The sequence below is a fragment of the Acetobacter sp. DmW_125128 genome (assembly GCF_008704325.1).
In the GTDB taxonomy this organism is placed as follows: Bacteria; Pseudomonadota; Alphaproteobacteria; order Acetobacterales; family Acetobacteraceae; genus Acetobacter; species Acetobacter oryzifermentans.
The window spans coordinates 108383-166053 of record NZ_VHOP01000001.1 but is presented as its reverse complement, the minus strand read 5'-3'; the positions used below and the strand labels follow the sequence as shown (position 1 = coordinate 166053).

The 57671-nt window shown below is 54.1% G+C and carries 51 protein-coding genes (2 of these 51 running past the window's edge); 27 read left to right on the top strand and 24 right to left on the bottom strand.

What is annotated here, in order from left to right; all coding sequences use genetic code 11:
- The 3 genes from ggt to FKW19_RS00900 form a co-directional block, all read right to left on the bottom strand.
- Window positions 1-1264: the 5' portion of a gamma-glutamyltransferase gene (gene ggt / locus FKW19_RS00910; RefSeq protein ID WP_089178454.1), read on the bottom strand. 557 nt of this gene lie to the left of the window's left edge; 1264 of the gene's 1821 nt are visible here — the first part of the coding sequence; the start codon lies at window positions 1262-1264; its stop codon lies beyond the left edge, outside the window.
- Window positions 1265-1270: 6 nt separating this feature from the next.
- Window positions 1271-2071 carry a type I methionyl aminopeptidase gene (gene map / locus FKW19_RS00905; protein WP_063353396.1) on the bottom strand — a complete coding sequence of 267 codons (801 nt, stop codon included), beginning with the start codon at window positions 2069-2071 and terminating at the stop codon, window positions 1271-1273.
- A gap of 126 nt (window positions 2072-2197) precedes the next feature.
- A complete protein-coding gene (locus tag FKW19_RS00900) occupies window positions 2198-3346 on the bottom strand; it encodes a D-alanyl-D-alanine carboxypeptidase family protein (RefSeq protein WP_089178455.1) in 1149 nt (382 codons plus the stop codon).
- Between the two features lie 315 nt (window positions 3347-3661).
- On the opposite strand from FKW19_RS00900, the gene clpS reads away from it, so the two are divergent.
- On the top strand, window positions 3662-4039 hold the full coding sequence (gene clpS, locus FKW19_RS00895; protein ID WP_081461458.1) for an ATP-dependent Clp protease adapter ClpS: 378 nt from the start codon (window positions 3662-3664) through the stop codon (window positions 4037-4039).
- A gap of 166 nt (window positions 4040-4205) precedes the next feature.
- On the top strand, window positions 4206-6551 hold the full coding sequence (clpA, locus tag FKW19_RS00890) for an ATP-dependent Clp protease ATP-binding subunit ClpA (RefSeq protein ID WP_089178456.1): 2346 nt from the start codon (window positions 4206-4208) through the stop codon (window positions 6549-6551).
- A gap of 92 nt (window positions 6552-6643) precedes the next feature.
- Here the strand turns inward: clpA and FKW19_RS00885 are convergent, their stop codons facing one another.
- Window positions 6644-7147: a DUF3465 domain-containing protein gene (locus FKW19_RS00885; protein WP_006116835.1), complete on the bottom strand. Its 504-nt coding sequence runs from the start codon at window positions 7145-7147 to the stop codon at window positions 6644-6646.
- A 6-nt stretch (window positions 7148-7153) separates the two neighbouring features.
- On the bottom strand, window positions 7154-8071 hold the full coding sequence (locus FKW19_RS00880) for a polyphosphate kinase 2 family protein (protein WP_006116836.1): 918 nt from the start codon (window positions 8069-8071) through the stop codon (window positions 7154-7156).
- Window positions 8072-8184: 113 nt separating this feature from the next.
- Between FKW19_RS00880 and FKW19_RS00875 the strand changes: the two genes are divergently transcribed.
- Window positions 8185-8793 carry a YqgE/AlgH family protein gene (locus FKW19_RS00875; RefSeq protein ID WP_035351181.1) on the top strand — a complete coding sequence of 203 codons (609 nt, stop codon included), beginning with the start codon at window positions 8185-8187 and terminating at the stop codon, window positions 8791-8793.
- A 26-nt stretch (window positions 8794-8819) separates the two neighbouring features.
- On the opposite strand, the gene rapZ is transcribed toward FKW19_RS00875, so the two are convergent.
- Complete coding sequence (gene rapZ, locus FKW19_RS00870) at window positions 8820-9800, bottom strand: RNase adapter RapZ (protein WP_063353398.1); 981 nt, start codon at window positions 9798-9800, stop codon at window positions 8820-8822.
- A gap of 264 nt (window positions 9801-10064) precedes the next feature.
- Here rapZ and FKW19_RS00865 point away from each other — a divergent pair, with 264 nt between their 5' ends.
- A complete protein-coding gene (locus tag FKW19_RS00865) occupies window positions 10065-10463 on the top strand; it encodes a RidA family protein (protein ID WP_089178457.1) in 399 nt (132 codons plus the stop codon).
- A 20-nt stretch (window positions 10464-10483) separates the two neighbouring features.
- Here FKW19_RS00865 and FKW19_RS00860 read toward each other — a convergent pair whose 3' ends face one another.
- Together FKW19_RS00860 and FKW19_RS00855 are read right to left on the bottom strand one after the other, a co-directional pair.
- Entirely contained in the window at window positions 10484-12286 is a 1803-nt protein-coding gene (locus FKW19_RS00860) for an ATP-binding protein (RefSeq protein WP_006116840.1), read from the bottom strand.
- 9 nt (window positions 12287-12295) lie between these two features.
- Window positions 12296-13009 (bottom strand): response regulator transcription factor, encoded by a 714-nt coding sequence (locus FKW19_RS00855; RefSeq protein ID WP_003623821.1) that lies wholly within the window; start codon window positions 13007-13009, stop codon window positions 12296-12298.
- A gap of 193 nt (window positions 13010-13202) precedes the next feature.
- Here FKW19_RS00855 and FKW19_RS00850 point away from each other — a divergent pair, with 193 nt between their 5' ends.
- From FKW19_RS00850 to FKW19_RS00810, 9 genes are all read left to right on the top strand, one after another.
- Complete coding sequence (locus FKW19_RS00850) at window positions 13203-13799, top strand: nucleotide exchange factor GrpE (protein WP_089179867.1); 597 nt, start codon at window positions 13203-13205, stop codon at window positions 13797-13799.
- A 207-nt stretch (window positions 13800-14006) separates the two neighbouring features.
- Complete coding sequence (dnaK, locus tag FKW19_RS00845) at window positions 14007-15911, top strand: molecular chaperone DnaK (RefSeq protein WP_006116843.1); 1905 nt, start codon at window positions 14007-14009, stop codon at window positions 15909-15911.
- A gap of 155 nt (window positions 15912-16066) precedes the next feature.
- Window positions 16067-17209 carry a molecular chaperone DnaJ gene (dnaJ, locus tag FKW19_RS00840; protein ID WP_006116844.1) on the top strand — a complete coding sequence of 381 codons (1143 nt, stop codon included), beginning with the start codon at window positions 16067-16069 and terminating at the stop codon, window positions 17207-17209.
- 6 nt (window positions 17210-17215) lie between these two features.
- A complete protein-coding gene (gene dapB, locus FKW19_RS00835) occupies window positions 17216-17995 on the top strand; it encodes a 4-hydroxy-tetrahydrodipicolinate reductase (protein ID WP_006116845.1) in 780 nt (259 codons plus the stop codon).
- Window positions 17996-18183: 188 nt separating this feature from the next.
- The gene (metK, locus tag FKW19_RS00830; RefSeq protein ID WP_089178458.1) at window positions 18184-19371 is read left to right on the top strand and encodes a methionine adenosyltransferase; all 1188 of its coding nucleotides are present in this window, start codon (window positions 18184-18186) and stop codon (window positions 19369-19371) included.
- 18 nt (window positions 19372-19389) lie between these two features.
- On the top strand, window positions 19390-20127 hold the full coding sequence (locus FKW19_RS00825) for a tRNA (guanosine(46)-N(7))-methyltransferase TrmB (protein WP_006116847.1): 738 nt from the start codon (window positions 19390-19392) through the stop codon (window positions 20125-20127).
- Between the two features lie 97 nt (window positions 20128-20224).
- Window positions 20225-21802 carry a bifunctional phosphoribosylaminoimidazolecarboxamide formyltransferase/IMP cyclohydrolase gene (purH, locus tag FKW19_RS00820; RefSeq protein WP_089178459.1) on the top strand — a complete coding sequence of 526 codons (1578 nt, stop codon included), beginning with the start codon at window positions 20225-20227 and terminating at the stop codon, window positions 21800-21802.
- A 121-nt stretch (window positions 21803-21923) separates the two neighbouring features.
- Window positions 21924-22682 (top strand): OB-fold nucleic acid binding domain-containing protein, encoded by a 759-nt coding sequence (locus tag FKW19_RS00815; RefSeq protein WP_063353402.1) that lies wholly within the window; start codon window positions 21924-21926, stop codon window positions 22680-22682.
- Between the two features lie 132 nt (window positions 22683-22814).
- Entirely contained in the window at window positions 22815-22985 is a 171-nt protein-coding gene (locus tag FKW19_RS00810; protein WP_003623804.1) for a DUF1328 domain-containing protein, read from the top strand.
- Between the two features lie 2 nt (window positions 22986-22987).
- Here FKW19_RS00810 and FKW19_RS00805 read toward each other — a convergent pair whose 3' ends face one another.
- The 3 genes from FKW19_RS00805 to FKW19_RS00795 form a co-directional block, all read right to left on the bottom strand.
- Window positions 22988-23953: a DMT family transporter gene (locus tag FKW19_RS00805; RefSeq protein ID WP_089178460.1), complete on the bottom strand. Its 966-nt coding sequence runs from the start codon at window positions 23951-23953 to the stop codon at window positions 22988-22990.
- Window positions 23954-24200: 247 nt separating this feature from the next.
- Window positions 24201-26261 (bottom strand): glycine--tRNA ligase subunit beta, encoded by a 2061-nt coding sequence (gene glyS, locus FKW19_RS00800; RefSeq protein WP_089178461.1) that lies wholly within the window; start codon window positions 26259-26261, stop codon window positions 24201-24203.
- A 4-nt stretch (window positions 26262-26265) separates the two neighbouring features.
- A complete protein-coding gene (locus FKW19_RS00795; RefSeq protein WP_193561036.1) occupies window positions 26266-27312 on the bottom strand; it encodes a glycine--tRNA ligase subunit alpha in 1047 nt (348 codons plus the stop codon).
- 76 nt (window positions 27313-27388) lie between these two features.
- On the opposite strand from FKW19_RS00795, the gene FKW19_RS00790 reads away from it, so the two are divergent.
- On the top strand, window positions 27389-28204 hold the full coding sequence (locus tag FKW19_RS00790; RefSeq protein ID WP_089178462.1) for a DUF2076 domain-containing protein: 816 nt from the start codon (window positions 27389-27391) through the stop codon (window positions 28202-28204).
- Between the two features lie 39 nt (window positions 28205-28243).
- Here FKW19_RS00790 and FKW19_RS00785 read toward each other — a convergent pair whose 3' ends face one another.
- The 4 genes from FKW19_RS00785 to FKW19_RS00770 form a co-directional block, all read right to left on the bottom strand.
- Window positions 28244-28738 (bottom strand): helix-turn-helix domain-containing protein, encoded by a 495-nt coding sequence (locus FKW19_RS00785; protein ID WP_006116854.1) that lies wholly within the window; start codon window positions 28736-28738, stop codon window positions 28244-28246.
- A 164-nt stretch (window positions 28739-28902) separates the two neighbouring features.
- Window positions 28903-30549 (bottom strand): apolipoprotein N-acyltransferase, encoded by a 1647-nt coding sequence (lnt, locus tag FKW19_RS00780; RefSeq protein ID WP_089178463.1) that lies wholly within the window; start codon window positions 30547-30549, stop codon window positions 28903-28905.
- Between the two features lie 64 nt (window positions 30550-30613).
- On the bottom strand, window positions 30614-31462 hold the full coding sequence (locus FKW19_RS00775) for a GNAT family N-acetyltransferase (RefSeq protein ID WP_035351195.1): 849 nt from the start codon (window positions 31460-31462) through the stop codon (window positions 30614-30616).
- Window positions 31459-31947 (bottom strand): Fur family transcriptional regulator, encoded by a 489-nt coding sequence (locus tag FKW19_RS00770; protein ID WP_006116856.1) that lies wholly within the window; start codon window positions 31945-31947, stop codon window positions 31459-31461. The genes FKW19_RS00775 and FKW19_RS00770 overlap by 4 nt, the downstream gene beginning before the upstream one ends.
- Before the next feature lie 159 nt (window positions 31948-32106).
- Between FKW19_RS00770 and FKW19_RS00765 the strand changes: the two genes are divergently transcribed.
- Window positions 32107-32400, top strand: a complete 294-nt coding sequence (locus FKW19_RS00765; protein ID WP_003623789.1) for a sulfurtransferase TusA family protein — start codon at window positions 32107-32109, stop codon at window positions 32398-32400.
- Window positions 32401-32462: 62 nt separating this feature from the next.
- Here the strand turns inward: FKW19_RS00765 and rho are convergent, their stop codons facing one another.
- From rho to FKW19_RS00750, 3 genes are all read right to left on the bottom strand, one after another.
- The gene (gene rho / locus FKW19_RS00760; protein WP_035351198.1) at window positions 32463-33761 is read right to left on the bottom strand and encodes a transcription termination factor Rho; all 1299 of its coding nucleotides are present in this window, start codon (window positions 33759-33761) and stop codon (window positions 32463-32465) included.
- 235 nt (window positions 33762-33996) lie between these two features.
- Entirely contained in the window at window positions 33997-34530 is a 534-nt protein-coding gene (locus FKW19_RS00755; RefSeq protein ID WP_089178464.1) for a hypothetical protein, read from the bottom strand.
- Window position 34531: 1 nt separating this feature from the next.
- Window positions 34532-35722: a magnesium transporter CorA family protein gene (locus FKW19_RS00750; protein WP_193561037.1), complete on the bottom strand. Its 1191-nt coding sequence runs from the start codon at window positions 35720-35722 to the stop codon at window positions 34532-34534.
- Between the two features lie 188 nt (window positions 35723-35910).
- On the opposite strand from FKW19_RS00750, the gene trpB reads away from it, so the two are divergent.
- From trpB to FKW19_RS00700, 10 genes are all read left to right on the top strand, one after another.
- Window positions 35911-37230 (top strand): tryptophan synthase subunit beta, encoded by a 1320-nt coding sequence (trpB, locus tag FKW19_RS00745; RefSeq protein ID WP_006116859.1) that lies wholly within the window; start codon window positions 35911-35913, stop codon window positions 37228-37230.
- On the top strand, window positions 37227-38060 hold the full coding sequence (gene trpA / locus FKW19_RS00740; RefSeq protein WP_063353407.1) for a tryptophan synthase subunit alpha: 834 nt from the start codon (window positions 37227-37229) through the stop codon (window positions 38058-38060). Before trpB ends, trpA begins: the two co-directional genes overlap by 4 nt.
- A gap of 33 nt (window positions 38061-38093) precedes the next feature.
- Window positions 38094-39347 carry a TIGR03862 family flavoprotein gene (locus tag FKW19_RS00735; RefSeq protein ID WP_089178465.1) on the top strand — a complete coding sequence of 418 codons (1254 nt, stop codon included), beginning with the start codon at window positions 38094-38096 and terminating at the stop codon, window positions 39345-39347.
- On the top strand, window positions 39344-40822 hold the full coding sequence (locus FKW19_RS00730; RefSeq protein WP_089178466.1) for an ATP-binding protein: 1479 nt from the start codon (window positions 39344-39346) through the stop codon (window positions 40820-40822). Before FKW19_RS00735 ends, FKW19_RS00730 begins: the two co-directional genes overlap by 4 nt.
- 52 nt (window positions 40823-40874) lie before the next feature.
- Window positions 40875-42059 carry an ATP phosphoribosyltransferase regulatory subunit gene (locus FKW19_RS00725; RefSeq protein ID WP_006116862.1) on the top strand — a complete coding sequence of 395 codons (1185 nt, stop codon included), beginning with the start codon at window positions 40875-40877 and terminating at the stop codon, window positions 42057-42059.
- A gap of 67 nt (window positions 42060-42126) precedes the next feature.
- Window positions 42127-43416, top strand: a complete 1290-nt coding sequence (locus FKW19_RS00720) for an adenylosuccinate synthase (protein WP_006116863.1) — start codon at window positions 42127-42129, stop codon at window positions 43414-43416.
- A 222-nt stretch (window positions 43417-43638) separates the two neighbouring features.
- Window positions 43639-44328 carry a phosphate regulon transcriptional regulator PhoB gene (phoB, locus tag FKW19_RS00715; protein ID WP_063353408.1) on the top strand — a complete coding sequence of 230 codons (690 nt, stop codon included), beginning with the start codon at window positions 43639-43641 and terminating at the stop codon, window positions 44326-44328.
- A gap of 18 nt (window positions 44329-44346) precedes the next feature.
- Window positions 44347-45654, top strand: coding sequence for a cell wall metabolism sensor histidine kinase WalK (locus FKW19_RS00710; RefSeq protein WP_089178467.1), 1308 nt, complete (start codon window positions 44347-44349; stop codon window positions 45652-45654).
- 73 nt (window positions 45655-45727) lie between these two features.
- On the top strand, window positions 45728-46762 hold the full coding sequence (pstS, locus tag FKW19_RS00705) for a phosphate ABC transporter substrate-binding protein PstS (RefSeq protein WP_082823102.1): 1035 nt from the start codon (window positions 45728-45730) through the stop codon (window positions 46760-46762).
- A gap of 153 nt (window positions 46763-46915) precedes the next feature.
- Complete coding sequence (locus FKW19_RS00700) at window positions 46916-48583, top strand: OprO/OprP family phosphate-selective porin (protein ID WP_063353411.1); 1668 nt, start codon at window positions 46916-46918, stop codon at window positions 48581-48583.
- 104 nt (window positions 48584-48687) lie between these two features.
- Here the strand turns inward: FKW19_RS00700 and FKW19_RS00695 are convergent, their stop codons facing one another.
- Complete coding sequence (locus FKW19_RS00695) at window positions 48688-49131, bottom strand: glycine zipper family protein (protein ID WP_006116868.1); 444 nt, start codon at window positions 49129-49131, stop codon at window positions 48688-48690.
- Window positions 49132-49350: 219 nt separating this feature from the next.
- On the opposite strand from FKW19_RS00695, the gene FKW19_RS00690 reads away from it, so the two are divergent.
- Window positions 49351-50217: a glycosyl transferase gene (locus FKW19_RS00690; RefSeq protein WP_116100328.1), complete on the top strand. Its 867-nt coding sequence runs from the start codon at window positions 49351-49353 to the stop codon at window positions 50215-50217.
- A 48-nt stretch (window positions 50218-50265) separates the two neighbouring features.
- Here FKW19_RS00690 and FKW19_RS00685 read toward each other — a convergent pair whose 3' ends face one another.
- Together FKW19_RS00685 and FKW19_RS00680 are read right to left on the bottom strand one after the other, a co-directional pair.
- Window positions 50266-51561 (bottom strand): histidine-type phosphatase, encoded by a 1296-nt coding sequence (locus tag FKW19_RS00685; RefSeq protein ID WP_089178468.1) that lies wholly within the window; start codon window positions 51559-51561, stop codon window positions 50266-50268.
- Complete coding sequence (locus FKW19_RS00680; RefSeq protein ID WP_006116871.1) at window positions 51558-52880, bottom strand: hemolysin family protein; 1323 nt, start codon at window positions 52878-52880, stop codon at window positions 51558-51560. The genes FKW19_RS00685 and FKW19_RS00680 overlap by 4 nt, the downstream gene beginning before the upstream one ends.
- A 225-nt stretch (window positions 52881-53105) precedes the next feature.
- On the opposite strand from FKW19_RS00680, the gene FKW19_RS00675 reads away from it, so the two are divergent.
- Entirely contained in the window at window positions 53106-54086 is a 981-nt protein-coding gene (locus tag FKW19_RS00675) for an MDR family oxidoreductase (RefSeq protein ID WP_089179868.1), read from the top strand.
- A gap of 9 nt (window positions 54087-54095) precedes the next feature.
- Here FKW19_RS00675 and FKW19_RS00670 read toward each other — a convergent pair whose 3' ends face one another.
- The 3 genes from FKW19_RS00670 to FKW19_RS00660 form a co-directional block, all read right to left on the bottom strand.
- Window positions 54096-56252, bottom strand: a complete 2157-nt coding sequence (locus FKW19_RS00670) for a peptidase domain-containing ABC transporter (RefSeq protein WP_089178469.1) — start codon at window positions 56250-56252, stop codon at window positions 54096-54098.
- Entirely contained in the window at window positions 56252-57556 is a 1305-nt protein-coding gene (locus tag FKW19_RS00665) for an HlyD family secretion protein (RefSeq protein ID WP_089178470.1), read from the bottom strand. Before FKW19_RS00665 ends, FKW19_RS00670 begins: the two co-directional genes overlap by 1 nt.
- A 93-nt stretch (window positions 57557-57649) precedes the next feature.
- Window positions 57650-57671 carry the 3' portion of a hypothetical protein gene (locus tag FKW19_RS00660; protein WP_006116875.1) on the bottom strand. 239 nt of this gene lie beyond the right edge of the window, so 22 of the gene's 261 nt are visible here — the last part of the coding sequence; its start codon lies beyond the right edge, outside the window; its stop codon occupies window positions 57650-57652.

The window sequence follows — 57671 nt, the reverse complement described above, 5'->3', positions numbered from 1 at the left end:
TGGAAATGGCAAAGCCATTTTTGTCCATGACAGAAAACTGAGTAGTTTCGGGTTTTTCGGCAGAGGCATCCCCGGCTTTCAAGGATGTAGAAGGCACGGCGTGGTCTGTGGGGATATGTGTCCGTATTTCGGCTGCGTAGGCTGGGTCTAGCAAATGTTGGCTGGGGTTGGGCACAAAAGCTGGGTCACCCAAGTCACGCCTGTCAGAATAAGCGTGGCGCATGGCTTCAATCTCGCGCTGTAAAGCGGGAGCGGTATGCAAACCAAGGGTTTGCATGTTGTAGCCACCCAGAATGTTCAGCATTTCACACAACGCAACGCCCCCCGCGCTTGGGGGCGGTGCGGTTTCTACCTCCAACCCACGATAATGACACGTTAGCGGAGGGAGTTCGCGCGGTGCATAATGTGCAAAATCCGCAAGGGTGAGGATGCCACCGTTTTTGCGAGAAGCCTTTACAATGGCGTGGGCAATGGGGCCTTTGTAAAAAGCATCTGCACCGTGGCGGGCAATCTGCTCAAGCGAGTGGGCGAGGTCTTTTTGCACCAGCTTGTCTCCCACCTGTAGGGGAGAGCCATCTGGGCGCAGAAAAATAGCCCGTGCGTAGGGGTCTTTACGAAATGCCTCAGTAGAGGTGTTCAGAAGCGCTACGTCTCCGGCTTCCAGCGTAAACCCTTCACGCGCAAGCCGAATGGCCGGGGCCAGCACGGCCTGACGCGGCAATTGGCCCCAGCGTTTATGCACTTCCTCCAGCCCCGCAACGGTGCCGGGAATGGCAACTGCTTTCCATCCTATTACGGATTGATCGGGCAGCACATTGCCATGCTCATCTAAAAACATAGTGGGGGTGGCAGCGGCAGGGGCTTTTTCCCGAAAATCCAGAAAAACGCTTTGCTGTTTGCCCGGTGCACGCAGCAGCATAAAGCCACCGCCCCCTAAATTGCCCGCGGCAGGGTAAACAACAGCCAGTGCATAACCCATAGCTACGGCGGCATCTGCGGCGTTGCCACCTTGGGCCAGAATGCGCGCGCCTGCTTCGGATGCAAGGCGTTGGGCAGAAACGGCCATGCCATGCGCCCCACGTGTAGGGGCTAAAGGTGGCAACTGGTCAGGCTGCGTTGTGCTGAATGCCAGCGGGTCTGGTGCAGATGCTACGGGTGCAGCAGCCCATAGTGGCTGTATGGTAGTCGCCCCCACTCCCATACAAAGCATTGCCATCGCCACCAAACGGGACGGAAGGGAAGAACGCTGTATGGGAGCAGGCATAGGGGCTTATCCTTTTACGGGGTAGGGCGGGCAGGTATAACCGGCAGGAGAAAGGGTGAAGATTTCATACCCTTTTTCGGTTACGGCCAGCATATGTTCAAACTGGGCAGAAAGGGAGCGGTCGCGCGTAACGGCTGTCCATCCATCTTCCAGAATTTTCACATCTGCTTTGCCAATGTTCAGCATGGGTTCAATGGTAAACACCATGCCTGCCTTCAGCTTCATGCCCTCGCCGGGGCGGCCATAATGCAGGATGTTGGGCTCAGTATGAAAGGTCTGGCCAATGCCGTGGCCACAGAAGTCTTCCACAATGGAATAGCGGTGTTTTTCTGCATAGCTCTGGATGGCGTAGCCAATATCACCCAGCGTGGCGCCGGGGCGTACGGCTTCAATGCCGCGCATCATGCTTTCATAGGTTGCGGTAATCAGCTTAGCAGCTTTGATAGCAACCTTGCCCACCGTGTACATGCGGCTGCTATCACCAAACCAGCCGTTCAGTTTTGGGGTGACATCAATGTTAACGATATCCCCTTCCTGCAGAACACGATCACCGGGAATGCCGTGGCACACAACATGGTTGACGGAAATGCAGCAGGCCTTGGGGTAACCACGATAATTCAGCGGGCCGGGTACGGCATCATGCGCCAGCGTGTATTCATGAATAATACGATCAAGTTCCCCAGTGGTAACGCCGGGTTTGACGTAAGGGGTAATCATATCCAGCGTAGAAGCTGCCAGACGCCCGGCAGCACGCAACATTTTAAAATCTTCTTCAGTATGCAGAATAATTCCGCCTCTGCCGGCCATAATCGCGCTCCCTAAATTTTGCAGGCGTTAAACGAGTCAGCCGCAAGATGGAGCCAGCAAGCAGCAAAGGCAACCCGCTTATGCTGCTGCGGATTGCCTAAGCAGAAAGAATCGGCAGAAAAAAACTTAGGTGTGGTTATGCGCTGCGCGGTGTTTGGCGGCACTTTTGGAAGATGTAGCCGTTGCAGGCCGCACCTTGACGCCAATCAGCCGCACATGGTGGCCCCCAGAAACCGGCATGGCCAGCACGTGTCGGCCACGGCGTGTTGCAGGGGCTGAGGCCACTTCCACCACCCGGCGGTGGGCAGATGCTGCCATGATAAGGGCATGATGGTTGCGGGCTGTGCGTGTGCCAACCTGAGCGCGAGCTAGCATAAGAGGCCGTGCAACGGGGGCCACACCTTCTGCATCAAACCCACGGTCTAGCTGATTAGCCATAACTAATGAGCGTTGGGTATTGCTGGAAGCCCCCATCACTACGCCTACAAGCCGCACATTGTCGCGTATGGCGGAGGTCACTAGGTTGCGTCCGGCTTCCTGCGTGTAGCCGGTTTTCATACCATCCGCCCCTGCATACACTTTCAGCATAGGGTTGTGGTTGGGAATGATCCGGCGGTGAAAGCTGAAATACGGCGTTGAAAAATAGTGATAATATTCCGGAAAATCAGCAATCAGGCGGCGGCCCAAGGTGGATAAATCACGCGCGGTTGTCATCTGGTCTGGATCAGGTAGGCCAGAGGCATTGCGGAAGGTGGTGTTGCTCATGCCCAAGTAATGGGCCTGCTGCGTCATCATAGCGGCAAACTGAGGTTCGCTACCGCCACCAATCAGCTCGCCTAATGCGCAGGCAGCATCGTTGGCGGATTTGGTAACAAGGGCCAGAATCGCCTGCTCAACAGTCAGATGGGAACCGGGAACCAATCCGAGTTTGGAAGGTTCCATAGTAGAAGCATGGATGGAAACGGGTACAGCCTGATCCAGTGAAATGGCACCAGCGCGCAGGGCGTTGAATGTCATGTACAGGGTCATCAGCTTTGTCAGGCTGGCTGGATAGCGGCGGAGATCCGGATCATCTTGCGAAAGAACAGCGCCAGTGCGGGCATCTACCACAATAGAGCTTAACTGCCCCGCATACTGTGCATGTGCTTTACCGTAAGTGGCTGTGGTGCCAACGGCCAACCCTGCCAGCAGGCCAACCCATTTACGTAAAGAGGGCGCTTTTTTACGTTTCAGCTTGGGCAGCTTATTGTTTTCTGCCGTTGTTGCGTACCGCATGACTGTCCTGTTTGCCACTGCCACCCCCACCTGCTTCCTGCAGGGTTACTATTCCGTCTGCCGCTTAAGATCGCAAGCCCACGTCTACATAAATCTGGAAAAATCCGAATCAGGGTTTCAGTTTTAGCGGCGTGGTAGTGTGTATATTTTCGTGTGTTCTGCCTATGTGGCACAAATATGGCAGTACACTAGGGCAGAGCCACGTTATAAAGGTATAGCGTGGTATGCCCTCTTCCATATGGGGTTGCCGTAACCAATATGGTGGAAGATACAGCCCCATGATTTTGTCTGACCTGCTGCCGGAGTTTGCCCATAATGGTTCTGCATCGCGATCCTGTTTTGCATACGGGTAATGGGCCTTTGCGCCGTGGTGGAAGCACGGATTCTTCGGATGATGGTGCCGATATTGGCGTGGTGGTGCGGGCTAAGCCCAAAACCCGCAAGCCTGCCATGTACAAAGTGCTGATGCTGAATGATGATTACACCCCAATGGAATTTGTGGTGTACGTGCTCGAACGTTTTTTTCAGAAGAATCGGGAAGAGGCCACAGACATCATGCTAAACGTGCATCGGCGTGGTGTTGGGGTGTGTGGTGTGTTCACTTATGAAGTAGCAGAAACCAAGGTGGCGCAAGTTATGGATCTGGCGCGGCAAAACCAGCACCCACTACAGTGCACGATCGAAAAAGACTGATCACTTCTGCAACGTTATTGCTAAAAAACGGCATGGTACGCGTTTTTTACGCGGAATAAGACTCGCATTTCCTGAAGAAGCAGCCAAATATGATAACAAGGGCTGCGGGTATGGTGGGTAGCGTTGCTGCCGTGCCTGCAATGTCTGGGGAAAGGAGCGTCTCGTCATGTTGTCACGCAATCTCGAACAGACTCTACATCGGGCGCTCATTCTGGCCGGTGAACGGCATCATGAATACGCCACGCTTGAGCATCTGCTTCTTGCCCTGGTTGATGATGCGGACGCCGTTACGGTGTTCCGGGCGTGCGGGGTGGATCTGGATCGCCTGCGCACGGATCTGACAGGTTTTCTGGATAAGGATTTGGCTGGGCTGGCATCTGATCGGCCAACAGAACCAAAACCCACCGCCGCGTTCCAGCGCGTTATTCAGCGGGCTGCTATTCATGTGCAATCTACCGGGCGGGATGAGGTAACAGGTGCAAACGTGCTTGTGGCCCTGTTTGCAGAACGGGAAAGCCATGCGGTGTATTTCCTGCAATTGCAGGATATGACACGGCTGGATGCCGTTAACTTTCTGTCTCACGGTATTGCCAAAGCGCCGGATCGGTCTACGCGCCGCCCGGTAGCGGGTACGGAATCCAATGCAGAAAAGGGTGAAGAACCCGAACGGGCTGAAAGCAAAAGTCAGAAAGGCAATCAGGATGCACTTTCTACTTATTGCGTCAATCTGAACGATAAGGCGATTGCCGGTAAGGTGGACCCGCTTATCGGGCGCGATACGGAAATTGAGCGCACCATCCAGATTTTGTGCCGCCGCACCAAGAACAACCCGCTTTATGTGGGGGATCCGGGTGTGGGTAAAACTGCCATTGCGGAAGGGCTTGCCCGCCGCATTGTGGAAGGTAACGTGCCGGAAGTGCTGCTGAAATCCACCATCTATTCGTTGGATATGGGCGCATTGCTGGCGGGCACACGCTACCGTGGTGATTTTGAAGAACGCCTGAAAGCTGTGGTGACAGAGCTGGATCAGGATCCGCACGCCATCTTGTTTATTGATGAAATCCACACCGTTATTGGTGCGGGTGCCACATCAGGCGGCGCGATGGATGCATCAAACCTGCTGAAACCAGCGTTGGCAGCGGGCACGCTGCGTTGCATCGGTTCTACAACTTACAAGGAATTCCGGCAGCACTTCGAAAAAGACCGTGCACTTGTGCGGCGCTTCCAGAAGATTGATGTGCCTGAACCCACCATTGATGATGCGGTGAAGATTCTGCGCGGCCTGAAAGGCAGCTACGAAAAACACCATAAAGTGCGTTACACGGAAGAAGCCATTCGCGCGGCAGTGGAACTGTCTGCCAAGTACATTCATGATCGCAAGTTGCCGGATAAGGCGATTGACGTGATTGATGAGGTAGGCGCTTCGCGCATGCTTCAGCCTGAAGGCCGCCGCCGCAAGACGGTGAACCTGAAGGATGTGGAAGATATTATCGCACGTATTGCCCGCATTCCACCCAAAAGCATTTCTGCGGATGACAAGGAAGTGCTGCGCTCTTTGGAACGCGATCTGAAAGGAATGGTGTTTGGGCAGGATCAGGCTATTGATGCCCTGTCTGCCGCCATCAAGCTGGCACGTGCTGGCCTGCGTGATGTAGAAAAGCCAATTGGTAACTACCTGTTCTCTGGCCCCACTGGGGTTGGTAAAACAGAAGTGGCCCGCCAGTTGGCAACGGCGCTGGGGATTGAGCTGGTTCGCTTCGATATGTCCGAATACATGGAGCGGCATTCTATCTCTCGTCTGCTGGGTGCGCCTCCGGGGTATGTTGGTTTCGATCAGGGCGGTTTGCTGACGGATGCTATTGATCAGCATCCACACGCAGTGCTGCTTTTGGATGAAATAGAAAAAGCACATCCCGATCTGTACAACGTATTGTTGCAGGTTATGGATAACGGAAAGCTGACGGATCATAACGGCAAGACGGTGGATTTCCGCAACGTCATCCTGATTATGACCACCAATGCTGGTGCATCGGATATGAGCAAGGAGGCCGTGGGCTTTGGCCGCCAGGTGCGTGAAGGTGAGGATGAAGAGGCCATTAAACGCCTGTTCACACCAGAATTCCGCAACCGCTTGGATGCTATTATTCCGTTTGCACACCTTTCGCCTGAAATTGTGGGGCAGGTGGTTGAAAAATTTGTGCTTCAGTTGGAAGCACAGTTGGCAGACCGCAACGTAACCATCGAATTGTCTTCCGCTGCCAAGGAATGGCTGGCAGAGCGCGGGTATGACAGGTTGTATGGTGCACGGCCTTTGGGGCGCGTTATTCAGGAATCCATCAAGAAGCCGCTGGCCGAAGAACTGTTGTTCGGCAAGTTGGCAAAGGGTGGAGCTGTAAAAATTGGCCTGAAGAACGGTGAGTTGGCGTTTGATATTGTTGAAAGCAGCGGTGGCTCTTCCAGCAATGGGGAAGATACCCACGGCAGCGAACATGAGGAAGAAGCAACGGGCTAATTGAGCTTAAGCCACGTGCGTAAATAACAGCAGGGCCGCCAGAAAATATCTGGCGGCCCTGTTTGTATATGCTGTGTGAGTTTGAAAAAAGATCAGTCGTATTTTGTGCCGTTAACTGTAACGGAACCCGGAATTGGCCAAGATTTGCCAGTGCCACGGTGTGTCCAGTCAATGCCCTGCTTACGGTAGGAATCGTAATAGTAACGGCCTACTACTTCCACTTGGTCTCCCTTATTGACCCACGGCCATGATGGCGTGTGCATTTCATCCAGATTGGTTACAATCCGGATAGAAATGTTGGGGGCGACTGTTACGTAAAAATATCCATGCCACCCACTGCGGGTGTGGCGCGCCTTGGGGCTTACAGCGCGTACGGTGCCGCAGATATGGACGGGCGTATCCCCTTTGGCGCCACCGTTTTCATAGTCCTGCTGTTTGCTCAGAAAATCCTGATTGTTGCAGGTTGCGGGCATAGAGGATGCAGCAGGAGCTTCCTGCTTCCATCCCCATCGCGCTTGCGCAGGAGAGGAAAGGAAAGAGGCTGCCAAACCCGTAAGGCCTGCCAGCATAAGGGCGGGAAAACGTGAAGATGTCATGAAAATTCAGTTCTGTGGTGTGGGGATCTGGCCTTTTTCAGCCAGAAGATGGGCGCGGTAATCATCCAAAAAGTGCTCAACCTCTGGCACGGGTTTGGGTGTAACCTGATGCAGATTTCTAAGGGCGCGAATAATGGTGCCAATAACTACAAGGCGCGCATACCATTTGTGGTTGGAAGGCACGATAATCCACGGTGCATAAGGGCGTGCTGTTTCAGCAATAGCATCCTGATAAGCTGTGGCATATTCTTTCCAAAACTCGCGCTCCCTTAAATCTGAAGGGGAGAATTTCCAGCGCTTTTCCGGAATATCCAGCCGGGCCAGCAGGCGTTTACGCTGCTCTTCGGGTGAGATGTTCAGGAAAAACTTAAGAACCACAGTGCCCTGTCGGCTCAGATAATGTTCCAGATGGCGGATATCGCTAAAGCGGCCCTGCCAGAACTCGGGGGTATTTACATCTCCAGTGAGATGGGCATTCTGGAGCAATTCCGGGTGCACGCGGGTTACCAGCACATCTTCGTACTGGCTGCGGTTGAAAATAACAATCCGCCCTGCCTGCGGTGCCGCAGCATGGATACGCCATAAAAAACCGTGCTGAAGCTCAGTAGGGCCGGGTTGTTTGAAGGATGTTACGGAAACCCCCTGAGGGTTCACGCCAGACATCACATGTTTGATAGTACCATCTTTGCCCGCGGCATCCATGCCTTGCAAAATAATCAGCAGGGAATGGGTCTGGTTGGCGTAAAGAAGTTCCTGCAATATTTGCAAAAGACTTTTGACTTTGCGTAGCAGAAGTTTTCCATCTGCTTTTGTCAGGCCCAGATTGCCATCATCGTTCGGATTGTGCGCGCTCAGCTTGAACTTGCTGCCGTCCGTAACATGATAGCTGTCTAGCGCATCCAGAAAGCGCGAAAGGGTATTCATGCTATAATTGCCTTACAAAATATTTGCCCTTCACGAATTGCGGTGGGGCATATGTCAGTCATAAAGGCAGGTTCAATCTTGTCAAAAAAAGAGGCGCTTCTCATATTCTTACTATGAAATCCGTAAATTCTTCTATTCCTGTGCAATCCGAGCCAGAAGAGGCACAATCTCTTGCAGGTATGTTGCTGGTTGCTTCCCCCATGTTGGCGCAAACACCTTTTGCTCAGAGTGTGATTTATGTATGCGCACATGCGCCAGATACCGGTACCATGGGGCTTGTGGTGAACAAACGTTTGGCAGTGGCCAGTTTTGATGAGCTACTCACCCAGCTTGATATCCAGCCTATGCCTCCGGTTAGGCGAATTGGTTTGTGCGCAGGGGGGCCGGTAGATGCCGGACGTGGCCTTGTGTTGCATTCCGCTGAATGGGAAGGGGAGAATAGCCTGAGTGTCAGCCCAAATATTGCCCTGACAGGCAGCGTAGACGTTCTGAAGGAAATTGCCGCAGGCAAAGGCCCGCAAGAAGCCCTGTTGGCTATGGGCCATGCCAGTTGGACAGCCGGGCAGCTTGAAGAGGAAATTCTTCAGCAAGATGCGTGGCTGGTGGCACCCGCCACGCGGGATATTGTATTTGGAAGTGACCATGCAGCCAAGTGGCGGCGTGCCTTGGCTTCTATCAATATTGATCCATTGCGCCTGAGCGGGCAGGTGGGGCATGCCTGATGGCAGGCGCGACTGCTGCTTTAAGATCAAAGAGATCGTGATTGGTCAGACAAGGCAGGTTCCACAGGTTTTCTGGCCCAACGCCAAGATGTAATACCTTGCCGGGCCAGTTCACGGTGCATGACCATAATGGGCCATTTACCCGCACCTTCATAGCTGCCCATTCCATCCGGGGCGGAAAGTCTTTTGGCCAAGGCTTCTACAAGGGTTACGGAGCGATGCCGCCCACCCGAACATCCAATAGCAATGGTGGCGTATTTCTTGCCTTCCTGCACAAAGCGCGGCAGCACCAGTTGCAGCATGGCGTGAATTTGGTTCAGGAATGTCAGGTAATCGCGGTCTTCTGCCACATATTCCGCTACATCAGCATCCAGCCCGGTTTTTGGGGCCAGTTCGGGCACATAATGCGGGTTACGTAAAAAACGGGCATCAAACACAATATCGGCTTCCCGCGGCAGGCCCGCAGGATAAGCGAAGGACATTAAAGCTACGGTAAGGCCTTCCTGTGCGCCACCAGTCCAAGGGCTGAAGCGGCTTTCTACAAACTGGCGCAGCTCTGGCGGGGGCATATCTGTTGTATCAATCACCAGATCAGCCGCAGCCCGTAGGGGAGCCGTTAGGGCTATTTCTTCTTCAATGCCTTCTTTAATGCTGCCGTGCGGTGCCAGCGGATGGCGGCGGCGTGTTGCCGTATAGCGGCGTAACAGCACGCTTTCATCTGCTGTGGCATAAATCAGTTCAACACGCAGGTGTGGGTTCATGCGCAGGCGGGCCATGGCTTCCAACACGGCGGAAGCATCAAACCCACGGGTGCGAGAATCTACCCCAATGGCAACGGGGCGTTCTGCACGGGCTACAATATCATCCAACATTCCAAGTGGTGGATTGTCGATAACTTCGTGTTCCAGATCTTCCAGAATCCGCAGGATGGAGGATTTGCCCGCCCCAGATAGGCCGGACACCAGCAGAATGCGGCGTGGTGCAGGCGTATCATCTGCCGTAACCATGAACGGCTTTTCCTCTCCATCTTGAGGCTGGCAGGTGCTGGTTGATAATGCACAAAAATGCCAGAACCCGGAATCAGCCAGTAAACCTGTTAAGCGCTTTGCTGCGCCACTTTACTGCAGTTTGACCCGTTGTGAGAAGGCATTATCCTCAAGGCAGGCATCACTTCGTAACACATCGTTGCGTTTTGTGACGTAAAACAAGGCGTTTGTTACGAAAGAGAAAATTGCGGTTCGCTCCTTCTTGCCCTACGTCCTGACATTATCATGACGCAAAAACAACAGGCAGATAGGGCTTTGGTGAAACAGCATATACCACATCTTAAACATATAACGGGTGGATTTGTTCTTTCAGGCATAACGGCTCCGCATATCAAGGGGCTGGATATGGCAGAGCAGTGCCGTGCGGCGTTGGAGCAGGGGGTAGAGCTTCTGGCCAAGCAGGGGCATGCCTTGCATGATGTCACCCATATTCTCTGCACAGTTGCTGATGCTGAAAACTTTCCTTCCTGTTTTCCTGTTTTCAGGCAGTTTTTTCCTTCCATTTCCCCCATCATGACACTGATGTGGCTGAAGGATGCACCATCTTCCCAACCCAAAATTATTTTTGAACTGGTTGTGCAGGAAGAAATGACAGAGGTGCAGGAAGAAGATTACGCCTTCTGAATGCACCCAGTTTTGCCAAGCTAACGGGTTACAATAACCCGTGGAAGCTGAATGGTAAAACAGGCCCCAATAACCTGCCCACTCTGGTTGTGCAGATTATCAACAGAAATCGTGCCATGCAGGGCTTCTATAATCTGCCGACTGATAGAAAGCCCCAGACCTGAGTGTTGGCCAAAATTTTCATTCTTTGGGCGCTCGGAATAAAAGCGGTCAAAAATCGAATCCAGTTTGGCTTGCGGAATACCCGGGCCTTCATCCGCCACAGAAATGGTGACCATCTTGCCCGTTGGCAGAGCCGAAAGGGTAATGTGGCCATTGGGCGGAGAAAAGGAAATGGCATTGCCGATCAGGTTGCGCAAAACCTGCACAAGCCGGTCTTCCACAGCCAGAACTTCCAGGGGGCTTTCTGGGCTATCACCTTGCACATTGGTGTGCACAATGGGTTGTCCCTCCTGCCGGGTGGCCTGCTGAATTTCCGCCAGAACAGAAAGCAGCGGCGCAATGGCAACAGGTTCAGCCTTTGCGCGAGACATTTCTGCATCCAGACGGCTGGCGTCTGAAATATCGGTAATCAGCCGGTCCAGCCTGCGCACATCATCATTGATAATGGTGAGTAGGCGGCGTTGCTGGTTCAGGTCTTCAATACGCAGTAGTGTTTCAATAGCCGAGCGAATGGAGGACAGCGGATTTTTGATTTCGTGGCTAACATCGGCGGCAAAGCGCTCAATGGCGTCCATCCGCTTCCACAACGCTTGCGCACTGGCCTGCAGGGCACGTGCCACATCGCCAATTTCATCACGCCGGGCCAGCAGTCGTGCGGGCACGGTGCCAGTGCGGCCTGTTGCATCACGCATAACTTGTGCTGATGCGGCCAGCCGCAACAATGGTCGCGCAATGGTGAGAGAGAGGTACCACGAGAGCAGTACCGTCAGCACAAGCGCCATGAGAAAAACGGATAGAATGGAAGACCGAATGGCAAACAGGGAACGATCAACTTGTGAGGCCACGCGGGTAAGCTGAATAATGCCAATGGTGCTGCCATCGTGCATGACGGGCTCAGCCACCGTAATAATCAGGCGCCCGCGTGCGGTGCGCCGGATATAAGGCGGTGCTTCCAATGGAGGAGGAGGCGGAGCGCCTTTTGTTCCGATGGTCGTGCCAGAGGGCCGGGCGGGAATATCTTCCTCATCCGTATTCAGCGTGACGATGCCCGAATTATGGTTTCCCCATAACCACGTGAGGAACCGTTCATAAATGCCGGGCTGCGTGGCTGGAGGAAAAGGAATGGTTTTGACATGCTGCTCATTGCGCGGTGTGGCTGGGGCGGGCTCTGCCGTTTCGGGCCAGTCTGCCAGATTGTCAGCCACAAGGCGGCCATCTGGGCCAAACAGGCGGGCATGGGCGTTGGGGCTTGGTTCTGTAAGCCGCAGCAGCAGTGGGCGGGCCAGAGATTCTTCCAGCACATAGCCACGGTCCTGCGGGTTAGCAGCGTGGGGGTGTGTGGTGCGTACGGCACTTTGCCCCAGCGCGCCCGCATAAATTCGGGCCTGTTCACGCAGGGCCGTTACTTCTGTTGCCAGAAGGCCGTTCCGAAACTGGTTAAGAAACAGAATGGTAACGCCCAACAGGGCAATAGGCAGAATGTTAACCAGCAAGACCCGCCGCATCAGCGGAGAAACCAGCCGTGTGCGTGAGGCCTGATAAGCCGCTGTGGCTTCTATGCTGCCTTTGCGGGGTTTGTTACCCGGCATGGACAGATAATGCAGGCCACCAATGCGGCCTGCCAGCGCCTTGAAAAAAGAAGGGGCGGGCTGGCTGGTCATGAACCGTGATCAGTCTTCCCGATATCGGTAACCGATACCGTACAGAGTTTCGATCTGATTGAATTCGTCATCCACCTGGCGGAATTTTTTACGCACACGCTTGATATGGCTGTCTATGGTGCGGTCATCCACGTACACGGTGTCACCATATGCGGCATCAATTAGCTGATCGCGGGATTTTACCAGCCCCGGCCGTTGGGCCAGTGTTTTTACCAGCAGAAATTCCGTTACGGTTAGGGGAACATCTTCCCCTTTCCATGTGCATTTGTGGCGCAGTTCATCCAAGGAGAGGTTGCCACGCACCAGCGCGCCACCTGTTGGCTCACCATTGGCTTCTGCACGGCTCACTTCATTCCGGCGCAACAGAGCGCGAATGCGCTCTAGCAGCAAACGTTGGGAGAACGGCTTGGTGATGTAATCATCCGCCCCAAGGCGCAGGCCCATAAGCTGGTCAACTTCCTCGTTTTTAGAGGACAGGAAAATGACAGGCAGGTTGGAGCGGGTGCGCAAGCGTTGCAGAAGTTCCATGCCGTCCATGCGGGGCATTTTGATATCCAGCACTGCCAGATCAACCGGGTAGGCCGTTAAACCCTGCAGCGCCGATTCGCCATCTGTATATGTGCGAACATTGAAGCCTTCTGCCTCCAGTGTCATCTGCACCGATGTCAGGATATTGCGGTCATCATCCACCAGCGCAATTGTCTGCTTGGTGCGCTCTGTCATTGTCTGCGTTGTCCTTCCCTGCTGCCATGCGAGCAAGCCCTATAGACTAGGCCCTGCCATCCTATCCTGCCAAGTGCCCCTGTCCAGAATCGGCCAGCTTTTTTCAGCATTGTGTTGTTAGGGCATAAAATCATGCGCATGGCAGGGGTGGCGGGTCTTGTCGGCAGCGTTTGTGTTGCTTACTTCAAAAGGCATGACTCACGATACAGATCCCACACAGGTCGAAACGCCGGCAGCACAGCCGGTCCCGGCCGAGCAGACGGCTCCGGAACACGAAGCTGCTGCTGAAGCTGCGCAGAACGGTCAGGCAGAAGGCCCGGAAGCGCGTATTCACGAACTTGAGCAAAGCGTTGCCGAATTTAAGGAAAAGTGGCTGCGTTCAGAGGCTGAAAACCAGAACCTGCGCGCCCGTGCCAAGCGTGATCTGGATGATGCCCGCCAGTACGCCGTGCAAAAATTTGCGCGTGACGTTGTGGAAGCCGCAGAAAACCTGCGTCGTGCGCTGGCCAGCCTGCCGCCTGCGCAGGAAGGCGAAGATTCTGTGCTGACCAAAATGCGTGAAGGCATTGAAAGCACAGAACGCTCCTTCATTTCTATTCTGGAGCGCCACGGCATCAAGTGTGATGATCCGGCAGGTAAGCCGTTTGATGCCAACCTGCATCAGGCGATGGCAGAACAGCCGAGTGCTGAGCACGAACCCGGCACGGTCATGCAGGCTTGGACGCCAACATGGACGCTGCACGGGCGTTTGCTTAAGCCAGCTATGGTGGTGGTTGCCAAAGCTTCCTGATCCGGAGGTTACGGCATGGCGGCAGGTAAAAAATCCTGCCCGCCAAGGTGTTTTCCCTTCTTGAAAAAGAGAAAACGCCACCATACATCAGGTTTATCATTCAGGCCTGCTTCCATACCCTAATTAAGGGAGAGCAGGCGGGTAAATGAAAGCAAGGGCCTTTTCTGGTGCTTCGGGCCAGATGGGGTCGCTGAAAGGGAATATATAATGAGTAAAGTTATTGGTATCGACCTTGGTACGACCAACTCCTGCGTTGCAGTGCGTGAAGGTAACGAAACAAAGGTTATCGAGAACAGCGAAGGCGCCCGCACCACCCCGTCTATGGTGGCTTTTACCGAAGGTGGTGAAATGCTGGTGGGGCAGGCTGCAAAACGTCAGGCAGTTACCAACCCGTCTAACACTTTCTACGCTGTGAAGCGTCTGATCGGGCGTCGTTTTGATGATCCGACAGTCCAGAAAGACAAGGAAATGGTGCCCTACGCCATCGTTCAGGGCGATAATGGTGATGCATGGGTTGAGGCGCGCGGCAAAAAATATGCCCCCTCACAGATTTCCGCCTTCGTTCTGGGCAAGATGAAGGAAACGGCTGAATCCTATTTGGGTGAAAAAGTTTCTCAGGCTGTTATCACGGTTCCGGCTTACTTTAACGATGCCCAGCGCCAGGCCACCAAGGATGCAGGTAAGATTGCTGGCCTTGAAGTGCTGCGTATCATCAACGAACCCACAGCGGCTGCTCTGGCTTACGGGCTGGAAAAGAAAAGCGGTGGCACCGTGGCTGTGTATGACCTTGGTGGTGGCACGTTTGACGTTTCCGTTCTGGAAATTTCTGATGGCGTGATCGAAGTGAAGTCCACCAACGGTGATACGTTCCTGGGTGGTGAAGACTTTGATAACCGCATCATCGGCTATCTGGCAGACGAGTTCAAACGCGAACAGGGTATTGATCTGCGGTCTGACAAGCTGGCTCTGCAGCGTCTGAAAGAAGCAGCAGAAAAAGCCAAGATCGAGCTGTCTTCCTCCAAGGAAACAGAAATCAACCTGCCGTTCATCACGGCTGATGCATCTGGCCCGAAACACCTTGTTCTGAAGCTGACCCGCGCCAAGCTGGAAAGCCTTGTGGACGATCTGGTGCAGCGTACGCTGGAACCCTGTAAGGCAGCGCTGAAGGATGCTGGCCTGTCTGCTTCTCAGATTGACGAAGTCATTCTGGTTGGCGGTATGACCCGTATGCCTAAGGTTATCGAAACGGTTAAAGGCTTCTTTGGTAAGGACCCTGCCCGTAACGTGAACCCCGATGAAGTTGTGGCCATTGGTGCTGCTATTCAGGGTGCCGTTCTGAAGGGTGATGTTAAAGACGTTCTTCTGCTGGACGTAACCCCGCTTTCTCTGGGTATTGAAACGCTGGGTGGTGTGTTCACCCGTCTGATCGACCGCAACACAACCATCCCGACCAAGAAAAGTCAGGTGTTCTCCACGGCGGAAGATAACCAGAACGCCGTGACCATTAAGGTCTATCAGGGCGAACGCGAAATGGCAGCTGACAACAAGCTGCTGGGTAACTTCGATCTTACGGGTATTCCCGCAGCACCGCGTGGCGTGCCGCAGATTGAAGTGACCTTCGATATCGATGCCAACGGCATTGTGTCTGTGTCTGCTAAGGACAAGGCAACCGGTAAGGAACAGCAGATCAAAATCCAGGCTTCTGGTGGTCTGTCCGATACCGATATCGACAAGATGGTGAAAGACGCTGAAGCGAATGCTGAAGCCGATAAAGCCAAGCGTGAGCAGGTAGAACTGCGTAACAATGCCGAAGCTCTGGTGCATCAGACTGAAAAGTCTCTGACCGAAGCTGGTGACAAGGTTCCGGCTGCTGAAAAGAGCGAAGCAGAAAGCGCCATTGCTGCCGTTAAGGCCGCTATGGAAGGCACAGATGCAGAAGCTCTGAAAAGCGCAACCGAACGCCTGACACAGGCAGCCATGAAAGTGGGTGAAGCCGCTTATAAGGCTGGTCAGGCTGGTGAAGCAGCTCCGGAAGCAGAAGCTGCAAAGCCGGACGAAAAAGAGATCGTTGACGCTGACTTTGAAGACGTGAACGACAGCAAGAAGTCCTGATCGGACGCTATGCACAAGGGTGACTATGTGACAAACATAGTCACCCTTTACTTTATTTCTGGCGTCCGCGCTTCATTGTAAGGCGGGCGCTTTTTGTTGTTTCGGACAAATGCTGTGCTCATGCTTTAGAGGCAGCCCCCGATAAGAGGACTTCCATGGCCACTCAGCTCGATTACTACGCAATTCTTGAAGTTTCCCGAACCGCCACGGCTGATGAACTCAAGAAATCCTATCGCAAGCTGGCCATGAAGTATCATCCCGATCGGAACCCGGGGGATGATGCGGCAGAAGCCAAGTTCAAAGAAATCAACCAAGCTTACGATATTCTGAAGGACGAACAAAAACGCGCTGCGTATGACCAGTACGGCCATGCCGCGTTTGAAGGCGGTGGCCCTGGCCCCGGCGGGTTTGACTTTAGCGGTGGTTTTGGTGCCGGTGGTCTGGGCGATATTTTCGAACAGATGTTTGGTGACGTGATGGGCGGCCGCCGTGGTGGCCGTGCCCGCACCGGCAACGATATCCAGACCCATGTTGAAATTACGCTGGAAGAAGCTTTTGCTGGCGTAAAGAAAGATGTGCGGGTGATTACCCGCGTGGCGTGCGAATCCTGCCACGGCACGGGCTCTAACGATGGCGCATCGGGCGTTGAAGTTTGCCCAAGCTGCCACGGTGCAGGCAAGGTGCGGGCGCAGCAGGGCTTTTTTGTTGTGGAACGCCCATGCCCAACCTGTCATGGTGCAGGCAAAGTGGTGAAAAACCCCTGTAAGGTTTGCCACGGTGAAGGCACCATAGAAAAAGAACGCACGGTTGAAGTGCAGATTCCTGCCGGTGTGGAAGATGGCACCCGAATTCGCCTTTCTGGCGAAGGGGAAGCTGGGGGCAATGGTGTGCCGCCGGGTGATCTCTATATCCATATTTCCATAGACGAACACAGTATCTTCCAGCGCGATGGCGCCAATATCTATTGCCGCGTGCCGTTGCGCATGGCGCAGGCTGCTTTGGGCACAGAAATTGAAGTGCCCGTTATTGATGGTTCTCGTACCAAGGTAAAAGTTCCGGCTGGCACGCAAACCGGCGCGCATTTCCGCCTGCGGGGCAAAGGGTTCTCTGTTCTGCGTTCCACAGCCCGTGGCGATATGTACATTCAGGTAACGGTGGAAACACCGCAGAACCTCAGCAAGCGCCAGCGTGAACTGTTGGAAGAATTTGAAAAAGAAGCCGGTGAGGATGTGAAGCAAAGCCCAGAACATACGGGCTTCTTCCGCCGCGTGCGGGACTTTTTTGAAGGGAAGGAATAAGCGCTCATGCGTATCGGTATTGCAGGCATAACGGGGCGCGTGGGCCGTCTTTTGGTAGAAGAAGTGCAGGCCGCAGGGGCAACCCTTTCTGGTGGCACAACACGCAAGCCGGAAGCAGCAAGCGGTTTGCCGCAAGGCGTGGCGCTGTTTAAGGATATGGCGGAGCTTGCAGCCAACAGCGATGTGGTGATTGATTTCACCCATGCGGATACGGTTATCCCTAACGCGCAGGCGCTGGCCGCAGCAGGCACGGCATGGGTGTTGGGCACAACTGGCCTTTCAGCAGAGCAACAGACCGCCGTGAACAAAGCCGCGGAAAAAATTGCTGTGGTGCATGCCGCCAATTATTCTCCCGGTGTTACATTAGTGCAGCGTTTGGCGCAGATGATGGCACGCGCCCTGCCAGCAGACTCCTACGATGCTGAAATTGTGGAAATGCATCATCGGCAAAAGGTGGATGCCCCCTCTGGCACAGCCTTGGCTATTGGTGAGGCCGTAGCGCAGGGCCGCGGTGTTAATCTGGCGGATGTGCGCGAAAGTGGGCGTGATGGCCATACCGGCCCCCGCAAGGAAGGAGCCATTGGCTTTGCGGCCCTGCGTGGCGGGCAGATTGTGGGCGAACATGAAGTATTGTTCACATCTGCAGATGAACAGATCGTTTTGGGGCATCGCGCCTTTGACCGGCGGATTTTTGCCACGGGTGCCGTGCGTGCCGCCAAGTGGGTAAAAGGGCACAAACCCGGCCTTTACAGCATGGAAGATGTGCTGGGGCTGCCTCCGCTCTAATGCCAGCCTAAAGGGGCGGGCAGTGTCCGCCCCGCGTTGGGCGCAAGGCTGAAAACGGCGTTTCTGGCTGGCCTGTTTGGCCAATACTCTTGACCGCTGCTTTCTATCCCTTCATACGACCTCGTCCCCCTTTTTTAGGGCGGGCATCTGTTTCCTTTTTCACAGTGCGTGGGGCAAACGGCACCATCATGCGTAAAGACGGCGATTTTCTGTTTACTTCGGAGTCTGTTTCCGAAGGCCATCCCGATAAAGTTGCTGACCGGATCAGCGATACCGTTCTGGACGCTTATCTTGCGGCAGATCCGGAAGCCCGCGTTGCCTGTGAAACGCTGGTAACCACCAATCGCATCATTCTTGCGGGTGAAGTGCGTGGCCCATCTTCCGTAACATCGGACAAGCTGATTGAACTGGCGCGTGAAGCTGTCAAAGATATCGGTTACGATCAGGAAGGTTTCTCCTGGCGTCATGCGGAAGCTGCGAATTACCTGCATGCTCAGTCTGCCGATATTGCGGTAGGCGTTGATAGCGCAGGTGAGAAAGATGAAGGCGCAGGCGATCAGGGGATCATGTTCGGGTATGCCTCGAACGAAACCGATACCCTTATGCCAGCCCCAATCTACTACGCGCACCGCATTCTGCATGAAATGCGTGATCTGCGCCGTGCGGGTGACCCGATTGTAGCTGGCCTACAGCCGGATGCCAAAAGCCAGGTAACCCTGCGCTACGTAAATGGCCGCCCGGTTGGTGCGACTTCTGTCGTCATCTCCACCCAGCATGATGAAGGCATCAATCAGGAAGAACTGCGTAGCCGTCTGGGCCAGGTGGTTAAGAATGTGCTGCCCGAAGGGTGGGTGCCGCCGGAAAAAGAATTCTACGTCAACCCCACGGGTGTGTTCGTTATTGGAGGCCCGGATGGTGACTGCGGGCTAACAGGCCGTAAGATCATTGTGGACACCTATGGTGGTGCCGCCCCGCATGGTGGTGGCGCATTCTCCGGTAAGGATCCCACGAAGGTTGACCGTTCCGCAGCGTATGCCTGCCGTTATCTGGCCAAAAACGTTGTGGCCGCTGGCTTGGCAGATCGTTGCACCATTCAGCTTTCCTACGCTATTGGCGTGTCTCATCCACTGTCCGTCTATGTGGATCTGGATGAAACCGGCAAGGATGTGGATGAAAACCGTCTGGGTGAAGTGCTGCGTGAAGTTATGGATCTTACCCCGCGCGGTATCCGTAAGCACCTGCGCCTGAACCGTCCGATTTATGCTGTTACATCTGCTTATGGCCACTTTGGCCGCCAGCCGGATGCTAAGCTGGACACCTTTACGTGGGAACAGACCGATCTGGTTGATGCCCTGCGTAGCGCGCTAAACCGCTAAGTTTAGGGCGTTCTGTTCATGGCGGAGGCTAAAGGTTCGGCTGAAAATGGTCAGCCTGTGGTAACAGATGTTAAACCCCCGCCAGAGCGGTTGTATGGCCGCCAGCGTGGGCATCCGTTGCGCCCCCGTCAGGAACGGCTGCTGGATGAAACCCTGCCGCGTATGCGTTTTCCGCTAGAGCGCGCGGCAGATCCGGCTTCTGTTTTCGGCCATCAGCCGGAGCAGATCTGGTTTGAGGTTGGCTTTGGTGGTGGTGAGCACGTGCTTGCCCAAACCAATGCACATCCCGAAGTGGGGTATATTGCCTCCGAAGTTTTCCATAATGGTTTGTGCTCCCTGTTAAGCCGCCTTGTGCCGGTAGGAGAGGAAGCAACTGCACCCGTACCAGATATGCTGCGGTTGTGGGATGATGATGCCCGGCAAGTGCTGAATGTGTTGCCCGATGCGTGTCTGGACAGGTTGTTCCTGATGTTTCCAGATCCGTGGCCCAAGGCACGCCATGCCAAGCGGCGTTTTGTGCATCCGCAAAATGTAGCGCTGGCTGCCCGTGTGCTTAAGCCCGGAGCAGTATGGCGCGTTGCCAGTGATGATCCTACCTATCAGGCATGGGTGCAGGAAGTTATGGCTGCTCAAAATTACTTTGAAGCGCCCGCACCCGTTTTAACCCGGCCAGAAGGTTGGTTTCCCACCCGGTACGAGGCTAAGGCCATTGCCGCTGGCCGACAGCCTATGTACTGGACATTTACCCGCCGCTAAGGCGGGTTTTGTCGTTTTTCACCCTCGGTTGATGGCTTGCATGTGGCATGTGGGTTCATCAGCCCGCATTACGTTTTTGCCATGCGAAAGGTCCGCCATGAGCCAGACGACGCTGCCTATCCGTCGTGCCCTTATTTCTGTTTCCGATAAAACGGGTCTGCTTGATCTTGCCCGTGCTCTTGCAGCGCAGGGGGCAGAAATTCTTTCTACAGGGGGGTCTGCCAAGGCGCTGCGCGATGCGGGCATCCCTGTTACGGAAGTTTCGGATTACACAGGCTTCCCCGAAATTCTGGATGGCCGGGTAAAAACACTGGTACCCAAAATTCATGGTGGCATTTTGGGCCGGCGCGATCTGCCTGCCCATGTGGCCCAGATGGAAGAACACGGCATTGGCCCGATTGATCTGGTGGCCGTGAATTTGTATCCGTTTGAAAAAACCGTGGCTTCCGGCGCAGATGCCGATACGTGCATTGAAAACATTGATATCGGCGGCCCGGCACTTATTCGTGCTGCAGCCAAAAACCATGCCCACGTGGTGGTGCTGACAGACCCAGCCCAGTATGAAGGGTTGATTGATGCGCTGGGCGATGGTGGCACCACGCTAGAAACCCGCCGTGCCTATGCTGGCGCTGCTTATGCGCGCACCGCTGCGTATGATGCCGCCATTGCCGCATGGTTTGCCAAGCAGGCGCAGCAGCCTTTCCCCGAACGCTTTATTATGGCTGGCCAGCGCGCAGAAATCCTGCGCTATGGTGAAAACCCGCACCAGAAAGCCGCTTTCTATCGTGATGGCACAGTGCGCCCCGGTGTAGCAACGGCGCAGCAGGTGCAGGGCAAGTCTCTTTCCTACAACAACATCAATGATACCGATGCTGCGTTTGAGGCTGTTGCCGAATTTGATAGCCCGGCTGTTGTAATTGTAAAGCACGCCAACCCTTGCGGCGTGGCTGTTGCACCTTCCCTAACGGCCGCGTGGGATCAGGCCCTGCGGTGTGATCCGGTTTCTGCCTTTGGGGGCATTGTGGCCCTTAATCGCCCGCTGGATGCAGCCACGGCGGAAAAGATTTCCACCATCTTTACGGAAGTGATTGTTGCTCCGGATGCGGAAGAAGATGCTAAGGCGCTTCTCTCCCGCAAAAAGAACCTGCGTTTGCTGCTGACTGGTGGCCTGCCTAACCCGGCGGCAGAAGGTATTGTAGTGCGTTCCGTAGCAGGGGGTTTTCTGGCCCAAACGCGTGATAACGGCCAGATTAGCCGAGAAGGCCTGAAGGTGGTAACAAAGCGCGCCCCCACGGAACAGGAAATGCAGGATCTGATTTTTGCATTCCGTGTGGCTAAGCACGTTAAGTCTAACGCTATTGTGTATGCCAAGGGTGGTGCCACGGTGGGCATTGGCGCAGGCCAGATGAGCCGTGTGGATTCTGCCCGCATTGCCGCTTCTAAAAGTGGTGAGGCCGCAAAAGCCGCTGGGCTGGACAAGCCGCTGACACAGGGTTCTGTGGCCGCGTCTGATGCGTTCTTCCCGTTTGCAGATGGTCTGGAAACCATTGTTGCGGCCGGGGCCACAGCGGTTATTCAGCCTGGTGGTTCTATCCGTGATAATGAGGTGATTGCCGCAGCAGATGCCGCCGGTATTGCTATGGTGTTTACTGGTATGCGCCATTTCCGCCACTGACACGCTTTTCCCGCTCTTGTGGGAATAACAGTTCGTGGCAGAGAATAGGGCCACGAATCTCACGCAATGCGGTCCCTCGCGCACATATGGGCGGGGGCGGCGTTTCATAATCGGTTGGGCTATGCGCTATCTGCTTTCTTTGTCTGCTGCATTATTCGTGTCTTCCGTGGCTGTAGCTGCGCCGACACATAAAACGCCTGCCTCTAAGGCAGAGTCCTTTTCTGCTCGGCAGACGCATACAGAAAAGCAGGCAGATGGTGTGTACGATCTTTCTGGCCTGCCTTCCTTTAGCGGTAAGGTGGCGCAATTTCTGCCATCTCCGCATGGTGGGGTCTTTGGGCTGGTGCTTGAAGATGGCACGCAGGTTTTTGTCTCTCCCGAACAAACGCATGCATTGGCTGGGCTGGTTAAACCGGGGGATGTTATTTCCATCCGTGGGTTAAAAGGGCGCACGCTGCCTATTATCCGGGCGTTTGGAATTACCAGCCCGCGTGGCCGTGGCATGCAGGATAACTTTATTGCTATGCCCGTGCATTCTACAGAAATGATTGCTGGCCCAGATTTGGTGCTGCACGGCGAAATCTGGCAGCAGCTTTATAATGCCAATGGAGAACTTTCAGGTGTGATTCTGAAAGATCACTCTGTTGTCTGCATTACCCCGCGTGAAGCTACGCGCGTTGCCAATCTGCTTGCTCCGGGGCAAATGCTCTATGCTGTTGGCACAGGTAGCAGTGGTGAACTGGGCACAGCCATTGATGCGCGAGAAATTGGCGCATCAGCCGAAAAAATGGTGGGTATTGCTGTGGGGGATGCCCCGCCACCCGGGCCACCACCCGGCAGCCCGGCTTATGATATTATTCCCGGTGCAGAAGAACACTAAAACCGTCTTTTAGGTGCCCAGTGTAAGCCCAAAGCGGTAACAGCAAACTGTTGCCGGTTTTGTGCGTTAGTCTTTCTACTACAGGCCAGTAACAGTCATGCGTGTTGACGTATGGCCGAAGGGAGAGAGTAGATGGCTATTTTACGCTGGGTTCTGATTTTTCTAATTTTTGCCCTTCTGGCATCCATATTCGGGTTTTCTGGCGCAGCAGGTAATTTTACAGAAATAGCAAAAATTTTGCTGTTTGTGTTTGTGGTGCTGCTGGTGATCAGCCTCTTTTTTGGCCGCACACCCCGAACCTGATTTCAGGCTTTTTCAGATGTGTCATGTGGTGTGCGGTGTGCTGCCGTACACCACAACACACCTGTTATCAGGCAGATAATGGCGCAAAATTCTACAAGGCTTGGCCAGCGATGCGCCCATACAAAGCTGTAAAGTAGAGCAAACAGCGTTTCAAAAATAATCATTTGTCCGGAAAGTGTAAGCGGTAACAGGCGGGAAGCGCGGTTCCACAATCCGTTGGCCACCACAGAAGCCAAAAGAGCCGTTGCGCTGCATACACCCCAAAAACGTGCCCAATCTAACCAAGCATGGGGGGCGGCATGAAAAACAAAAGCAGGAATAACCAGTACAAGAGCCAATGCGCCGGTAACAACACCTGTTAGCAAAGACCAGTCATGATCGCTTACTGTAGAGGTTTTTAACAGCCAGCGTGTGTTTTCAACGGCATATAATGTCCAGGATATCAAAGCCCCCACAGCACAAAATAATCCGATAATTTGCGAAGAAAAAGCAACCGGGTGTACGGGGATGCTTGCAGCATGAGATGTAAAGCTGCGCGAAACAATAAGCAGAATGCCAATAACGCTTAAGCTCATGGGGATGGCAATCTGTTTGATACGGATGTTACTGCCAGCACGTATGCCCATCACCAATACAGCAATGGGTAAAAACCCAATAATAAGTGTGGTTACGGGGCCACCTACGGTTGTAATGGCCGTAGAAAGTAGAATGTAATACAGAATATTTCCCAGAATAGATAAGCGGATGAGCGCATTCCATTCGGCTTTTCCCAGAATATTTTTAAGAATATTCCAACGTGGGAGTAGTAAAATCAGGGAAATGAGGCCGTAAATAATGTAGCGTCCGGCTGTTATTTGCAAAGATGTAAAATCATGCAGCAGTAGGGGGACAATAAATACAGTGCCCCACAACGCACCGCTTCCCATACCATTAAGCACACCAAGGGTGAGAGAGCGGGAAGACGTCATTCTATTCTACCATGCAAAAAAACCGGGAAAAGCCAGTTCCGACTTTAATTTTGCCGGAGAAAGGTTTGTGCCTGTCTAAAAGAGTGTTGTAGCAAAAGCTATGCTTTTTACGGGCATCAGTTACACGCCCGTGTACAACTCGTTGTGTAGAAGTTTAGCCTGCATGGGGCGTGCCAAAGCAATACTTAGCTTTGGCTGGCTTGCTGCTTTTGAGATGCAGCAAGCCAAACTCAAGCGATGCAGATAATTAACCTTCAATCTGGCTGAAATCTGCAATCAGCCGCATCATACGCACAACGCGGGAAAGCAGTTTCAGGCGGTTAAGCCGCAGTTCTGGTTCTGGGGCGTTTACCGTAACCACTTCAAAAAACTTATCCAGCGGTTCACGCAGGCTGGCAGCTTCACGCATAGCATCGGTAAAGCGTTCGGCAGCAAAGTCCTTTTCCACGGCGGGTTCCACACGTTCCAGCGCGTCAAACAGGGCGCGCTCCTCATCCTGTGTGAACAGGGCGGGGTCTGGGTTATCTTCGTGTGGGCCGTCTTTTTTGTCTTCAATCCGCAGAATATTGGCCGCACGGCGCGTGGCGGCCAGCAGGTTCTTGCCGTCTTCCGTTTCCAGCATATCCTGCAAGGCGTGGGCACGGGCTAGCAGGCGCACGATATCCGTATCGGAATTATCGACGGAAATTGCGGCCAGACAGTCATGCCGTGCACCTTCGGAGCGTACCTGCACGCGCAGACGTTCCGCAATAAACTGTGGCAGCAGATCCAGATCAGGCGCATCCTGCAAATCAGCAGGCAGGGCTTCGGCAGCCAGAACAAACAGGCGCACCAGATCAAGCCGCAGATTGTTTTCACGGATCAGGCGGATCACGCCCAATGCGGCACGGCGCAGACCGAACGGGTCTCCCGAACCGGAAGGTTTTTCACCAGCGGCAAAGAAAGCCACCAGCATATCTATCCGGTCGGCCAGCCCCAGCACAACAGAAACCGGCGCAGTTGGCACGGAATCACCGGGGCCGCGCGGGGTATATTGCTCACTAATGGCCTGAGCCACGGCAGCACTTTCGCCATCATGTTTAGCGTAGTAGCCGCCCATTACCCCTTGAAGTTCGGGGAATTCTCCAACCATACCGGTTGTCAGGTCGGTTTTGCTCAGCTCTGCCGCACGCTCGCAATCAGCTTTGGGTGCGCCTACCATATCGGCCAGAATACCGGCCAAACGCACCATACGGCGTGTGCGATCACCCTGTGATCCCAAGCTGGCATGGAAAGTAATGGAATCCAACGCCTTCAGGCGGGAAGCCAGCGTTTGCTTGCGATCCAGATCCCAGAAATGGCGGGCATCTGCAAAGCGCGCACGCAGCACGCGTTCATTGCCGGTAACAATCAGCGTGCCATCATCTGCGGGGATAATGTTGGCCACAAAAGCAAAACGCGGTGCAGCTGAACCATCGCTGTTGCGCAGGGCAAAATACCGTTGGTTCACGCGCATGGAAACCTGCATCACTTCGGCAGGAAGTTCCATAAACTGCGCATCAATTTGGCCAAGGAACGGCACAGGCCATTCCACCAGCCCAGCTACTTCGTCCACCAATCCAGAATCTGGCACAATCTGCAACCCTTCGGAGGCAGCCAGTGTGTTCAGGCCTTCTGTAATGGTTTTACGGCGTTCTGCTGCATCCACCATCACGTGGCGGTCATGCAAGGTTTTCCGCCATTCCGTAGCGCTGGACACAGCCACGGCACCGGGGTTGAGGAAGCGATGGCCTTCCGTAAGGTTGGCAGCCACCAGATTGTGCCCGTTATCTTCACCCTGAGCGAGGGAGAAAGGTATGGCTTCACCATCCAGAATGCACAGAATACGACGTAGTGGGCGCACCCATGTAAAGCTGCTGCCAGCACCCCAACGCATGGATTTGGGCCAAGGGAAGCGCCGCAGCAGATCAGGCAGCACAGCCGCAATATGGGCCTGCGCGCTTACGGCAGGTTCTTCGCGCTCTAGCACCCAAAAGCCGTTTTGTAGTGTTAGGGCATCACGCGTAACACCATGCTTACGGGTAAAGCCATCAAGCGCTTTATCTGGTGCGCCTTCACGCGGGCCGCGTTCAGAAACCGTGCGGCCGGGCACTGTGGCATCAATGTTCAGGCTGGCGGCAATGCGGCGCGGGCCGGTGGCGGCCACGGCATTCTGTGGGTGCAGGGGGGCCAGAGCCTCGGTTAGCAGGCGCAGGAGGTTTTCCCCTGCCTGACTTTGCATCCGGGCTGGAATTTCTTCAGAGAACAGTTCTATCAGCAGTTCGGGCATTATCTTACTTGTCCTCGCCAGCCAGCCAGGTTTCACAGCATAGCTTGGCCAGATTACGCACTCGGGCAATATAGGCAGCGCGTTCGCTCACGCTGATAACGCCGCGCGCATCTAGCAGATTGAACAGATGGCTGGCCTTCAGGCATTGATCATACGCAGGCTGGGCCACTCCGGCTTCGGCCAGCGCCACGCTTTCTTTTTCCGCATCTGTAAAATGCTGGAACAGCAGGTCTGTGTTCGCCAGTTCAAAATTATGGCGGGAGTAATCTTTCTCGGCGCGCAGGAACACATCGCCATAGGTCAGGCCCGCGCCGTTGTAATCCAGATCGTACACGTTCTCCACGCCCTGCACATACATGGCCAGACGTTCCAGCCCGTATGTTAGTTCAGTGGAAGGCAGGGTTACGGGAATACCGCCAACCTGCTGGAAATACGTAAACTGGGTTACTTCCATGCCATCGCACCATACTTCCCAACCAAGGCCCCATGCGCCGATGGTGGGGTTTTCCCAGTCATCTTCCACAAAGCGGATATCGTGCAGTTCGGGGTCAATCCCAATTGCGCGGTAGCTGTCTAGCAGCAGTTTCTGGCTTTCTTCCGGCGTGGGCTTGAGCAGAACCTGATACTGGTAATAGTGCTGCAAGCGGTTTGGGTTTTCCCCATAGCGGCCATCAGAGGGGCGGCGGCAGGGCTGCACATAGGCGGCTTTCCACGGCTTGCTGCCAAGCGCGCGTAAGGTGGTATGGGGGGAAAGAGTGCCTGCACCAATTTCCTGATCATAGGGCTGAAGAATGGCGCATCCCTGTTTGGACCAGAACTGGTGAAGGGTCAGGATAAGATCCTGAAAGGAAAGAGGCCGCTCAGTGGGGCGGGCAGACGCCGGGTCCATGATCAGGGTGCTACTCCGGTAGGTTACGTTATAATGCAGCATATATATGCTGCGTGCGGGCACACCATACAGCCCCATGCGCCGAACCGGAAGAGAAGGCAGGCCATGGTGCAATTCTTCCTGCGCAGGGCTTCTTGCATCGCGCTTGTATCCGCGCCACATCTTGGACAGAGTGTTGGCGTAAAAACAAAGGCTGTAGCCGCCAGCGTTAGGCCCAAAAGGGCAGGGAAGGTATGGGATGAATAACGACGAACGCGATCTGATCGAAAAATTCTTTGCGCGTGTAAGCGGCGCGCCGCAGGGTGGTTTTGCCAGCGTGCCTTCTACGCGGCCCAATCTGCCCCCAATAGACCCGGAAGCAGACCAGTTTATTGCGCAGGAATTCCAGAAATACCCGGAAGCCCGCTACCGTATCACCCAGATGGCAGTTGTGCAGGAAGCCGCGCTGGTAGAAGCGCAAAACCGCATTCAACAGCTTCAGTTCCAGTTACAGCAAGCCCAACAAGCTTTGCAGCAGGCCCAGCAGCAGCAGGGTTCTGGGCAACAGAAATCGGGTGGGTTTTTTAGTGGTTTGTTTGGTGGTGGGCAGAATCCGCAGGCTCAGTCCCAACCGCAGCCAACCGCAGCGCCTCCGGGTTGGGGTGGGCGCCCTGCAGCAGCACCCATGCCGCCGCAATATCAGCCGCAGCCCATGCCTTATGGTATGCGTCCCTCTATGTTTCAGGGTGGTTCGGGCTTTTTGGGCAGTGCACTTTCCACAGCAACAGGTGTTGCTGGCGGTATGATGGCAGCCAATGCGCTCACCAGCCTTTTCAGTGGGCATCATGATGCTGGCGCTGCGGGCGGTGATGCTGGATGGGGTGGCGGCGCAGCCCCTACGGAAACCATTAACAATTATTATGGTGATGCAGGAGCAGGAGCAGCAGGCGCAGATCCTTTTGGTGGGGCAGGTACCAGCGCAGATCCGAATTTTGACGCAAACAATTCTGACTGGGGCGGAGACGCCGGAGATGCAGGCGGAGATTGGGGTGGTGGAGACGATCAGAGCTTCTGATCCACTTACTAAAAAGGGCGGCTTCAAGGCCGCCCTTTTTTATCTGGATACGCTCATTGTTTGCATAAGCTCAAGAATTTTTCGGCGCATTTGCGCGTCTGGAATGCTGTAATACACGCGTACCAGCTCCAGTGTTTCCTGCTTTTTGAATATGTTTTTTGTATCCGATGTAGGTGCTACGCTAACATTCTTGTCCGATGGTGCACCAAAGCTTTTGCGTGTTTCCGAAAAATGTGCCTGCTTATTGGAAACAACTTCCGCAGAATGCATATCATCAAAAAAGAAGCTGATCGGCACATCCAACGCACAGGCAATATGATACAATCGCGAAGCGCCTACCCGGTTTGCTCCACGTTCATATTTCTGAATCTGCTGGAAGGTAATTCCCAAAGCTTCTCCCAGTTTTTCCTGAGAGAGTCCCAACAATGTGCGGCGTAGTCTTATGCGTTTGCCAACATGGGCATCAATGGCACTGGCAGCAGCATGAGGCTGGATCATGGTGGTGTCGATCGGTTCCTGCTCCGTATGTTTCACGCCTCGAAACTTTTCCTGCTTTCACGAGGGAATATGCTCAAGAAGGTTAACATTTTATAAAGATGTTTGCCGTCTCCTCCAAAAGAAAAACAGCGCAGATACCTATTTAAAAGCGAACTGCGCCATAAAACTGAAAAAAACGGTGAACAGGAAACTAAGAAAAATCAGGCTTTGCTGCGCCGGATAGATGCGCCCAGAATCAGCAATGCACAGAATAGTAAAGGAACAGCTTGTCCGTAATGCCCGAAAAACGTGCGAGGAAGGGCCGCAGGCACAGCAGAAACAAGTACACCTGTTTTATCCCACCCCAATTTGGCAAGAAGATGGCCTCTGCCATCAAAGGCAGCAGAAATACCTGTATTGGCAGCTCTTACGATTGGCAGCCCTTCTTCTACAGCGCGTAAGCGCACGGATTCCAAATGCTGGCGTGGGCCTGCACTGTTGCCGAACCATCCATCATTCGTAACATTGGCTAACCAGCGGGGGCGATCATGGGGGTTGGTCACATCGCCCGAAAAAATCACTTCGTAACAGATTAACGGGCCAACGGGTGGAATGTTGGCCAAATGCCATGTTTGTGGGCCAGGGCCAGCAGCCAATCCACCCTGCGGTACAATCTGTAAAGGGATGAAGGAGGGTTGATATTCTCCAAAAGGTACAAGGCGTGCTTTATCATATACGGCGCTTACGGCCCCATCAGGGGCCAAAGCCAAAACGGAATTACGGTAATGCCCGTTATCATCCTGCCGGAGTGCACCAATAATTCCTGCATCGGCCCCAAGAGCCCAATCCATAATAACTTCTCGGGCCTTGGGCGTATCCTGCAACAGATCGTAGCCGGGGAAAGAGGTTTCCGGCCACAAAAACACAATAGGGCGATAAGGTGTGCCAGAGGCTGCCTGCTGAATTTGTAATTGCCGAGCTTGCTGCACGCCTTGGGCTGTTAGGCGTAGGTAGCGCAAAAAGATATCTCTGGGGCGCAACCGGCCTACTTTTTCAGTTTCGGGCACATTGCCCTGAACCATAACAGCTATTGGCCCGGATTCGCCCTGAGGATAAATGCTGTAAAAGCGCGCGGCGCCCACACTAAGCCACAGCACAGAGGCAGCTATACAGCCCATATAAATTCTACGCCGAACTATAGGTATGCAATAAGGGGCTGCCGATTGTGGCGTAAACGGAATGTGCAGATGCAGGTTATCCAATAAGGCGCTGCCACATAGCAGGCTTGCCAATACAAGCGCCAAAGTTAGCCCATCTTCTCCCACCCATGCAGCAGGTTGGATGAGTATGTCCCCAACAGGGCCGGGTATGGCAAGGCAACTGCCCAGTGCATTCCACGTAAAACCGCTGAATAAAAATGTGCGGCCCATATCAAAAATCGTCCATGCTCCGGCAAAAAATGCCAGACGGCGCAATCCTGCGGGCACCAACATGCTGAGTGCGGCCGGTGCCCCCACCATCGGCGCAAGAATAAGGGCACACCCCATGGAAGGGAAAGGCACAAACCACCAGAACTCATCAGCACGAATCAGCACAGCATTAACCAGCCAGTAAAGTCCGGCTGTGTAAAAGCCAAAACCAAACAGGCAGCCAGCCCACGCGGCGTGTTTCCAACTTGTTGTGGTGTTAAGTATCCGGCCGAGTATGCCAAAAGTAAGCAACAATATGAGTAGGAAGTGCAAAGGGGGCAGAGCCAGCGCAGAAAGAGCGCCAACCCCCAGCATAAACCTTATGAAACGCCAATTGTCCCGCCAGCATCGGCGCAGGCGGTTATGCGCCGTTTGAAAAAACGCGGGCAGTTTTACCACGGCGCAAACCTTAGTTTACTGACTGACAGAAAAAGAAAACGGACGTTGAAAAAGCTGTCCGTTATCAGTCCAGAGCATCGCGCAGGCGGCGCTCGTAGTGCCTGTAATATTTATCTGCCAGTAGCTCACTTTTGACCAGAATGGCCACATCCGTAGTGTTGAACTGCGGGTCCACCACCGCGCCATCCCCTACATAACCACCTAGCCGCAGATAGCCTTTAATAAGTGGCGGTAGGCCAGCCAGGCATCGGCGCAGGTTTAGGCTGTGCGGGTCTGTGCGCAGCATTTCCACCTTCCGATCTGGCAAAGCCCGCACACGCAGGGCCGGAGGGGCCAGATGGTTGTGGTACAGGTAGGTAAGCTCATTGGCCATTTTGTCCGGGTCCGTACCCGGCAAGCTGGCGCAACCAAACAGCAGATCAATCTGATGCAGGAAAATGTAGGAGGCAATGCCCCGCCACAGCAGTTGCATGGCTGTGCGCCCACGGTAGTTTTTATCTACGCAGGATCGGCCCACTTCCAGCAATTTTCCGGGGAATTCCTTTAAGGGCGTAATGTCATATTCGCTGGAGGAATAAAAACGCCCGATTTTTTTTGCAGCGTCACTTTGCACCAGCCGGTATGTGCCCACCACGCCTCGTGCGTCCGAGGCAATGGAGTGGTCAATCACCAACAGATGGTCTGCCACATTATCAAATTCATCAATATCGCGTTTAAGGCGTAGGGTTTCGCCTTCTGGGCGGGCCCCCATTTCTTCATAAAAAACGCGGTAGCGCAGGGCTTGGGCTGCTTCCAGCTCGGCCTCTGTTTCTGCAATGCGTACGCTCAGGGTGCCACCACGCAGTTCGGGAAAGCCTTTGCGTTCCAGATCCAGCGCAGAAAGTCCCCCTCCGTTATTGCGCGTTGCACTCATGCAGCATTTCCTTTCTGGCGGGCACGAGAGGATGTTTTGGTGCCCGGCTTTGCAGCGGATTTTTTGCGGCCGAATAGCTCAAGCCGCATGGAAACAAATTCAAAGCCCAACCGATCAGCCACTTTTTTCATCAAAGCTTCATGTTCGGGATCTTCAAACTCTATGACTTTCCCATTATCCACGTCTATCAGATGATAATGGTGCCGCCCATTTTCCGTTGCTTCATACCGTGCGCGCCCACCGCCGAAGTCTCGGCGTTCCAGAATACCTTTTTCTTCCAGAAGCCTTACGGTGCGATACACCGTGGCCACTGAAATGCGGGAATCCAGTGTCAAGGCACGGCGGTACAGCTCTTCCACATCAGGGTGGTCGTCTGCTTCAGACAGAACACGCGCAATCACGCGCCGCTGTCCGGTCATTTTCAGGCCGTGTTCAACACACAGCTGCTCGATCCGCGATTCTGCCGACTGTGCCTTCAAGATCACAAATCCTGCTTTGAGTTACAATTTGTGTTTCAGGTTTCAGGTAGCCGAAAGTGATAGGGTTTGTCCAATTTTACACTCGCTGGCAGTTTTTTTATGCGATGCAGGCCCCTATCTTTTGCAGATGAGCTTACATTTTTCGCCCTTTTATGGAGTTTCTGAATGACCCGTTCTGCTGCATACGTGCCTGATTTTAACGTGCAGGAAGAGCCACGCATTGCCGTTTTGGATATTACAACGGAAAAATGCCCCATGACATTTGTGCGCACGCGTCTGGCGCTGGATGGCCTGCCACCGGGTGGTTTGTTGGCTGTGCGCCTGAAGGGGGAAGAGCCGCTAAAGAACATCAGCCGGTCTGCTCGGGCGCTTGGGCATACCATTTTGTCCGATGTGCCGCAGCCCGATGGCAGTGTGGTGCTCACGTTGCGCAAAAAACAGGAAACGCCTGCTTCGTAATCCGAAGCAGGCGCTCTGTAGAAATGAACTGACGGAAAGAAAGGCGAGAAAAGCCTGCCCGGTCAGTTGTTCATGGCTTCAAAGAAGTCATTGTTGGTTTTGCTGTATTTCAGCTTGTCCAGCAGGAAGTCCATGGCGTCCATCGTGCCCATAGGGGCCAGAATGCGGCGCAGAACCCACATTTTGGACAGTGTAGCCCGATCCACCAGCAGTTCTTCCTTACGGGTGCCGCTTTTGGTGATGTCGATTGCCGGGAAGGTACGCTTGTCTGCCAGCTTACGATCCAGCACCAGTTCCGAGTTGCCCGTGCCTTTGAATTCTTCAAAGATCACTTCGTCCATGCGGCTGCCGGTATCAATCAGCGCCGTGGCGATAATGGTAAGGGAACCACCTTCTTCAATATTACGGGCGGCACCAAAAAAGCGCTTAGGCCGTTGCAGGGCGTTGGCATCCACACCCCCGGTCAGCACCTTGCCGGATGAGGGCACAACGGTGTTGTAGGCGCGTGCCAGACGGGTAATGGAATCCAGCAGGATCACCACATCGCGCTTGTGTTCAACAAGGCGCTTGGCTTTTTCCAGCACCATTTCCGTTACCTGCACGTGGCGGTGTGCGGGCTCATCAAAGGTGGAGGCAATCACTTCACCGCGCACAGAGCGCGCCATGTCCGTAACTTCTTCTGGGCGTTCATCAATCAGCAGAACGATCAGGAAAACTTCCGGATGGTTGGCGCTGATGGAAGAGGCAATGCTTTGCAGCATAACCGTTTTGCCCGAGCGAGGCGGGGCCACAATAAGGGCGCGCTGGCCCATACCAATGGGGGAAACAAGATCAATAACGCGCGGGGTAAAGTCTTTTTGCGCGCTTTTCTTGCCTTTTTCGGATTTGGGTTCCGGGGCTGTTGCCTGGCTTTCCACTTCCATCTGAAGGCGACGTTCAGGGTAAAGTGGGGTCAGGTTATCAAAGTTGATTCGGTGGCGCACAGCATCCGGTGGCTCAAAGTTGATCGTGTTGATCTTGAGCATGGAGAAGTAGCGTTCACCATCACGCGGGGCGCGAATCTGGCCCTCTACCGTATCACCTGTGCGCAGGGCAAAGCGGCGCACCTGTGTGGGGGAGATATAAATATCATCCGGGCCGGGAAGGTAGTTTGATTCGGGGGAACGCAGGTAACCAAACCCGTCGTGCATGATTTCAAGCGTGCCTTCGCCGTAGATCGCTTGGTCGTTATCGGCCAGCGCCTTCAGGATGGCAAACATCATGTCCTGCTTGCGCAGGGATGACGCGTTTTCAATATTCAGGTCTTCAGCGCAGGCCAGAAGATCCGCTGGGGATTTGGCCTTGAGTTCCGCAAGATGCATCTAGGAAATGCCCTGACTGGCAAAAGTTCATAAGGAATATGTCAGGATTTCTCATGCCATCGGCTGCCGGAAGCGCGCGGCTGCGGCAAATAGGCACCTTGCTGGAAGGTGATGCCGGGGCAGAATAATCCAGACTAAAGGGAGGATGCACTGGGCAGGTGAAGTCAGCCAGTACTATTGGGGCCGCATAATAACGGCGGCCAGATGTATCGTCAATAACCTTGTGGTGTGAGCTTCATGGCGTTGGCGCAGGGGTAATGGCTGCATTCCACCCGGCACGGGTCAGCCACACAGTGGAAACCGACATATCGGGGGAAATAAAACTGTTGACCTGAGACCATAGCTGGGAAGGGTGCATGGTGCGTGTAAGCCCACCGGAAATCTGATTTTGTGAGCACGGGCCATTCAGGTGCAGGCTGTCTTCCTTTAGGGTGGTGGTAAGTTGGCACATGCCGGTTTGCCCGCTTTGCAGATCAGGCGCTGTGCCTTCCACATCCGCACTTAACAGCGGGCGCATGGTGCCATCCAGCAGCATCAGCTCCCCCGCTACATGGCCTGCCGTGGAAGGATGGAGCCCAACAAGCAACCGTTTGCCATTGCGTGAAGATACGGCGGCATAGCGTAAGGGTTCGGTGCTCAGATGGTCAAAAAACGCCTGATACCCATTAGGTGGCGGGGCCTGTGTGGGTGTGGAAGATGCAGCCTGTGCCATAGACATGCTACCGATAAGAGAGGCGCAGAAAAAAGCCGTTTTCCAGAGCTGATGCATTTTACTTGATCCCTCCCAGCCAGCCTTTTTTCCAGAACCACAGCAGGGGCAATACAATGGTGGAGGCCATAAGCCCGAGTGAATACCAGTAACCGAAAGACCAGTTCAGTTCAGGCATGTTCTTGAAGTTCATACCATAGATACCAGCAATCAAAGTAGGGGCTACCCCAATAAAGCTGACAACTGTCAGCACCTTCATGACCCCGTTCTGTTCAATGTTAATAAAGCCCAACGTGGCATCCAGCAGAAATTCCACCTTGTCCTGCGCCTGGGAAACATAGGCATCTAGCGAGGAAAGGTCTCGGCTTACTGTGGTAATGCGCATCCGCAGCGGGCTGGAAAGCGCATAGGCTGCGGCAGTATTGCTTTCCCCTTCTTGCGGTACGGAATCCGTGGTGATGTGGCGCGTGCTTAGCATGTATCCGGGGGTGGGGATGGCGCTGGCTGTTTTGCGGCTTTCGCTCAAAAACAGGGCAATGCGCTCCATGCCCAAAAGCGTATCGCGCATACGTGAACACAGATTGCCCGAACTGCCCACGCGCTGGAGTAAGTCACGCTGCCATGATGCAATGTTGCGCATGGCTTGGCCGGATGGACGGGTGCGGAAAATATCGTGCGAAAGAGTATCCAGCAGGTCTCCCACGCTTTCCAGAATATCGGCCAGCCGGTCTACAATGGTTTCAATCAGCGCCACCAGAATTTCCCCCGCATGCAGCATGGTATCATGCTGGGTGTGGAGTGGGGCAGAGGGCGCTGTGGTGGATGCGGGTGTGGGGGCCGGTGTTTCTGGGGTGGGAATGGCATGGGGGGCAGGCATAACCTGCGCATGATCCGCCACAAGCAACGCCACGGTTTCAAAAGACTGGTAGGACTGAAAGCGGATGGTGAACAGCCGGTTTTGCGTCAGAATAAAGCCGACAGGTGTTGTCTGAAATTCCGGGCCGGTTTTCTGCAATAAAGGCGAGGAAAGAAAAGCCGCTCCATCGCGTACGCTAATGCGGGATGAACTTTCAATTTCGTTCAGATCATCCAGCGTGGGAATGGGCTGGCCACATAATTGGGTTGCCAGGGCCTGTTCCTGCGGGGTGGGGTCCAGAAGATCCAGCCATACGGCATCGGCGGCGTCGGCTGCGGTCTCAATAGCCCGTGCGGGCATACCAGGCCGGTGGGCCAGGAACATGCGATTCTCCATTTTGTGTGCGCGCGCTACCGAAGGCAGGCAGGGCCACTGTTTTCTGAACACAGAATGTCAGGTGGCGATATGGGCTGCAAATATTCAACTGTTACAAATTATGCGGCCTTCTACGTGTTTCTGGCAAGGTTACGTGGTTGCAGGGCTGTGCAACGCCTTGCGGTATCTGGTAAGCCTGCGGCTTCGTTATGACAGGCGATGCCAGACTTTTGCATGTCTGGCAGGCGCGGTTTTTCACGCGGTATGGGAGCGGCAGACCAGAAATGGCAGATCCGAAGGAACACGGCACGGCAGCGGTGCAGAGCAATTCCCTCCGGCACCAGCCGGATGAGCGGGGGCATTTTGGTGGGCGTCATGGGGGGCGCTTTGTGGCGGAAACCCTTATGCCTCTCATTCTGGAACTGGATGAAGCCTATAAAGCTGCCAAGGCTGATCCGGCTTTCCGGAAGGAGCTGGATTATTATCTGAAAGATTATGTCGGTCGCCCCAGCCCGCTCTGGTTTGCCCAGCGCATGACAGAAGAACTGGGTGGCGCTAAAATTTTTCTTAAGCGTGAAGAACTCAACCATACGGGTTCCCACAAGCTCAATAACGTTATGGGGCAGATTCTGCTGGCCCGGCGTATGGGCCGCACCCGTATTGTGGCGGAAACCGGGGCCGGCCAGCATGGTGTGGCCACGGCAACCGTATGCGCCCTGTTCGGCCTGAAATGCGTGATCTACATGGGTGCTACCGATGTAGAGCGGCAAAAGCCCAACGTGTTCCGGATGCGTTTGCTAGGTGCGGAGGTCGTGCCCGTTACCTCTGGCGCAGGCACGCTGAAAGACGCCATGAATGAGGCCATGCGGGATTGGGTGGCCAACATTGCTGATACCTACATGCTTATTGGCACGGTGGCAGGCCCACACCCATACCCAGCTATGGTGCGTGATTTCCAGAGCGTAATCGGCACGGAAACCAAAGCTCAGATGAAGGCCGCTGAAGGCCGTCTGCCAGATGTTGTGGTGGCCGCTATTGGCGGCGGCTCTAACGCTATGGGCATTTTCTACCCGTTTCTAGATGATAAATCGGTTCGTCTGATCGGTGTGGAAGCCGCAGGCCACGGTCTGGATAGCGGCAAAACCGCCGCTTCTATTGAGCGCGGACGCCCCGGTGTGCTGCATGGCAACCGCACATACCTGCTTCAGAACGCAGATGGCCAGATTGAGGAAGCGCATTCCATCAGTGCTGGGCTTGATTATCCCGGTGTGGGGCCGGAACATTCATGGCTGCATGATATTGGCCGCGCAGAATACGTAGGCATTACGGATAATGAGGCGCTGGATGCCTTCCAGTTTTGCACACGTATGGAAGGCATTATTCCCGCGCTAGAATCTGCCCATGCCGTGGCTTATGCCGCCAAAATTGCGCCCACCCTTTCCAAGGATACCCTGCTGGTGGTCAACCTTTCTGGGCGGGGTGATAAAGATATTTTCACTGTTGCCGAACATCTGGGGGTCAAGCTGTGAGCCGTATAGCAGCCCGTTTTAAAGCACTTGCCGCGGAAGGCCGCGGTGCGCTTATCCCGTATCTGGAAGCGTATGATCCGGATTGGGATACATCGCTCGAACTGCTGCGGAAAATGCCCGCTGCTGGCGCAGACCTGATTGAAATTGGCATGCCTTTTTCAGATCCTTCCGCCGATGGCCCCGTTATTCAGGCTGCTGCTCGTCGTGGCCTTAAGGCCGGGGCCACGCTGGCAGGCGTGTTGGATATGGTAACGGATTTTCGTCAGCAGGATAACAAAACCCCCATTATCCTTATGGGGTATTTGAACCCGGTAGAATCCTACGGATATGAACGCTTTTGCCGTGATGCTGCTGGCGCTGGCGTGGACGGCCTGATTCTGGTGGATCTGCCGCCAGAGGAAGCCGATGTGCTAGCACCATTTGCCAAGGCAAACGGGTTGGATATCATCCGGCTTGTGGCACCCACCACATCGGATAAGCGCCTGCCTTATGTGCTCTCTCATGCTTCTGGGTTTGTGTATTACGTGAGCATTACGGGCATTACGGGCACACGTTCCGCTACCACGCATGATCTGGAAGAAGCCATTCCGCGCCTGCGTAAGGTAACAAAGCTGCCCATCGCCATTGGGTTTGGTGTGCGTACGCCGCAGCAGGCTGCCAACGCTTCCAGCATTGCAGATGGTGCTGTTGTGGCCTCGGCCTTGCTATCCACCTTGGCAGATACGTTGGATGACAAAGGGCGCGCTACGGCGGAAACTTTGCCACGCGTGTTGGCGCAGATTGAAGATCTGGCAAAAGCCGTGCGCAACGCTGGCGGAAAGGCGGTATGATTCCGTTTTTCCGATTCCAGTAATATCTTGTCCATGACACACGCTTCAGCCGCTCATATTGTTATTGTTGGGGCTGGCCCTGCGGGGTTGGCTGCTGCGGAGTATCTGGCACAGGCCGGTTACAGCGTGCAGGTGCTGGAGCGCATGCCCAGTGTTGGCCGCAAGTTTCTTATGGCAGGGCGGGGTGGGTTAAACATCACGCATTCCGAACCGCATGAGGCCTTGATGCGGCGTTATGGTGTGGCGCAATCATGGTTGCGCCCGGCATTGGATGCATGGACCACGCAGGACATCCAGCACTGGATGGAAGGGCTTGGGCAAGCCCACTTTACGGGGTCTTCTGGCCGTGTGTTTCCTTCGGCCATGAAAGCATCCCCGTTGCTGCGTGCATGGTTGGCGCGGTTGCAGGCGCTTGGCGTTGTTTTTCACACCCGCACCGCATGGAAAGGATGGGATGAGCACGGCCACCTGCTTGTGCAGCGTGCAGGGCTGGATGTACCGCACCCCATGCAGGCAGATGCCACATTACTGGCGCTAGGTGGGGCAAGCTGGCCGCGTTTGGGCAGTGCAGGAGGCTGGGTGCCAGTTCTGGCGCAGCAGGGTGTGAACATAGCGCCCTTACAGCCCGCAAATTGTGGGTTTGAGACAGTATGGTCTGATCTGTTCCGGGAGCGTTTTGCAGGCGTGCCGCTTAAACCTGTGGCACTCAGCTTTGCAGGGCACCGCGTGCAGGGTGAAGTGATGGTAACTGCTAATGGGCTGGAAGGCGGCGCGATTTACGCACTGTCTGCTCCTATTCGGGCTGCCATTGCCGAAGATGGTGTGGTGACCGTGATGGTAGATTTGCGCCCGGATATGCCAGAGCAGGAAGTAGCCCGCCGTTTGGCCGCTACCCGCCCGCGAGAGAGCCTCTCTAATAAATTACGCAAGGCATTGCGCTTACCGCCTGTTGCTGTCGCATTGCTGCGTGAAGGTGGGCAGGATATTCCTTCCTCACCTCAAGTCTTGGCTGCGCGGTTAAAAGCTGTGCCCGTAGTGTTGAGCGCTCCACAACCGCTTGCCCGTGCCATTTCCACTGCTGGTGGGATTACGTCCGATTCCTGCACAGATGGCTTTATGCTGCGTGCAGTGCCCGGTGTGTTTGTGGCGGGGGAGATGCTGGATTGGGAGGCCCCAACAGGCGGCTATCTGCTGCATGCCTGCCTTGCCACGGCGCGCGCGGCAGCAAAGGGCCTACAGGCATGGTTGCAGGATACAGGGGCTAAGCGGTATCCCCTCCAGCCATGAGCAGCATGATCATAATGGGTGAAGTGCCGGGGGGTGGCCCGGCACAATTGGATTTGGCCGAACTTCTGGCCACGCGCCTACTGGTGCAGGGTAATTCTGGGTCTGGTAAATCACACCTGCTGCGGCGGTTGCTGGAGCAATCCGCCCGCATGGTGCAGCAGGCGATTATTGACCCGGAGGGAGATTTTGTCAGCCTTGCGGAAAAATTCGGCCATCTGGTGATTGATGGCGCAGACCATTCCGAAATGGCGCTACATGCGGCGGGTGAACGCATGCGTATGCACCGTGCTTCGGTTGTGCTGAATCTGGAAGGTCTGGATGCAGACCAGCAAATGCGTTGGGCTGCTGCATTTTTGGGCGGCATGTTCGAGGTGCCGCGCCAATACTGGTATCCGGTGCTGGTGGTGGTGGATGAAGCGCAGCTTTTTGCCCCAGCAGCCGCAGGTGAAGTTTCGGACGAAGCCCGGCGTGCATCCCTTGGCGCCATGACAAACTTGATGTGCCGTGGTCGTAAACGTGGTTTGGCCGGGGTTATTGCCACGCAGCGTTTGGCCAAGCTGGCCAAAAATGTGGCTGCAGAAGCCTCCAACTTTCTGATGGGCCGCACATTTCTGGATATTGATATGTCCCGCGCGGCAGATTTGCTGGGGATGGAGCGCAGGCAGGCCGAATCGTTCCGAGATTTAGCACGCGGCACTTTTGTAGCACTTGGCCCAGCCTTGTGCCGCAGGCCAGTGCCGGTGCGTATTGGCACAGTAGAAACAGAAAGCCGCTCTGCCGGGCCGGTGCTTACGCCATTTGAGCCGCCACCAGCGCCTGTGCATGATCTTATCCTGGCCCCCGTGCCTGTGCAGGATATGCCTGTTCGCCCACGCAAAGCGCCTGCACCGCCACCGCCTGATCTGCTAACTCAACTTGCTGCACATGGTGAGGCACAGGCCGCTCAAGCTGAACAGGAAGCCCCCGAAGAAACATCTGAAACCCAAACCGAGCGTGAAGCCCGCATGCGCGCCATTCTGCGTGACATGATGGAAGATGAAGAAGCTGCTTTTCGACCAGCACCCGTTTTGTATCAGGATTTTCTGGTACGGTGCCGGATTGCCGGATTGGGGCGGAATGCGCTGGATATGCGGCGCTTTAACCGGGCTTTGGCCACAGCTCGCAGCGGTGTGGATGAAGAAACATCCACGCAGCCCGAATGGCAGGAGGCCGAAGCTTTGGCCTCCACTTTGCCGGAAGACCTTCAGGCCGTGGGGCTTTTTCTGGCACGTGCCGCCTTGGATCGGCTGCCATGTCCATCTGATGCCGCTATTGCGCGAGTGTACGGCACGGTTTCAAAGGGGCGTGCGCGCCGTCTGCTAGGGTGGTTAGAAGACCAGAATCTGATTGTATTGCGTGCAGATGGTATGGGCCGCCGTGTGCTTACTTTTATCGGCACAGGGTGGGAAACGCTGCCCGGCAACGCAGATGGCTGAAAAAACCACACCTGTTAGACGCATATAGCGTAAAAAGTGCCCCTTTGCGGGCATGACGGGCACGCCATGCAGTGCTATAGCCCGAAGCATGACGGAAGACCCGCCTTTTAGCCCGGCGCTGCTGCCCGCAGGCTTTGTAGATTTTTTAACGCCCGATGCCCGAACCGAGGCAGAAGGCGTTGCCACGCTTATGGACGTGTTTGCATCCCACGGATACGACCGCGTGCGGCCTCCTCTTATAGAGTTTGAGGACACGTATCTGGCGGGTGCTGGTGCGGCCCTTGCGGAACAGAGTTTCCGGGTGATGGACCCGGATACTCGCCGCATGATGGTGCTGCGCCCCGATATTACGCCGCAGGTGGCCCGTATGGCAGCAACCCGTGTGGCTAGCACGCCACGTCCGCTGCGTGTTTCTTACGCCGGTGTGTGTGTTGTGGTGTCCCCCGTGGCTGCGGAAGAAAGCAGCCGCCAGATTATGCAGACGGGTATCGAACTGATAGGCCCCGATTCGCCAGAAGCGGATGCGGAGGTTATGTCTGTTGGGGCGGAAGCGCTTGAGCGTCTGGGTGTGAAGGATGTTTCCTTCGATCTCACCATGCCGCCATTTATTCCAGCATTGCTGGAAGAAGGTAACGTGCCCGAAGCGCAGCGCGCCGCCCTTATGCGTGCGCTGGATCGTAAGGATTCCGCTGCCGTGGCCGAACAGGGTGGCCCACTGGCAAGCACGCTTATTGCATTGCTGGAAGCAACCGGGCTGGCAGAACATGCGGTGGCCCGGCTGATTGAAATTACCTTGCCGCCCAAGGCCCGTGCTGTTCTGGACCGTTTGGTAGATACCGTGGCCGCCCTGCGTGAGCAGTGCCCCAATCTGCGCATGACGGTAGATCCGGTAGAGTTTCGGGGCTGGAAATACCACACCGGCGTGTGTGTCACGCTGTTTGCCGTTGGCCGCTCGGAAGAGCTGGGGCGTGGTGGCCGTTACCTGTGTAATGATAATGAACCCGCATGTGGGCTGACATTGCGGCCAGATGTGCTGTTCCGCATGATTCCGCCTACACCTGCCCGCCCACGTGTTTATGTGGCGCCGGGGGCAGATAAGCGGGAGGCCGCACGCCTGCGCACGCAGGGTTACGCCACGCTGGCGGCATCTTCTCTCACCGTAGAGCCAGAGATTGAAGCACGCCGTTTGGGTTGCACCCATGTGTTGCGTGGCACCGTTTGCACGGCCTTGTCATGATTTTTCCCCCGGAAGGGGCTTTTTCTCTTTCAGTTAGCGGCAAGATTCTTTCAGGAGCACACCATCCATGTCCAACGTAACCGTGATTGGCGCCCAGTGGGGTGATGAAGGCAAAGGCAAAATTGTAGATTGGCTTGCTAGCCGGGCCGATATTGTTGTGCGCTTTCAGGGTGGGCACAATGCCGGACATACGCTGGTTGTGGGCAATCAGGTTTACAAGCTTTCTCTGCTGCCTTCTGGCGTGGTGAACAACAAGCTGGGCATTATCGGCAACGGCGTGGTGGTGGACCCGCAGGCGCTGCTGGCGGAAATTGGCCGTATTCAGGAACAGGGGCTGGAAGTTACGCCCGATACGCTCAAGATTGCAGAAAATGCACCGCTGATTCTGCCTGTGCATGGTGCGCTGGATCGTGCGCGTGAGGCTGCGCGGGGTGATCGTAAAATTGGCACCACAGGCCGTGGCATCGGCCCCGCGTATGAAGATAAAGTGGCCCGCCGTGCTATTCGTCTGTGTGATCTGGCCGAGCCGGAAACGCTGGATTGGAAGCTGGATGAACTGCTGTTGCACCATAACACCCTGCTGGCAGGGCTGGGTGCACCTGTATTCACCAAGGAAGAACTTCTTACGTTCCTGACAGATATTGCCCCTAAAGTGCTGCCTTATATGGCCCCCACTTGGGATATTCTGGATGATGCCCGCCGTGCGGGCCGCCGTATTCTGTTTGAAGGTGCGCAGGCCGTGATGCTGGATGTGGACCACGGCACCTATCCGTTTGTTACCAGCTCCAACACTGTGGCTGCCAATGCAGGTACGGGTTCTGGCATGGGCCCAACGGCCGCGGGTTTTGTGCTGGGTATTGCCAAGGCTTACTGCACCCGTGTGGGTGAAGGCCCGTTCCCCACAGAACTGCATGATGAAACAGGCCGTCGCCTTGGTGAGCGCGGGCATGAATTTGGCACCAACACGGGCCGTGCACGCCGTTGTGGCTGGTTTGATTCCGTGCTGGTGCGTCATGCTGTGCGCGTTGGCGGTATAAATGGTTTGGCACTTACCAAGCTGGACGTGCTGGACGGTCTGGATGAAATCCGGGTTTGCGTTGGGTATGAGCTGGACGGGCAGAAGGTCGAACGCTTCCCGTCTGCACCAGCAGCGCAGCAGCGTGTGCGGCCGGTGTATGAAACTCTGGAAGGTTGGAAGGAAACCACCCACGGTGCACGCCGCTGGGCAGACTTGCCAGCGCAGGCCATTAAATACGTGCGCCGGATTGAAGAGTTGGTGGGTGCGCCTGTTACCCTGCTTTCCACGAGCCCAGATCGGGATGATACTATTCTGATGCGTGATCCGTTTGAAGATTGATCTAGTTGCCAGAATATTTGTAACAAAAGGGCCTTCTCCATAAGGGAAGGCCTTTTTTTGTTGCAACTTTATGAGGGTTTCACAAAACTTTCATACGGGTACTTTTTGCCCGATATATAAGCGGTTTTCACACATAATCCCTTTCTTGCGAGGTGGTGGGACGTTGTTTTTTGCTGTGAGAACCCCCTATCTTTCAATCATGTTACAAAAAGCAGGGAAAGCATGAATAAGGCAGATCTTCTGGTGGTTGAGGATGATCCGGCACTCTCCCGGCTTATCGGCTACAATCTTGAAAAACAGGGATACGCAGTCCGTGTTGTAGGGGATGGTGAGGCAGCGCTTGAAGAAGTGCGCCAAAAACGCCCTGATCTGTTGTTGCTGGACTGGATGCTGCCGGGTATTTCCGGCTTAGAAGTGTGCCGCCAGCTACGGGGACAGCCCAAAACAGCGACGCTTCCGATTGTGATGCTCAGCGCACGTGGAGAAGAAACAGATACGATCCGCGGCTTAGATACTGGGGCGGATGATTATCTTGTAAAGCCTTTTAGCATGGAGGCATTGTTTGCGCGTGTAAAAGCCATGCTGCGCCGCCTGCCACCAGCAGATAAAACATTACGATTTGATACACTGGTGATGGATCGGGTGAGCCACAAGGTGGAACGTGGCGGACGCTTGCTGGCGTTAGGGCCAACAGAATATCGGTTGCTGGAATTTTTTATGCTTAACCCAGGTAAAGTTTTCTCGCGCGAGGAACTTTTGAAACATGCTTGGGAACGCAGCTCTTTTGTAGAATTGCGTACGGTAGATGTGCATATTCGTCGCTTGCGGCAAACCCTGAATGAAGGAGATGAGCAAGATCTTATCCGTACAGTGCGAGCCAGAGGGTATGCGTTGGATCTGCCACAAGGCTAAGCAGGGTAAATTTTCGGCATGGTTGCACAGGCATGGCTGATAATGGGGGAGGGGGCCATAGCTGGTGCAGCCATGGCAACTTTGGGTGGCATGGTGCTTGGGCGTATGCGTGCTTCTGCAAGCCATGTGCCTGTTCTTGCACGGCGTAGCCCTAGTAAGGAAGTTTCTCAACCCTGTCTAGAACAGGTTATGGCCTGCCTGCCTGCTGCCATGTTGGTAATAAATGAAACACGCGGGTTGTGTGTGGTTTCCAAAATGGCTGAACAGCAGTTTGATGGAGACCTTGGCAGTATAGTCCGCCATCCGGCGTTTCAGGCCAAGCTGGATGTGGTGCTTGCGCAAAAGGTAGGAAACACACCATCGGGCCGTGTGCGTGTTATTCTGGATATTCCACGGTTGCGAGTGGTTCAGGCTGTTTTGCAAAAACAAAGCCTGCCAGCAGAGTTGTTGCCAATAAGTATGCGCAGGGAAAACACAGCACCCAATGCACAAACAACATTGGTGTTTGTTGATCTGCATGATGAAACAGATGCTGTTGTTGCGGAACGTCAGCATACGGATTTTGTGGCATTTGCCAGCCACGAGCTACGCACACCTTTGGCAGCTTTGCTGGGGTTTATAGAAACTTTGCAGGGGCCAGCTGCAGATGATCCATTAGCGCAAAAAGAGTTTTTGGAAATTATGTCTCAGCAGGCCAAGCGGATGCAAAACCTGCTGAACAGCTTGCTTTATCTTTCCCGCGTGCAAATGCAGGAACACCAAAAACCGCGTGAAGCAGTGTGTCTGGCTGATCTGTTTGAGCAATGCCAGACAGAAGGAGATCTTCTGTCTGCCGGTTTGCCGGTTAAGGTTGATGTACAGCCGCCAGAAAACAAGAGCTGGCAGGTTGCAGGGGATGAAACGCAGCTTTTACAGGTTGTGGTTAATCTTGTTGAAAATGCTATAAAATATAGCCTTGTTTCAGAAAAAACAAAGTCCGGTAAACTTGTATCTATTACCATAGCCTGCCATCAGGCAGAGGAAGATCAACGTTGGCCGAGCACTGCGGGTATTGTGCTGAGTGTAACGGATAACGGCCCCGGTATTCCGGCCCGACATCTGGCACGCTTAACAGAACGGTTTTACCGCGTGGCTAAAACTGCGGCCGCTGTGCAGGGCAGTGGGTTGGGGCTTGCTATTGTGCAGCATATTGTCACCCGGCATGGGGGACGGTTTGTGGTGGAAAGCGCAGTGGGCCAGGGCACATCCTGCCATATCTGGCTACCGCTTTTGCCATGGGTGGCTGATCCTTCATTAAACTGTCACCAAACTGTCTTGCAGCCGTAACCCATTTTTGCATTCACTCCCTTACGAAGCAAAAGCGGCATGTACTGGTGCCGTTATGTGTTGATGCTTAGGGATGCTCCCCAAAATGCGTTTTTCTTTTCGGTCTGAAACCTGTGCTGCTGCGGTTGCCTGCTTGCTGGCAGCTGTACCCTCTTTTTCTCACGCACAAAGTGTAACTGGTGCGGGGTCCAGTTTTGCTGCCCCGATTTATGAGGCTTGGGCCTCTGCCGCCAAAGCAGATACAGGTGTTAATGTAAATTATCAGACTGTAGGTTCCAGCGCTGGGCAGAACCAGATTTTGGCAGGCACGGTAGATTTTGGGGCATCTGATGCGCCTATGGATGCCAAAAAGCTGGAAAGCGCCCATCTTTTTCAGTTCCCCACTGTTATGGGCGGGATTGTGCCGGTTGTGAACATTCCGGGCATTAAGGCAGATGTGTTGGTGCTGAGTGGTGATGTGCTGGCCGCCATCTACTCTGGTGATATCACCAGTTGGAATGATCCAAAAATTGCAGCACTTAACCCCGGTGTTTCTCTGCCAGATACGGCAGTAGCGCCTATCCATCGTGCAGATGGGTCTGGCACAACATTTGTGTTCACATCCTACCTCGATCAGTCTTCCAAAAATTGGCATGATCAATACGGTGCAGGCACATCTATCAGTTGGCCGGGTGGCTTGGGCGCACGCGGGAACGATGGCGTAGCCGCTACCGTACAGAATACGGAAGGTGGCGTAGGGTATGTGGAATATGCCTATGCCAGCCGTAACCACCTTACCACCATCCGCCTTAAGAACAGTTCTGGTCAGGCTGTAGCAGCCTCTCAGGCCAGCTTCTCTCAGGCAGCAGAAGCAGCAGATTGGAAAAATGCTTCGCATTTCTCTGTTAATTTGCTGAACACTTCTGGCGCGCAGGCATGGCCAATTGTTTCTGCCACGTATGTTCTGGTTCCACTGCCTGCACGTAATCCCGCGCGTGATGAAGCTGTAAAGCGCTTCTTTATCTGGGATTTTGCAAAGGGTGATTCCATTGCAGCAAAGCTTGATTACGTGCCGTTGCCCAAGGCTGTTAAAGATAGCATCCAATCTGCATGGCAGGCTGGTAAATAAGCTTTTTATTTCAATAAGATATTTTATTATGGAAAGCGGCCCCTTTGCGGGCCGCTTTTTTCATGAAACTGTCATGAAACCATCATCTAAGCGTCACGCACAAAAAGTTGGAATAAAGTTATTCACCACGCATCGCTCCTCTTCTGTTTTGGAATGGCCATGATGCGTCGTTGTTCACCGCTTCTTCCATCTTTTGCGTTTGCTTCAATTTTGATGTCTGGAATTGCCCCAGTGGCCGAGGCTTCCAGTTCAGATGATGCCCAGATCCGTGCATTGAAAGCCGAAATGGCTGAAATGCGGCGTGAAATGATGGGGCAGATTACACATCTTAAATCTCAGATCGCCCAAAATGAAACACGGCAAAGGGGCCCTGCTTCACGTCGTGCTACACGTACAACGGCACAAAATGGGTATAAGTTCCCGGAAAAATATGCTGATAACGATGTAGATCCTAACGTAAAGTTTGGTGAACAAACACCACGCAAAAATATTCTGCTGAACAACGGTGTGGGCACGCCTCCTTCTGATCGCGGCATGACGACATCTTGGAAGGACTTCAAGGCCGCAACGCAAAAGGATGAAAACGTGCACGTTGGGGGCATGATCATCGGCTTTCCCAAAGGGCGTTTTACGGTTGCATCAGAAGACGGAGCTTATGGCCTGTCTATTGGTTTGGCATTTCATGAAGACTTTGGTGGCTTTATGGGCATGTCTCCGCGCCGGGGCGAAACCAAAGGTGATTTCTCAAGTTTCACAGAAAATGCACGCCGCCTGCGTATTCCATTCACCTTCCGGTATAAAGATTGGGTGGCAAACATTACGCCTGATTTCGGGTCTGGCAGTGCGGACGGATCGGATGGTCTGTATGAAGCCAACCTGAACTACACCGGCCTGCACAACACGATTCTAACAGTAGGTTATTTTCAGCCACGTGTGACGGAAGAAGATTCCGAAAGCTCCAACGATTTCGAAATGATGGAACGTCCTGCCATCACGGATATCGTGCGTAACATTGCCGCAGGCGATGCCCGCTTTAGTGTTGGTGGCTTGCATTATGAAAAACGCTGGTGGATTGCAGGGTATTTCACTGGTCAGACATTTGGTAACCGTGCCAAGGATACCAATATTGGTGATAGCCAGACCGGTGGCACCTTCCGTGTTGCCGGGCGCCCCTATGTTTCTAAAGACATAGATGTGCATCTGGGCCTTTCCGCCATTAGCGCATTCAAGGTGAATGATGGCACCAATGGCCGCACATATACCTTTAAAGAAGCCCCGGAAGTTAACCTAACAACAACGGCACTGCTGAACACAGGCGCGCTGCGCAATATCGGCTCCGTATGGTCTGCTGGGCCGGAACTGGGTTTCCGCTGGAAAAAGCTGGTGCTGAAGGGGGAATATTACCACATCGGCGTGACGCGCAATCAACAGCAGGGTGGGCAGTCTCTGCCATCTCTGTCGTTTGAAGGTTACTATGGCGCAGCTAACTATACGCTGTTTGGCAAGCCCCGTATGTATAATGAAAAAGAAGGCGCGTTTTCTGCTCCGGGTGTGGAACACGAATTTGATCCCGCACACGGTTACTGGGGCGCGCTGGAACTTTCTGGCCGTTACAGTGTGGCTGATTTTGATGATACGGCAAACAGTGTGCGCGGTGGCCGCCAAACGGTATGGTCTGGTGGGGTGAACTGGTATCCCAACCGCCACTTCCGTGTGATGCTGGACTTCAACCACTTTATCGTAACGCGTAATAGCCAAGCCTATAACATTCTTGGCCGTGATGGGAATTCTGTGGCTGCCCGTGTGCAGGCCGCATTCTAAATCCGATATTCTGCCATTAAAAAAGGGATCATTCCGAAAGGAACGATCCCTTTTTGCTATTATCAGCCCACAAAACGCGTGTGAGCTAAGATAAAGCGTAGTTTTTACTGCTGCGGCATATAACCAGCATTGGGGGCAGGCAGCACGTTTTTGTAGGCAACCATGCAGGCTACATACGCATTGTTGTACTGGGTCTGAATGCCACCTTGCTGGCTGTTGGAATAAGCACTGCCACCAAGGCCCCCACCCAAAGCACCTGCGGCTGCACCAATACCAGCGCCTGTGCCACCACCAACAGCAGCCCCCAAGCCTGCGCCCAGCGCAGTGGTTGCCAGTCCACCATAGAGGGCCTTCCGATTCTGGCTACCTGCCTGACCATGCACAGCAGCAGCCGCCTGAGAGCGGCAGAAATTTTGTTCCTGCAAAAAGGTGCCGTAATCTTTGCCGGGGCCGGGCAATACCTGTGCGGTAGGGCCCATAGGTGTTTCAGCGCAAGCTGCAAGCAAAAGAGCCGGCAGGAAGGCAAACGCCGCTTTATGAAGCTTCATGTATATTTGTCCTTTGTATATAAGCCATGATACATGCGTATATATGGTAGATAATCATGCCATTTTTAAGGAAAAGAAAGAATGAAAATATGATCAAGCAGAGTTTTCTTACAAGATAAACAGCTCAGCAGTCATTAAAAAATAAACTAGCCTTACTTCCGTTTGAAACGTTGGCTCTTTCTGTTATGCAAACGTTTATTCTAATAACAAAAAATCAATATGAAAGACTTACGAATGAATGCCGTAGTTAAACTGTTTATTGGATGTGATCCAAACGATTGCGACCTAGAACAGTTAATGGTGTTACACTATAGTATTACAAAATATAGTAGTCTGCCGGTTGATATTACTTTCATGCAGCTTACGCGTGATCCTTCGAGTTTCTGGTATTCTGGCTTTAAGCCGGAAGAAGGCTGGAACACGACGGAATGGCCAACGCCGTTTTCTGGCTTCCGTTGGGGTATTCCTGCCTATTGTGGCGGCAAGGGGCGTGCGCTGTATATGGATGCTGATATTTTTGCCCTTTCAGATATCGCAAAGCTATGGAACCTGCCTATTCCAGAAGGCAAGGTGATGCTGGCATCTGGCCAAGGGCGAGATTTGCGGCTGGGCACCCTGATGTGGGATTGCGAAGCCGCCATGAAGCTTCTGCCCCCGTTAGCGGAAATTAAAAAAGACGCATCGGCTCATAAAAAGCTGAAAACGTTTTTTGAAAAGCATCCCAAATATATTCAGCCACTAGATCCCGCCTTTAGCAATCTGGATGGCGATGGCATGCCGTTGGAAGCGCTAAAATTCCTGCATTATTCAGATATGGGTACGCAGTTTTCCCATAAATATTCTTTGCAGCGATTAAATGGTGAAGACCGCAAACACTGGTTTGATGGCACAATTTACAATCATCCGCGCCCGGATCTGCAACAGAAGTTTGATGAGCTTTATAAGGAAGCACTGGAAGCCGGGTTCAGCCTAGATACCTATCGGGTAAAAGAACATTTTGGCGTTTTACCCAAAAAAACGCAGGTGCGTTACAAGGGTAACAAAATTACGCGCTCGTTATTTCGGTTTCTTAAACCGATCAAGTAAAACGCTTTGGCCTATGCACTGGTGTTCCGATGCATAGGCTATCCTGCGTTAATGTTGTGGCACGTGTTGGCTTAAGTTTTCCAGCCAGCAGGTTTCGTTTTTGGGTTGGTTACAAAGTGTGCTGGTTAAGGGCAGGGGCGCACCTTGCCCCGGAACGTTGTCTAGCTTCAGGCCATCTCGCAGTTGGGCGAGAGATTGATGGAAAACAGCAAAGCGGATTTCTTTGCGTCCATCAGGGTGCTTCCATGTTTCAAAAGCCAGTGTTGTATCTGGGGCTGTGGGGTCTGGTTGGTCTGTAAAGGTCCAATCCAGCCCAAATAGCGTTGTCAGCATGTCCAACGTGGTATCGTGCCCGGCAAACATAACCACACGGGCTTGCGTAGGCAGCACATTGCCATCTGGCAAGGTCAGGGGCTGTTCATTCAATAGTGTTAGAATAGCTTGGGCCAGTTTGCCGCCACGTGGGATGGCAATGGCAGGGGCGCGGCGCATACGCGCACTTTGATAATTATGCACAGGCAGAACACTGTTGAGCGTATGCACGGCATCTGTATTTGCTGCGGTTATGGAAGAAGGGAGCCCCTGCGCATATTCCAGCAACAGGGCTTCTGAAACAGTAGAACCTAATGCCAATCCGTTTTCTGCATGAGGCGCACCTTTTTTCCATGAGAGGGGTGCATGCTTGAAAAAACATGGGGTTGCGCCCGTGGTGCATGCGCTAGGGGCGAACAGAGTCTGCAAGGTTTGGACGCCGGATTGCACAGGTGGCGGCAGTTGCGTATCCGGCATGCGTTCTGGATCTAGGGCTTTTTCAACGTCATCTGTGTCCAGTGTCGTTTTTTTAGCGGCTAAAGCGTTAAACAGCAGATCATGCGTTTTGGCAGGCATGGAGCGGGCCTGTGTCTGGCATCCATCGCTTAATGCAGCAGCCAGAATATCGCCACTGTGCTGCGTGCGGCTGCTGGCGGAATCTGCCCATATAAAAGCTGGTTGTTCTGGCAGGCAACGGGCCGCAGCATCTCTGCTGGCAATGTGGTAATAGCTTTTTAAAAATTGCCCCATAAGGCCAAGATCAAACTGGCCATGTGCTGTCATCTCACCAGGGGGCACAGGCCATGGTGTCCATGTGTGGCGGGTCTTTTTTTCTAGCTTGTCTAAAGGTTTTGTTGGGCTGCGGATTCCGTGGCGGGAAACCAGCACAACCCGTTCTAATGTCGCCTCAGAGGTATTTGCCTGTGCAGCGGATGCTTCTGCAATAGCGATTGTGGGTGAAAAGGCTGAAAGTGAAGTGCCCAGAAGGCAGGCAAGAAGCAAAGCGGAGGAACGGAAATAGGAAAAATTCATGAGGTCTCGGTCATACGTGTCACAAGCAACTGGTTGATACGGAACCCTTCCACATCCACCACTTCAAAGCGGAAACCAGCAGCATCTACCCGGTCTGCCTTACGGGCCATACGGCGCAGACGGTGCATAATAAAGCCGCCGATTGTGTCAAACTGCTCGCTATCGGGCAAATCCAACACATGCAGTTCTCGGATAACATCCCCAATCGGGGCTGCGCCATCTACCAGCCACGAGTTTTCATCACGCTTTACAATGGCTTGTTCTTCAAACGGGCTGGCCAACCCATCCATCAGCACGCCCATAATGTCTTTAAAGGTAATTAGCCCCACAACCAGCCCATATTCATTAACTATCAGGGCAAAGCCGGTGCCGTGGGTATCAAACTGGGCCAGCGTATCCCAAAGGTTGAGTGTTTCGGGAACAGAGAGAACTTCACGCCGCATCCGGGCAATGGGGTTGCTGTGGGGGCGGCCAGAAGGCGCAATGGAAGGGTCCACCACAGATGCCAGAACGTCTTCTGCACGGATGGAGCCAATAACCTTGTCCAATCCGCCGTTGCACAGCGGATAGCGGGAATAAGGATTGGTGCGTACCTTCTCGTGGTTATGTTCGGGCGTGTCCTGAATATCCAGAAAGATAATTTCATCACGCGGTGTCATGGCGGAGGTAACGGAACGTGCCTGTAGGGCCAGCACGTTCTCAATCATCTGGTGTTCCTGTTGCAGCAGCACGCCGGATGCCGTGCCAGCGGCCAGAATGGCGTGCAGGTCTTCCGGTGTTATGGGTTCCACCGCAGAAGCAGCCGGGATTTTCAATGCATGCAAAATGGCATCAGAAATTTTGGAGAAAATCCACACAAACGGATACAGCACCCGTAGCGCCACGCGGGGGAACCACCCAACCGCCATGGCTACTTTGTCCGGGTTGTTCATGGCAACGCGCTTGGGCAGCAGATCTGCAAACAGAACAAAGGCGCCGGTTACAAAAATAAAGCTGAAGGTGGAGGCCAGATTTTGTGCCCACCAGTCTGACATACCCCAGCGGCTTAAAAATTCGGTTACAGGCGGGGTGAACATTTCGGAGCTGGCAATACCGCCCAGAATCCCCACACCGTTCAGGCAGATCTGGATGGCAGTCATAACCTGTCCGCTGTTACGGCGCAGGGCCAGAAAGGCCTGTGCACGTTTATCTCCGGCTTCTGCACGACTGCGAAGCCTGACCTCCCGCGCAGCTGCGAAGGATATCTCGGAAAGTGAAATGAGGATGCTGACAGCAATCAGCAGGACAAGGGTCAGCAGACCCATAATAAACAGGAACAAGAGAACGTCCGAAATAAAGTGAAACCTGTAATGGTGGTTTCATCTATACCCGCAGGCCGAACAGATACCTAGTTTAATTTTTGATCCCAACCGGAATGAGAAGAAACTTCAAAATACTGTCATGCAGGCACAGATGGGCTTTGCAGGCGTTGGTGTAATGCGTACCGTGCCCCAAATTTTGGCCGGTTGATGGGTGGCAAAAGCTTAACCAGCGGTGAAAAAAACATGTTTAAAGCCCTGTATGTAGAAAAAACAGCATCTGGCCAGCAGGTTACGCTGCGCGAACTGGCAGAAGCAGATCTGCCGGAAGGGGATGTAACAATTCGGGTGCAGTGGTCATCCCTTAATTATAAGGATGCGTTAGCACTTACAGGCAAGGGCCCGATCATACGCAACTGGCCTATGGTGCCCGGTATTGATCTGGCCGGTCGGGTAGAGGCTTCTGCCCATCCTGCGGTTCCTGTCGGGCAGGATGTTATTGTAACCGGTCATGGCTTGGGGGAAAGCCGCTGGGGAGGTTTTGCCCAATTGGCCCGTGTGCCGGGCTTATGGGCGGTGCCGCAACCATTGGGGTTGAACGGGCGGCAGGTTATGGCGCTTGGCACGGCTGGCTTTACAGCCATGTTATGTGTGCAGGCCCTTCAGAGAGAAGGGGTGGAACCCGCAAGTGGGCCGGTGCTGGTAACAGGTGCGAGTGGCGGGGTTGGTAGCGTGGCTATCATGCTGCTCTCCCGGTTGGGGTATCAGGTTGTGGCGGTAACCGGGCGGTTGGAGGAACAACCTTATCTGCACAGTTTGGGAGCTGCGGAAGTATTGCCACGCGCGCATTTTACTACGCCATCCCGCCCGTTGGAAAAAGCCCGCTGGGCAGGTGCCGTTGATGTTGTGGGAGGGCAGGTTTTGGCCTCTGTTTGTGCAAGTATGCGCCCACAAGGGGTGGTAACAGCCTGCGGGTTGGCCGGAGGGATGGATTTTCCCGCAACAGTGGCCCCATTTATTTTGCGAGGCGTTACCTTGGTGGGCATTGATAGTGTGCAATGCCCCCGGCGGGAGCGCCAGGATGCATGGGCGCGTCTGGCTGAACTGATACCCCCCCGGCAGCTTGATGACATGGTGCGTGAGATTGATCTGGCGGAAGCGCCGCAGGCCGCAGATATGCTTCTGGCTGGCCATGTGCGGGGGCGGCTGGTTGTACGCATTCCCTAAGCCAAAAAGTTAAGATGCCGCCCTGTTCTGTGTATTGGGTGGCTGGTATTGCGTCAGCACGCCACCGGGCTGGAAGATATAGATGGTATCCGCATGTGCGATGGTTGCCGGGCGATGTGCAACCATAATGCGGGTTACATTCATGTCGCGCAGGGCTTCGGCTACCCTGCGCTCGGTAAGTTCATCCAGATGGCTGGTGGCTTCATCCAGAAACAGGATTTCAGGTTTACGATAGAGCGCACGCGCTAGAATGACACGCTGCTTCTGTCCGCCAGAAAGCCCGCTGCCCATATCACCTACCAAGGTTTCAAACCCCATGGGCATGCGCTTGATATCATCAATAATGGCTGCGCGGGTGGCACATTCCACCAGCCATGCTTCATCCACCTGTTCGGAGAATCCGCTGATATTGTCGGCAATGGAGCCGGAGAACAGGCCATCATCCTGCAATACTCCAGCAATGCGGTTGCGATAGCCTTCAAGCGTCAGGCTTTCCAGATCCGCGCCATCCAGCCGGATGCTGCCTTCCTGTGTTTCCATCAGCCCCATCAGAGCTTTGAGAAAGGTAGTTTTGCCACAGCCTGAAGGGCCAACTATGGCCACACTGCTGCCGGCTGGCACTTCTAGCGAGATGTTGCGGAAGATCCACGGGTCCTGTGTGCCGTAGCGGGCAGATAGGCCGGAGCAACTGAGCGTGCCACCGGCTGGTTGTTCATCCAGACGGGGCGGAGGAATGGCCGCCGTGGTACTTGTGGCTTCCGGGTCTGTCATCACAATGTCAGACAAGCGGTCTGTTTGCACATTGAGCATGCGTATCTGGAAGCCGCTGCTGATCAGGTTGCCAATGCGTGTGGTGAATTGATCTTTGTAGGAGAGAAACGCTACCAGCATACCAACTGTCATGTGGCCGCTCATTACTGCGCCTGCACCCAGCACCATCATAATCAGACGGTCGGCGCCAAAAATCAGATCGCCCATGCGGCCATAAATCAGATCATACCGTTGCAGGCGCAGGCGGATGTTAATGCTGTCCACTAAAAGGTTTAGCCATGTGGTGCGGCGGCGCTCACGCAGGCCCAAAAGCTTCACGCTGGCCATGCCGCGTAGGGTTTCTATAAAATGGCTTTGCTGGCAGGCATCAATAACAATCTGTTCTTCAGATGCCTCGCGGTAGATGCGGTAGGTGATCAGGCGCAAGAGCACATCCAGCCCTGTGGCCACCATAGCCACCATGCCCAGCCAGCCACCATAAATAAACAGCATGATGGCCATTCCCACAGCCATCAGCCCATCCATGACTGTTTGCACCATATCGGTGGTAATGGTTTTCTGGATGGTGCCCAATGCGTTAAAGCGCGAGAGCACATCGCCCACATGGCGTTTGGAGAAGTAATCCAGCGGCAAGCGGGAGAGGTGGTCGAACAGGCTGGTATTCCATTGCAAGCCAACTCGTGTGCTCAGGAGCAGCACGGCCCATTGTCGTACGCAGCCAATAAGCATCTGCAAGAGCAGAAGCAGGGCCATGCCACAAGCAATGGTGATAAGCAGTTCGTGATCAGCCGTTACCACCACTTCATCAATCACTACCTGCGAAACCATGGGCATGACTAACGCAATAACTTCCAGCCCAAGGGAAAGCGCCCCCAGCACCATCAGCGCCGGGCGCAGCCCTGCGACATGGCGGAACAGATCGCGCAGGCGTAGAGTTTCACGGTCATCCTCGCGGCGGAAGCTGTCATTAGGGGTGGCTTCTAGGGCAATGCCCGTAAACTCGCGTGAGACTTCGCCCATGCTGAGCGTGCGGCGGCCCACTGCTGGGTCATGAATGGTAACTTTGTTGCCCTTAACCTGTGTAAGCACCACAAAGTGGTTCATGCTCCAGTGCAAAATGCAGGGCATGCGCAGGTTGGGCAGATCTTCCAGTTCCAGCCGCACGGCGCGGGTAGATAGGCCCACCGTATCGGCCGTAGCGATAAGATCGCGCAGCGTAACACCTTTAACAGATATGGAATAACGCCTGCGCAGCGTGGCTAGATCAATCTGGTTGCCATAATGGCCCATAATCATGGCCAGGCAGGCCAGCCCACATTCCGCGGCTTCTACCTGCAAGATGACAGGAGTGCGCGAACGCCATCCGAATTCAAGGGATTTGAGGGTGATGCCCATTACCTCAATCCTCCGCTCACGGCGTAAAAATCATCACGCATGCTGATAACGGGATCGAAAATCCACTGGTAGAGCCTGCGGGTATCAATGGCGATATCGGCTTCCACTTCCATGCCCGCTTCAAGGGGTTTGTGTTGGCCATAGGCTTCTACAAATTGCTGATCTGGGCGCACACGAATGCGATAGATATCCTGCCCCGGATTTTGCGATTGTGTTTTGTCTTTGTCTGAAGGAGCGGCTTTCTGGCCTGTGCCATCTGTTGCCGTTACGGGTGCGCGCGTGATCTCACTGACATGGCCGCGGTACAGGCCAAAGCGCTGATAGGGAAAGGCCGCATAGCGCAGCAAAACAGGTTCGCCCTCATGCAAAAACCCTATAGAAGCAGAGCTAACATACAGTTCAGCCTCTAAAGCATGGCCTGTGGGCAATAGGGTGAGCAGGGGGGTGCCGGAGGAAACCTGTTGGCCGGGATTAACGCGGACAGCAGTAAGGGTGCCATCATCTGGGGCCAATATAATACTGCTCTGGTGGCCTTCGCTTTCGGCAATCTGTTGGTCAATCTGGGCAATTTGTTTATCTAGGTCGTTCAGATCGTGCGCCAGTTGGCCATCATAGCGGATCAGCTTTGTGGTAAGGTCTGCAATCTTTCCTTCTGTATCTGTATAACTTTGCAAAAACTGTGCGTGACTGCTGAGCAGTTGGGCATAGGTATAAAGTTGGCTCTGGAATTGTGTTTCTGTTACCAAATGCGCGGATTGTGCTGTTTGCATACGGCGGACGGCAGCTTCCACCACGGGCAGCACATGGGCATCATTATCAAGCTGGTGCCCGATATGTTGGTGTTGCTGGTTAAGATAACGGATTTGGGTTACCATAGATTGTTTTTCTACGGGAGCATCCTTGGCACGAATGTCCTTTTGCTGCTGCAACAGATCACGCTGGTGGCGCAGTTGAGAAAGAATATGCTCCTGCGTAGGGCCTGATGCGGATGTGGCTTCCAGATCTATCGTGAACAGCACATCACCTTTTTTAACATGGCGGCCTTCTATGGCGTTTTGCCGGGCTATGGTGCCAGTTGTATTGGCGTTAACGGTAATGAGGCCTGAAGGAGGAACCATCAATCCGGTGGCATGCACACGCCGGGTATAAACACCCCAGATGGTGTAGAGAATGGCCAGCATCACAAGGGCGAGCGTAAACCACGCCGCAATTCGGATGGAAAGCGGTTGAGAGGCCTGAACCTGCCCAAGCCATGATTGGCGCCGCGCGTCTAGAACCTCGCGCCTAAAAAGGTTCGAACTCATGCAGGCTTTTTTGAAGAGTGCAAAGTTTTACCACTTAGTGTTTTTGTAAAATAACCAGGCAGCTTTTTGAAAACCGCCTGGAAATTCCTGAAATTAAACTTTCAGAATGTCACCC

Excerpts from the sequence above, each read along its gene's own strand:
- map (WP_063353396.1), bottom strand. The coding sequence starts at position 2,071 with ATGGCCGGCAGAGGCGGAATTATTCTGCATACTGAAGAAGATTTTAAA.
- FKW19_RS00900 (WP_089178455.1), bottom strand. The coding sequence starts at position 3,346 with ATGCGGTACGCAACAACGGCAGAAAACAATAAGCTGCCCAAGCTGAAA.
- clpS (WP_081461458.1), top strand. The coding sequence starts at position 3,662 with ATGGTTCTGCATCGCGATCCTGTTTTGCATACGGGTAATGGGCCTTTG.
- clpA (WP_089178456.1), top strand. The coding sequence starts at position 4,206 with ATGTTGTCACGCAATCTCGAACAGACTCTACATCGGGCGCTCATTCTG.
- FKW19_RS00885 (WP_006116835.1), bottom strand. The coding sequence starts at position 7,147 with ATGACATCTTCACGTTTTCCCGCCCTTATGCTGGCAGGCCTTACGGGT.
- FKW19_RS00880 (WP_006116836.1), bottom strand. The coding sequence starts at position 8,071 with ATGAATACCCTTTCGCGCTTTCTGGATGCGCTAGACAGCTATCATGTT.
- FKW19_RS00875 (WP_035351181.1), top strand. The coding sequence starts at position 8,185 with ATGAAATCCGTAAATTCTTCTATTCCTGTGCAATCCGAGCCAGAAGAG.
- rapZ (WP_063353398.1), bottom strand. The coding sequence starts at position 9,800 with ATGGTTACGGCAGATGATACGCCTGCACCACGCCGCATTCTGCTGGTG.
- FKW19_RS00865 (WP_089178457.1), top strand. The coding sequence starts at position 10,065 with ATGACGCAAAAACAACAGGCAGATAGGGCTTTGGTGAAACAGCATATA.
- FKW19_RS00860 (WP_006116840.1), bottom strand. The coding sequence starts at position 12,286 with ATGACCAGCCAGCCCGCCCCTTCTTTTTTCAAGGCGCTGGCAGGCCGC.
- FKW19_RS00855 (WP_003623821.1), bottom strand. The coding sequence starts at position 13,009 with ATGACAGAGCGCACCAAGCAGACAATTGCGCTGGTGGATGATGACCGC.
- FKW19_RS00850 (WP_089179867.1), top strand. The coding sequence starts at position 13,203 with ATGACTCACGATACAGATCCCACACAGGTCGAAACGCCGGCAGCACAG.
- dnaK (WP_006116843.1), top strand. The coding sequence starts at position 14,007 with ATGAGTAAAGTTATTGGTATCGACCTTGGTACGACCAACTCCTGCGTT.
- dnaJ (WP_006116844.1), top strand. The coding sequence starts at position 16,067 with ATGGCCACTCAGCTCGATTACTACGCAATTCTTGAAGTTTCCCGAACC.
- dapB (WP_006116845.1), top strand. The coding sequence starts at position 17,216 with ATGCGTATCGGTATTGCAGGCATAACGGGGCGCGTGGGCCGTCTTTTG.
- metK (WP_089178458.1), top strand. The coding sequence starts at position 18,184 with ATGCGTAAAGACGGCGATTTTCTGTTTACTTCGGAGTCTGTTTCCGAA.
- FKW19_RS00825 (WP_006116847.1), top strand. The coding sequence starts at position 19,390 with ATGGCGGAGGCTAAAGGTTCGGCTGAAAATGGTCAGCCTGTGGTAACA.
- purH (WP_089178459.1), top strand. The coding sequence starts at position 20,225 with ATGAGCCAGACGACGCTGCCTATCCGTCGTGCCCTTATTTCTGTTTCC.
- FKW19_RS00815 (WP_063353402.1), top strand. The coding sequence starts at position 21,924 with ATGCGCTATCTGCTTTCTTTGTCTGCTGCATTATTCGTGTCTTCCGTG.
- FKW19_RS00810 (WP_003623804.1), top strand. The coding sequence starts at position 22,815 with ATGGCTATTTTACGCTGGGTTCTGATTTTTCTAATTTTTGCCCTTCTG.
- FKW19_RS00805 (WP_089178460.1), bottom strand. The coding sequence starts at position 23,953 with ATGACGTCTTCCCGCTCTCTCACCCTTGGTGTGCTTAATGGTATGGGA.
- glyS (WP_089178461.1), bottom strand. The coding sequence starts at position 26,261 with ATGCCCGAACTGCTGATAGAACTGTTCTCTGAAGAAATTCCAGCCCGG.
- FKW19_RS00795 (WP_193561036.1), bottom strand. The coding sequence starts at position 27,312 with ATGTGGCGCGGATACAAGCGCGATGCAAGAAGCCCTGCGCAGGAAGAA.
- FKW19_RS00790 (WP_089178462.1), top strand. The coding sequence starts at position 27,389 with ATGAATAACGACGAACGCGATCTGATCGAAAAATTCTTTGCGCGTGTA.
- FKW19_RS00775 (WP_035351195.1), bottom strand. The coding sequence starts at position 31,462 with ATGAGTGCAACGCGCAATAACGGAGGGGGACTTTCTGCGCTGGATCTG.
- FKW19_RS00765 (WP_003623789.1), top strand. The coding sequence starts at position 32,107 with ATGACCCGTTCTGCTGCATACGTGCCTGATTTTAACGTGCAGGAAGAG.
- rho (WP_035351198.1), bottom strand. The coding sequence starts at position 33,761 with ATGCATCTTGCGGAACTCAAGGCCAAATCCCCAGCGGATCTTCTGGCC.
- FKW19_RS00755 (WP_089178464.1), bottom strand. The coding sequence starts at position 34,530 with ATGCATCAGCTCTGGAAAACGGCTTTTTTCTGCGCCTCTCTTATCGGT.
- FKW19_RS00750 (WP_193561037.1), bottom strand. The coding sequence starts at position 35,722 with ATGGAGAATCGCATGTTCCTGGCCCACCGGCCTGGTATGCCCGCACGG.
- trpB (WP_006116859.1), top strand. The coding sequence starts at position 35,911 with ATGACAGGCGATGCCAGACTTTTGCATGTCTGGCAGGCGCGGTTTTTC.
- FKW19_RS00735 (WP_089178465.1), top strand. The coding sequence starts at position 38,094 with ATGACACACGCTTCAGCCGCTCATATTGTTATTGTTGGGGCTGGCCCT.
- FKW19_RS00730 (WP_089178466.1), top strand. The coding sequence starts at position 39,344 with ATGAGCAGCATGATCATAATGGGTGAAGTGCCGGGGGGTGGCCCGGCA.
- FKW19_RS00725 (WP_006116862.1), top strand. The coding sequence starts at position 40,875 with ATGACGGGCACGCCATGCAGTGCTATAGCCCGAAGCATGACGGAAGAC.
- FKW19_RS00720 (WP_006116863.1), top strand. The coding sequence starts at position 42,127 with ATGTCCAACGTAACCGTGATTGGCGCCCAGTGGGGTGATGAAGGCAAA.
- phoB (WP_063353408.1), top strand. The coding sequence starts at position 43,639 with ATGAATAAGGCAGATCTTCTGGTGGTTGAGGATGATCCGGCACTCTCC.
- FKW19_RS00710 (WP_089178467.1), top strand. The coding sequence starts at position 44,347 with ATGGTTGCACAGGCATGGCTGATAATGGGGGAGGGGGCCATAGCTGGT.
- pstS (WP_082823102.1), top strand. The coding sequence starts at position 45,728 with ATGCTCCCCAAAATGCGTTTTTCTTTTCGGTCTGAAACCTGTGCTGCT.
- FKW19_RS00700 (WP_063353411.1), top strand. The coding sequence starts at position 46,916 with ATGGCCATGATGCGTCGTTGTTCACCGCTTCTTCCATCTTTTGCGTTT.
- FKW19_RS00695 (WP_006116868.1), bottom strand. The coding sequence starts at position 49,131 with ATGAAGCTTCATAAAGCGGCGTTTGCCTTCCTGCCGGCTCTTTTGCTT.
- FKW19_RS00690 (WP_116100328.1), top strand. The coding sequence starts at position 49,351 with ATGAAAGACTTACGAATGAATGCCGTAGTTAAACTGTTTATTGGATGT.
- FKW19_RS00685 (WP_089178468.1), bottom strand. The coding sequence starts at position 51,561 with ATGAATTTTTCCTATTTCCGTTCCTCCGCTTTGCTTCTTGCCTGCCTT.
- FKW19_RS00675 (WP_089179868.1), top strand. The coding sequence starts at position 53,106 with ATGTTTAAAGCCCTGTATGTAGAAAAAACAGCATCTGGCCAGCAGGTT.
- FKW19_RS00670 (WP_089178469.1), bottom strand. The coding sequence starts at position 56,252 with ATGGGCATCACCCTCAAATCCCTTGAATTCGGATGGCGTTCGCGCACT.
- FKW19_RS00665 (WP_089178470.1), bottom strand. The coding sequence starts at position 57,556 with ATGAGTTCGAACCTTTTTAGGCGCGAGGTTCTAGACGCGCGGCGCCAA.